Origin of the sequence: Ensifer sp. ENS03 (assembly GCF_014852035.1) — a bacterium.
Lineage (GTDB): Bacteria > Pseudomonadota > Alphaproteobacteria > Rhizobiales > Rhizobiaceae > Ensifer > Ensifer adhaerens.
Genome location: NZ_JACVAV010000001.1, coordinates 677,193 through 733,449, shown reverse-complemented (window position 1 = coordinate 733,449; position 56,257 = coordinate 677,193). Strand labels below are relative to the sequence as shown.

The 56,257-nt window shown below is 62.5% G+C and carries 56 protein-coding genes and 1 tRNA gene (1 of these 57 running past the window's edge); 25 read left to right on the top strand and 32 right to left on the bottom strand.

Features of this window, described 5'->3' with window-relative positions; translation table 11 throughout:
• Nucleotides 1-281 precede the first annotated feature (281 nt).
• From IB263_RS03590 to IB263_RS03570, 5 genes are all read left to right on the top strand, one after another.
• Nucleotides 282-788, top strand: coding sequence for an NUDIX hydrolase (locus IB263_RS03590; protein ID WP_060516578.1), 507 nt, complete (start codon nt 282-284; stop codon nt 786-788).
• 137 nt (nt 789-925) lie between these two features.
• Complete coding sequence (locus tag IB263_RS03585) at nt 926-2,431, top strand: inorganic phosphate transporter (RefSeq protein ID WP_060584345.1); 1,506 nt, start codon at nt 926-928, stop codon at nt 2,429-2,431.
• An 11-nt stretch (nt 2,432-2,442) separates the two neighbouring features.
• Nucleotides 2,443-3,180, top strand: a complete 738-nt coding sequence (locus tag IB263_RS03580; protein ID WP_112975958.1) for a 16S rRNA (uracil(1498)-N(3))-methyltransferase — start codon at nt 2,443-2,445, stop codon at nt 3,178-3,180.
• A gap of 243 nt (nt 3,181-3,423) precedes the next feature.
• A complete protein-coding gene (locus tag IB263_RS03575) occupies nt 3,424-4,797 on the top strand; it encodes a glutamate--cysteine ligase (protein WP_034800925.1) in 1,374 nt (457 codons plus the stop codon).
• A 126-nt stretch (nt 4,798-4,923) separates the two neighbouring features.
• Entirely contained in the window at nt 4,924-5,754 is an 831-nt protein-coding gene (locus IB263_RS03570; protein ID WP_090294898.1) for a DUF937 domain-containing protein, read from the top strand.
• Nucleotides 5,755-6,055: 301 nt separating this feature from the next.
• On the opposite strand, the gene IB263_RS03565 is transcribed toward IB263_RS03570, so the two are convergent.
• Complete coding sequence (locus IB263_RS03565; protein ID WP_192437612.1) at nt 6,056-6,352, bottom strand: DUF1127 domain-containing protein; 297 nt, start codon at nt 6,350-6,352, stop codon at nt 6,056-6,058.
• A 207-nt stretch (nt 6,353-6,559) separates the two neighbouring features.
• Here IB263_RS03565 and IB263_RS03560 point away from each other — a divergent pair, with 207 nt between their 5' ends.
• Nucleotides 6,560-7,510 (top strand): LysR substrate-binding domain-containing protein, encoded by a 951-nt coding sequence (locus tag IB263_RS03560; RefSeq protein WP_034800917.1) that lies wholly within the window; start codon nt 6,560-6,562, stop codon nt 7,508-7,510.
• A 91-nt stretch (nt 7,511-7,601) separates the two neighbouring features.
• On the opposite strand, the gene katA is transcribed toward IB263_RS03560, so the two are convergent.
• Entirely contained in the window at nt 7,602-9,086 is a 1,485-nt protein-coding gene (gene katA, locus IB263_RS03555; protein ID WP_192437610.1) for a catalase KatA, read from the bottom strand.
• 183 nt (nt 9,087-9,269) lie between these two features.
• Between katA and IB263_RS03550 the strand changes: the two genes are divergently transcribed.
• Complete coding sequence (locus IB263_RS03550; RefSeq protein ID WP_192437607.1) at nt 9,270-10,181, top strand: hydrogen peroxide-inducible genes activator; 912 nt, start codon at nt 9,270-9,272, stop codon at nt 10,179-10,181.
• Nucleotides 10,182-10,193: 12 nt separating this feature from the next.
• On the opposite strand, the gene IB263_RS03545 is transcribed toward IB263_RS03550, so the two are convergent.
• The 5 genes from IB263_RS03545 to IB263_RS03525 all read right to left on the bottom strand — a co-directional run bounded on the left by IB263_RS03545 (nt 10,194) and on the right by IB263_RS03525 (nt 15,583).
• Nucleotides 10,194-11,069, bottom strand: coding sequence for a dienelactone hydrolase family protein (locus IB263_RS03545; RefSeq protein ID WP_034800909.1), 876 nt, complete (start codon nt 11,067-11,069; stop codon nt 10,194-10,196).
• A gap of 149 nt (nt 11,070-11,218) precedes the next feature.
• Nucleotides 11,219-12,247: an alcohol dehydrogenase AdhP gene (gene adhP / locus IB263_RS03540; protein ID WP_192437605.1), complete on the bottom strand. Its 1,029-nt coding sequence runs from the start codon at nt 12,245-12,247 to the stop codon at nt 11,219-11,221.
• 142 nt (nt 12,248-12,389) lie between these two features.
• Complete coding sequence (locus IB263_RS03535; RefSeq protein ID WP_112975961.1) at nt 12,390-12,806, bottom strand: MAPEG family protein; 417 nt, start codon at nt 12,804-12,806, stop codon at nt 12,390-12,392.
• 83 nt (nt 12,807-12,889) lie between these two features.
• Nucleotides 12,890-14,392 carry an IMP dehydrogenase gene (guaB, locus tag IB263_RS03530; RefSeq protein ID WP_034800902.1) on the bottom strand — a complete coding sequence of 501 codons (1,503 nt, stop codon included), beginning with the start codon at nt 14,390-14,392 and terminating at the stop codon, nt 12,890-12,892.
• Between the two features lie 204 nt (nt 14,393-14,596).
• Entirely contained in the window at nt 14,597-15,583 is a 987-nt protein-coding gene (locus IB263_RS03525; RefSeq protein WP_246810950.1) for an MBL fold metallo-hydrolase, read from the bottom strand.
• A gap of 186 nt (nt 15,584-15,769) precedes the next feature.
• Between IB263_RS03525 and IB263_RS03520 the strand changes: the two genes are divergently transcribed.
• Entirely contained in the window at nt 15,770-17,179 is a 1,410-nt protein-coding gene (locus IB263_RS03520; protein WP_034800899.1) for a DHA2 family efflux MFS transporter permease subunit, read from the top strand.
• A gap of 51 nt (nt 17,180-17,230) precedes the next feature.
• Here the strand turns inward: IB263_RS03520 and IB263_RS03515 are convergent, their stop codons facing one another.
• The 4 genes from IB263_RS03515 to IB263_RS03500 all read right to left on the bottom strand — a co-directional run bounded on the left by IB263_RS03515 (nt 17,231) and on the right by IB263_RS03500 (nt 22,003).
• The gene (locus IB263_RS03515) at nt 17,231-18,997 is read right to left on the bottom strand and encodes a penicillin-binding protein 2 (protein WP_060516465.1); all 1,767 of its coding nucleotides are present in this window, start codon (nt 18,995-18,997) and stop codon (nt 17,231-17,233) included.
• A gap of 300 nt (nt 18,998-19,297) precedes the next feature.
• Nucleotides 19,298-19,678 carry a VOC family protein gene (locus IB263_RS03510; protein WP_060516467.1) on the bottom strand — a complete coding sequence of 127 codons (381 nt, stop codon included), beginning with the start codon at nt 19,676-19,678 and terminating at the stop codon, nt 19,298-19,300.
• A gap of 1 nt (nt 19,679) precedes the next feature.
• Nucleotides 19,680-20,417 (bottom strand): RlmE family RNA methyltransferase, encoded by a 738-nt coding sequence (locus IB263_RS03505; RefSeq protein ID WP_192437603.1) that lies wholly within the window; start codon nt 20,415-20,417, stop codon nt 19,680-19,682.
• Nucleotides 20,414-22,003, bottom strand: coding sequence for a Ppx/GppA phosphatase family protein (locus IB263_RS03500; protein ID WP_192438003.1), 1,590 nt, complete (start codon nt 22,001-22,003; stop codon nt 20,414-20,416). Before IB263_RS03500 ends, IB263_RS03505 begins: the two co-directional genes overlap by 4 nt.
• 317 nt (nt 22,004-22,320) lie before the next feature.
• Between IB263_RS03500 and IB263_RS03495 the strand changes: the two genes are divergently transcribed.
• From IB263_RS03495 to IB263_RS03460, 8 genes are all read left to right on the top strand, one after another.
• A tRNA-Gln gene (locus IB263_RS03495) sits at nt 22,321-22,394 on the top strand.
• A gap of 213 nt (nt 22,395-22,607) precedes the next feature.
• The gene (locus IB263_RS03490; RefSeq protein WP_192437601.1) at nt 22,608-25,586 is read left to right on the top strand and encodes an AAA family ATPase; all 2,979 of its coding nucleotides are present in this window, start codon (nt 22,608-22,610) and stop codon (nt 25,584-25,586) included.
• A gap of 6 nt (nt 25,587-25,592) precedes the next feature.
• Nucleotides 25,593-26,759 (top strand): YcaO-like family protein, encoded by a 1,167-nt coding sequence (locus IB263_RS03485; RefSeq protein ID WP_112770517.1) that lies wholly within the window; start codon nt 25,593-25,595, stop codon nt 26,757-26,759.
• Nucleotides 26,749-27,507, top strand: a complete 759-nt coding sequence (locus IB263_RS03480; protein ID WP_112770518.1) for a TfuA-like protein — start codon at nt 26,749-26,751, stop codon at nt 27,505-27,507. The genes IB263_RS03485 and IB263_RS03480 overlap by 11 nt, the downstream gene beginning before the upstream one ends.
• A gap of 62 nt (nt 27,508-27,569) precedes the next feature.
• Nucleotides 27,570-28,781: a hypothetical protein gene (locus IB263_RS03475; protein WP_192437599.1), complete on the top strand. Its 1,212-nt coding sequence runs from the start codon at nt 27,570-27,572 to the stop codon at nt 28,779-28,781.
• Nucleotides 28,782-28,797: 16 nt separating this feature from the next.
• Complete coding sequence (locus IB263_RS03470; RefSeq protein ID WP_090294913.1) at nt 28,798-29,304, top strand: hypothetical protein; 507 nt, start codon at nt 28,798-28,800, stop codon at nt 29,302-29,304.
• 35 nt (nt 29,305-29,339) lie between these two features.
• Nucleotides 29,340-29,609 carry a hypothetical protein gene (locus tag IB263_RS03465; RefSeq protein ID WP_112770520.1) on the top strand — a complete coding sequence of 90 codons (270 nt, stop codon included), beginning with the start codon at nt 29,340-29,342 and terminating at the stop codon, nt 29,607-29,609.
• 84 nt (nt 29,610-29,693) lie between these two features.
• Nucleotides 29,694-29,942: a hypothetical protein gene (locus IB263_RS03460; protein ID WP_090294915.1), complete on the top strand. Its 249-nt coding sequence runs from the start codon at nt 29,694-29,696 to the stop codon at nt 29,940-29,942.
• Between the two features lie 31 nt (nt 29,943-29,973).
• Here the strand turns inward: IB263_RS03460 and IB263_RS03455 are convergent, their stop codons facing one another.
• Nucleotides 29,974-31,146 (bottom strand): fumarylacetoacetate hydrolase family protein, encoded by a 1,173-nt coding sequence (locus IB263_RS03455; protein WP_246810949.1) that lies wholly within the window; start codon nt 31,144-31,146, stop codon nt 29,974-29,976.
• Nucleotides 31,147-31,374: 228 nt separating this feature from the next.
• Here IB263_RS03455 and IB263_RS03450 point away from each other — a divergent pair, with 228 nt between their 5' ends.
• Entirely contained in the window at nt 31,375-31,791 is a 417-nt protein-coding gene (locus IB263_RS03450; protein ID WP_210338196.1) for a hypothetical protein, read from the top strand.
• Nucleotides 31,792-31,918: 127 nt separating this feature from the next.
• Here the strand turns inward: IB263_RS03450 and IB263_RS03445 are convergent, their stop codons facing one another.
• Nucleotides 31,919-32,536: a TetR/AcrR family transcriptional regulator gene (locus IB263_RS03445; RefSeq protein ID WP_034800870.1), complete on the bottom strand. Its 618-nt coding sequence runs from the start codon at nt 32,534-32,536 to the stop codon at nt 31,919-31,921.
• Nucleotides 32,537-32,588: 52 nt separating this feature from the next.
• On the opposite strand from IB263_RS03445, the gene IB263_RS03440 reads away from it, so the two are divergent.
• Entirely contained in the window at nt 32,589-33,383 is a 795-nt protein-coding gene (locus IB263_RS03440) for a 3-oxoacyl-ACP reductase family protein (protein WP_113554029.1), read from the top strand.
• A gap of 74 nt (nt 33,384-33,457) precedes the next feature.
• Here IB263_RS03440 and IB263_RS03435 read toward each other — a convergent pair whose 3' ends face one another.
• The 3 genes from IB263_RS03435 to IB263_RS03425 form a co-directional block, all read right to left on the bottom strand.
• A complete protein-coding gene (locus tag IB263_RS03435) occupies nt 33,458-34,711 on the bottom strand; it encodes an FAD-binding oxidoreductase (RefSeq protein ID WP_034800866.1) in 1,254 nt (417 codons plus the stop codon).
• Nucleotides 34,712-34,775: 64 nt separating this feature from the next.
• A complete protein-coding gene (locus IB263_RS03430) occupies nt 34,776-35,279 on the bottom strand; it encodes a TIGR00645 family protein (RefSeq protein WP_082566270.1) in 504 nt (167 codons plus the stop codon).
• A gap of 155 nt (nt 35,280-35,434) precedes the next feature.
• The gene (locus IB263_RS03425) at nt 35,435-35,599 is read right to left on the bottom strand and encodes a DUF1328 domain-containing protein (protein WP_034800864.1); all 165 of its coding nucleotides are present in this window, start codon (nt 35,597-35,599) and stop codon (nt 35,435-35,437) included.
• Between the two features lie 224 nt (nt 35,600-35,823).
• Here IB263_RS03425 and IB263_RS03420 point away from each other — a divergent pair, with 224 nt between their 5' ends.
• Nucleotides 35,824-36,018, top strand: coding sequence for a hypothetical protein (locus IB263_RS03420; protein ID WP_060602200.1), 195 nt, complete (start codon nt 35,824-35,826; stop codon nt 36,016-36,018).
• Nucleotides 36,019-36,120: 102 nt separating this feature from the next.
• Here IB263_RS03420 and IB263_RS03415 read toward each other — a convergent pair whose 3' ends face one another.
• Nucleotides 36,121-36,318, bottom strand: a complete 198-nt coding sequence (locus tag IB263_RS03415; RefSeq protein WP_090294925.1) for a CsbD family protein — start codon at nt 36,316-36,318, stop codon at nt 36,121-36,123.
• Between the two features lie 61 nt (nt 36,319-36,379).
• Nucleotides 36,380-36,703 (bottom strand): hypothetical protein, encoded by a 324-nt coding sequence (locus IB263_RS03410; protein ID WP_034800858.1) that lies wholly within the window; start codon nt 36,701-36,703, stop codon nt 36,380-36,382.
• 491 nt (nt 36,704-37,194) lie between these two features.
• Between IB263_RS03410 and IB263_RS03405 the strand changes: the two genes are divergently transcribed.
• Nucleotides 37,195-37,443 (top strand): glycine zipper domain-containing protein, encoded by a 249-nt coding sequence (locus IB263_RS03405; RefSeq protein ID WP_034800856.1) that lies wholly within the window; start codon nt 37,195-37,197, stop codon nt 37,441-37,443.
• Nucleotides 37,444-37,489: 46 nt separating this feature from the next.
• On the opposite strand, the gene IB263_RS03400 is transcribed toward IB263_RS03405, so the two are convergent.
• Entirely contained in the window at nt 37,490-37,708 is a 219-nt protein-coding gene (locus IB263_RS03400) for a NepR family anti-sigma factor (RefSeq protein ID WP_060584014.1), read from the bottom strand.
• A gap of 188 nt (nt 37,709-37,896) precedes the next feature.
• Here IB263_RS03400 and IB263_RS03395 point away from each other — a divergent pair, with 188 nt between their 5' ends.
• Nucleotides 37,897-38,694 (top strand): response regulator, encoded by a 798-nt coding sequence (locus tag IB263_RS03395; protein ID WP_034800852.1) that lies wholly within the window; start codon nt 37,897-37,899, stop codon nt 38,692-38,694.
• Between the two features lie 18 nt (nt 38,695-38,712).
• Here IB263_RS03395 and IB263_RS03390 read toward each other — a convergent pair whose 3' ends face one another.
• The 8 genes from IB263_RS03390 to IB263_RS03355 form a co-directional block, all read right to left on the bottom strand.
• Nucleotides 38,713-39,843 carry an AI-2E family transporter gene (locus IB263_RS03390; RefSeq protein WP_370689547.1) on the bottom strand — a complete coding sequence of 377 codons (1,131 nt, stop codon included), beginning with the start codon at nt 39,841-39,843 and terminating at the stop codon, nt 38,713-38,715.
• Between the two features lie 137 nt (nt 39,844-39,980).
• Nucleotides 39,981-40,151, bottom strand: a complete 171-nt coding sequence (locus IB263_RS03385) for a hypothetical protein (RefSeq protein WP_089044705.1) — start codon at nt 40,149-40,151, stop codon at nt 39,981-39,983.
• Between the two features lie 177 nt (nt 40,152-40,328).
• On the bottom strand, nt 40,329-40,676 hold the full coding sequence (locus IB263_RS03380) for a RidA family protein (protein ID WP_192437597.1): 348 nt from the start codon (nt 40,674-40,676) through the stop codon (nt 40,329-40,331).
• 180 nt (nt 40,677-40,856) lie between these two features.
• On the bottom strand, nt 40,857-41,687 hold the full coding sequence (locus IB263_RS03375) for an ABC transporter ATP-binding protein (RefSeq protein WP_034800847.1): 831 nt from the start codon (nt 41,685-41,687) through the stop codon (nt 40,857-40,859).
• Nucleotides 41,684-42,526, bottom strand: coding sequence for an ABC transporter ATP-binding protein (locus IB263_RS03370; protein ID WP_082566271.1), 843 nt, complete (start codon nt 42,524-42,526; stop codon nt 41,684-41,686). The genes IB263_RS03375 and IB263_RS03370 overlap by 4 nt, the downstream gene beginning before the upstream one ends.
• 2 nt (nt 42,527-42,528) lie before the next feature.
• A complete protein-coding gene (locus IB263_RS03365) occupies nt 42,529-43,437 on the bottom strand; it encodes an ABC transporter permease subunit (protein ID WP_034800846.1) in 909 nt (302 codons plus the stop codon).
• Between the two features lie 10 nt (nt 43,438-43,447).
• The gene (locus IB263_RS03360) at nt 43,448-44,452 is read right to left on the bottom strand and encodes an ABC transporter permease subunit (RefSeq protein ID WP_034800844.1); all 1,005 of its coding nucleotides are present in this window, start codon (nt 44,450-44,452) and stop codon (nt 43,448-43,450) included.
• A gap of 204 nt (nt 44,453-44,656) precedes the next feature.
• Nucleotides 44,657-46,252 carry an ABC transporter substrate-binding protein gene (locus IB263_RS03355; protein ID WP_034800843.1) on the bottom strand — a complete coding sequence of 532 codons (1,596 nt, stop codon included), beginning with the start codon at nt 46,250-46,252 and terminating at the stop codon, nt 44,657-44,659.
• Between the two features lie 647 nt (nt 46,253-46,899).
• On the opposite strand from IB263_RS03355, the gene IB263_RS03350 reads away from it, so the two are divergent.
• Nucleotides 46,900-47,613, top strand: coding sequence for a helix-turn-helix transcriptional regulator (locus IB263_RS03350; protein ID WP_060516477.1), 714 nt, complete (start codon nt 46,900-46,902; stop codon nt 47,611-47,613).
• A gap of 10 nt (nt 47,614-47,623) precedes the next feature.
• Nucleotides 47,624-48,079, top strand: a complete 456-nt coding sequence (locus IB263_RS03345; protein WP_089044704.1) for a response regulator — start codon at nt 47,624-47,626, stop codon at nt 48,077-48,079.
• Between the two features lie 64 nt (nt 48,080-48,143).
• Here IB263_RS03345 and rirA read toward each other — a convergent pair whose 3' ends face one another.
• Complete coding sequence (gene rirA / locus IB263_RS03340; RefSeq protein ID WP_034801384.1) at nt 48,144-48,608, bottom strand: iron-responsive transcriptional regulator RirA; 465 nt, start codon at nt 48,606-48,608, stop codon at nt 48,144-48,146.
• Between the two features lie 213 nt (nt 48,609-48,821).
• Here rirA and IB263_RS03335 point away from each other — a divergent pair, with 213 nt between their 5' ends.
• On the top strand, nt 48,822-49,841 hold the full coding sequence (locus IB263_RS03335) for a Fe(3+) ABC transporter substrate-binding protein (RefSeq protein ID WP_370689548.1): 1,020 nt from the start codon (nt 48,822-48,824) through the stop codon (nt 49,839-49,841).
• Between the two features lie 80 nt (nt 49,842-49,921).
• On the opposite strand, the gene IB263_RS03330 is transcribed toward IB263_RS03335, so the two are convergent.
• From IB263_RS03330 to IB263_RS03320, 3 genes are all read right to left on the bottom strand, one after another.
• On the bottom strand, nt 49,922-50,977 hold the full coding sequence (locus tag IB263_RS03330) for a M48 family metallopeptidase (protein ID WP_034800842.1): 1,056 nt from the start codon (nt 50,975-50,977) through the stop codon (nt 49,922-49,924).
• On the bottom strand, nt 50,967-52,058 hold the full coding sequence (locus tag IB263_RS03325; RefSeq protein WP_051659565.1) for a YjgN family protein: 1,092 nt from the start codon (nt 52,056-52,058) through the stop codon (nt 50,967-50,969). The genes IB263_RS03330 and IB263_RS03325 overlap by 11 nt, the downstream gene beginning before the upstream one ends.
• A gap of 232 nt (nt 52,059-52,290) precedes the next feature.
• Entirely contained in the window at nt 52,291-53,787 is a 1,497-nt protein-coding gene (locus IB263_RS03320) for a CoA-acylating methylmalonate-semialdehyde dehydrogenase (RefSeq protein WP_034800841.1), read from the bottom strand.
• A gap of 128 nt (nt 53,788-53,915) precedes the next feature.
• Between IB263_RS03320 and IB263_RS03315 the strand changes: the two genes are divergently transcribed.
• Nucleotides 53,916-54,797, top strand: coding sequence for a LysR family transcriptional regulator (locus IB263_RS03315; RefSeq protein WP_113189578.1), 882 nt, complete (start codon nt 53,916-53,918; stop codon nt 54,795-54,797).
• 62 nt (nt 54,798-54,859) lie between these two features.
• On the opposite strand, the gene IB263_RS03310 is transcribed toward IB263_RS03315, so the two are convergent.
• Nucleotides 54,860-56,257: the 3' portion of an adenylate/guanylate cyclase domain-containing protein gene (locus tag IB263_RS03310; protein ID WP_060584011.1), read on the bottom strand. 366 nt of this gene lie beyond the right edge of the window; 1,398 of the gene's 1,764 nt are visible here — the last part of the coding sequence; the start codon falls outside the window, past its right edge; the stop codon is at nt 54,860-54,862.

Below are 56,257 nucleotides of genomic sequence, written 5' to 3'. Positions count from 1 at the left end.
CCCTGCAGCCGCCTCTCCGGTCGGAATCAATCGCCCTTGCGATCTCGAACCGTTCCATCCCGAAACCAATCGTGATCCGACGACAACGTATGGCTGTCGGTCGGTTTGCAAATATGCCGCGAAAACACCATATCCTGTCGTATCCGGACCACAGTTCTGCGGAAAGCAAACCGCATATCCGGCTGCCGAATGCCCGCGACATTTACACGCTGCAGGACGCTGCCATACTGGCCGGCAAAGCAATTAAAGCCACTGATTCGCCGAGAGGAGCACAGACGACCTTGAACTTCTTGAACAGGCTCGCATCCGATGTCCAATTGATGCTGCGTCGACCGGCGCGCATGCAGTATGCCGCGCTCTGCTATCGGATCCGCAAGAAGACCAAGGCCCTCGAAATCCTCCTGATCACCAGCCGCGATACCGGCCGCTGGGTCATTCCCAAGGGATGGCCGATGCAGGGCAAGCGCGCCCATGAAGTGGCCGAGCGCGAAGCCTACGAGGAAGCCGGCGTCAAGGGGCATGTGCAGAAGGCGACCGCCGGCTACTATCTCTACCAGAAGCGCATGGATCACGGGCTGAAGATTTCGGTCAAGGTGCAGGTGCACGCGTTGGAAGTCGACGATCTCTGCAAGCACTTCCCCGAGGAAGGGCGCCGACAGCTCGAATGGGTCGACTACAAGGAAGCGGCCTCGCGGGTTGCCGAACCGTCTCTGAAAGATCTCATCCTTGCCTTCGGTGAACGCATGGGGAGCGCGTCGAGCCCGATGCCGAAGGCTGTGAACGGCTAGCCTTTTCAAGCATTCCAAGAGCATTCGACGCCGCCAGACGCGGGTTCCCGGCCTGCGCCATACGGATGTCCATCAAATCCACTTGAATGCGTGTCGCTGTGGCCTTAGTGGCCGTCGTGACAATGGAGTTCCAGGTAGTGGCACAGCCGCGCATACGCCTCGCAAAACAAACGATCGACAAAGACCTCGACAAGCTCAGCCTTGCCGAAGAGGCGTCGCAACATGTCAAGCGCAGCCTTGCGGCACCTGCGCTCGCCGGGCTGTTCCTGCTCTTGAGCATGGCCTTCGCCGCGAGCTTCGTGACGAGCTCCGCCAGCGCGCCGATCATCATCGCGGCTGCTGCCATTGCCGGCTACATGGCCATGAACATCGGCGCGAACGACGTGACCAACAACGTTGGCGCCGCAGTCGGCGCCAAGGCGATGTCGATGGCGACGGCGCTCACCATCGCCGCGATATTCGAGATCGCCGGGGCGCTGCTTGCCGGCCGGCAGGTCGCGCTGACGATCGAGGCGGGCATCGTCTATGGCGAAGACGTGCTTGGACCACAGGCAATCGTCTGGATCATGATGTCGGCACTCGCTTCCGCGGCGGCCTGGATCAACATCGCCACCTATTCCGGGGCACCGGTCTCGACCACGCACTCGATCATCGGCGGCATCGTCGGCGCCGGCATCGCGGCGGCCGGCTTCTCGAGCGTGCAATGGTGGTCGCTCGCCGGCATCACGCTCAGTTGGTCGGTCTCGCCGCTACTCGGCGGCGCCATCGCCGCAGCCCTCCTCGCTTTCCTCAAGGAATTCATCATCTACCGCGAGGACAAGATCGCCGCGGCCAGGCGATGGATGCCGGTCATCCTTGGCGTCACCGCCGGCTGCTTCATGGCCTATCTCGCGGTGATCGCACTGGTTCAGGTGGCCGCGATCACCATGCCCGTGGGTCTTGCTGCCGGCGGCGTCGCTGGTTTTGCGGTCTATCTGCAGGCAAAGCCCTGGATCGCCAGCCAATCGGAAGGGCTCGAAAACCGCAACCAGTCGCTGCGCCGACTCTTCCGCCTCCCTTTGATCGTAGCGGCGGCACTGCTTTCCTTCGCTCACGGCGCCAACGACGTCTCCAACGCCATCGGTCCTTTGGCCGCGATCGTCTCGGCGCTCGACGGCGTCATCACGACGGACAAATCACCGGCGCCCCTGTGGGAACTTGCGATCGGCGCGCTCGGCATTTCGATCGGTCTGTTGCTTTACGGCCCGAAGCTCATCCGAGTCGTCGGCCAGGAGATCACCAAGCTCAATCCGATGCGCGCTTTCTGTGTGGCACTGGCCACCGCGGTCACCGTGCTGCTGGCATCGGCGCTCGGCCTGCCCATCAGCTCGACGCACACGGCCGTCGGCGCCGTCTTCGGCGTCGGCTTCTTCCGCGAATGGTACATCCGCAATTCCAAGCGGCGGCTCGAATATGTCCGGCAAAAAACGGGACAGGCGGATTTCATGGAATCGGCGGAAACCAACTTTGCCGAGGTGCGGCGCCGGCATCTGGTCCGTCGCTCGCATTTCCTCACCATTATCGGCGCCTGGGTTATCACCGTCCCGGCCTCTGCCGCCCTGTCGGCCGTACTTTATTTCATCCTCTCCGGCATTTTCACCTGAAGGCCTCCTCAATGCGCGCCAATTTTCGCATGCAGCGACTGTTCGTCGAACACCCCTTGAGTGCCGGCTCGGCGCACGAGGCGTCCAAGGAACAGTTCAACTACCTGGTGAACGTGCTGCGTTACGAAGAAGGCGCCTCGATCCTCGTCTTCAACGGCCGCGACGGCGAGTGGCGGGCCGAGCTTTCCTTCGCCAGCAAGAAGCGCTTGGTGCTGACGCCCGTCGAGCAGACGCGCCCCCAGCCGGCGCCTTGCGATCTCGTGTATCTCTTTGCCCCGCTCAAGGTCGGACGGCTCGACTATCTCGTGCAGAAGGCCGTCGAAATGGGCGCCGGCACTTTGCAGCCGGTCATGACGCAACATGTGCAGGGCAAGCTTGGCAACATCGAGCGGGTTCGCGCCAACGTCATCGAGGCGGCCGAACAATGCGGCGTACTCGGCATTCCCGATGTCGAGGAACCACGCCGGCTCGAAGACCTGCTTGCCACCTGGCAGAGCGACCGGCGCATCATTTTCTGCGACGAAGGCAGCGACAGCCAGAATCCGTTGCCGATCCTCGCCGGCATCGAGGAAAAGAAGCTCGCGCTGTTGATCGGCCCGGAAGGCGGCTTCTCGGAAGCCGAGCGCACGCTGCTGCACAGCCTCGATTTCGTCACCGCCATTCCGCTCGGGCCCCGCATCCTCAGGGCAGACACGGCAGCCGTCGCCGCCATGGCGGTCATCCAGGCAACTGTCGGCGACTGGCGATAGCCGGTCGTTCCCGGGCAAATCGGACACCGCTCGCTCCCCTAGAAGGGGACGATCTCTCCGGCAAGGCAGGATTGGGTCACCAGTACCCATTTCCGCGGTGCTTGCTCCAGAGCAAGCAAATGTCCTACTTTTTTTGATGAGATCTTGAAAGAAATTGACTTGCACCGCACCTGATTACGGTTCAAGCAGCCTCCATCAACTCCCGCTAACCTGCGGGAGCCGCCCAAACAAAAGAAGACGCTCATGGCCCGAGATACCACCGACCAGACGCCGGTAACCTCTGTCGCTGACCTGACCGCCTACCTGGCAGAAGGTTCGAAACCGGAGGAGCGGTTCCGGATCGGCACGGAGCACGAAAAGTTCGCCTTCTTTAAGGCGGACAACAGCCCCGTCCCCTATTTCGGCGAGGCCAGCATCCAGGCGCTTCTGAACGGCATGGCGGCGAAAAGCGGCTGGGAACCGATCATCGACGAAGGCAACATCATCGGCCTTGCCGAACAGTCGGGCAATGGCGCGATCTCGCTGGAACCGGGTGGACAGTTCGAACTTTCCGGCGCGCCGCTCGAAAACCTGCACCAGACCTGCAAGGAATCGAACCAGCATCTGGCGGTGCTGCGCGAAGTCGCCGAGCCGCTGGGCATCCGCTTCCTCGGCATCGGCGGCAGCCCCAAGTGGACCTTTGATGAGACCCCGCGCATGCCGAAATCGCGCTACGGCATCATGAGCCGCTACATGCCGAAGGTCGGCACCCAGGGCCTCGACATGATGTATCGCACCTGCACGATCCAGGTGAACCTGGACTTCTCCTCGGAAGAGGACATGCGCCGCAAGATGCAGGTGTCCTTGAAGCTGCAGCCACTCTCGACCGCGCTGTTTGCAAGCTCGCCCTTTACCGACGGCAAGCCGAACGGGCTTCTCTCCTGGCGCGGCGACATCTGGCGCGACACCGACAACCAGCGCGCCGGCCTGCTGCCGTCCGCCTTCCGTCCCGATTTCGGTTTTGCCGACTACGTGGAGTGGGCGCTCGACGTGCCGATGTACTTCGTCGTGCGCGACGGCCACTACCACGATTGCACCCACATCACCTTCCGCCAGTTCATGGGCGGCGCACTCAAGGGCGAGGTCGCCGACTGGCAGCCGAACATGGGCGACTGGACCAACCATCTCTCGACGCTGTTCCCCGACGTGCGCCTGAAGCGCTTCCTCGAAATGCGCGGCGCCGATGGCGGCCCGTGGCGGCGGATCTGCGCGCTGCCGGCCTTCTGGGTCGGCCTGCTCTACGACCGCGAGGCGCTCGACGCCGCCGAAGCACTGACGCGCGACTGGACCTTCGAAGAGGTGAGCGCCATGCGCAACGCCGTGCCGGCTCAGGCGCTTGCCGCCAAGTTCCGCACCGGCACGCTTTACGACGTTGCCCGCGAGGTCATCTCCATTTCGCGCGGCGGTCTGAAGCGCCGCAACAGGCTGAACGGCGATGGTATCGACGAAAGCCAGTTCCTGGCGCCGCTCGACGAGGTGCTGGCCAAGAAGGCAACGCTCGCGGAAGACCTTTTGGCGCTCTACAATGGCCGCTGGAACGGCTCCGTAGACCCGGTCTTTGCCGAGTACCAGTATTAAGGCCCGGACAGGGGCGCAGCGCTCGTCGCGGCCCTCTCAAAAAGCGGTTCCCAGTCCCTGATTTCCCGTTATAGTGCAAGGATATGCGTCGCTTAGAGCGCCGCGCGTCCATAAAGGGGAACTGGGATGGCACCGCTTTTCGACATGTTCGCGCAGGCGCAGAACGGCAAGGCCATCGAGCTGATGGCGCAACAGTTCGGCATCGCCCAGGAGCAGATGACGAAGGCGACGGCGGCGCTGCTGCCGGCCTTCTCGGCGGCCTTCAAGCGCAACACTGCCAACCCCTACGACTTCGGCGCCTTGCTGACGGCGCTCGGCAGCGGCAACTACGCCAAATACTTCGAAGACATGAGCCAGGCCTTCACGCCGCAGGGCATGGCCGACGGCAACGGCGTTCTCGGGCAACTGTTCGGCTCGAAGGAAATGTCGCGCGCGATCGCCGCGCAGGCGGCCCAGGTCACCGGCGTCAGCCAGGAGATCTACAAGCAGATGCTGCCCGTGATGGCCGATACGCTGATGGGCGGGCTGTTCAAGCAGACAACCGGGCAATTTGCCGCCGCAAGCGATGCCTTTGCCAACAACCCGATGGCGACCGCGATGCGGCAATGGATGGAAGCGGCCGGTTTCGCCAAGAAGCCGGAACCGCAGCCGAACCCGTTCGACAACCCCTTCACCCAGGCGATGCAGGGCTTCTTCGGCATGGCCCCGAAGAAGGAAGAGAAGCCGAAGACAGCCGACGTCTTTGCCGACAACCCCTTCGTCAAGGCGTTTCAGGACATGATGCAGGCGGGTGCCGCCGGCGCGCAGAAGCCGGCACCCGACAATCCGGCGCTGGCTCAATTCTCCCAGGTCATGAACAGCATGTTCGACACCGGGCTGGAGATGCAGAAAGAATACCAGAAGAACGTCGAGGCGCTGTTCGACCTTTACAAGACCGGCCCCGGCACGAAGAGCTGAGGCCAAGCCTCCCTGTCAGCACACCCCGCGCCTCCATCGGACGCTGCGATCGCCTGCAAGTGCGGGCGTCAGCGCGTTGTTTCGAACAGCTTCGGAAAGAAAAAGGCCCGGTGCATGTCTTGGTCATGCACCGGGCCAAGCGGCAGGGTCTATTGGCTCTACCCTGCGGGGAACGTTTGGGCGCGCGACCGTTGAGGTCAGCGGCACCGAATTTCGCAGCATGACCCGCGGCGGCGGCAGGCTTTCGCGGATCATGCTCGACTGGCACATCTCAAGCGGCGGGATGCGCCATTGGGGACGATCAGTCGTGGCGGGTCCCTTTGTAGAAGAGGCTCGCCCGGTTTCGCGACGCGCGTGTCAGGTAACTCGCCGGATTGTCGAAGAAGGGCGAGGTAATCGCCTCGCGCACATCTTCGCGTTTCAGCCCCATGTCGAGGAGCTGGCGGTCATCCAGGTCGTTCAGACGGCCGATCGCATAGCGATTTCGGAGGAGCTGCCATACGGACGTTAGCATGCCTGTCACGCCGACGGCGCGGGAGGCATAGGACTGCGTTCCGGCAACGAGGTCGAGATCGAGGGCGTGCTGTGTCGTGCGCATGACAATTTCTCCTTTCAGGCACGAAGAGGCCCATCCTCTGCGGGGAGATCAAACGCAGGGGCGGGCCAAAGAGTTTGGGATTCGCCGGCGAAATTGCCGGCCGGGGATCGATGAATTTGCTTCCGATAGATCGCAAATCCTTATTGATCAGTCCAACGAATGTTTTTAATGATATTCATCAAACAATCTTATGGATGCATCACGGCCATGTCCGCACCCCTTGATATCGATCAGCTCCAGACCTTTGTCGCGATCGCCGATACGGGCAGCTTCACCAAGGCGGCCGACCGGGTCTTCAAGACCCAATCCGCCGTTTCCATGCAGATGCGCCGCCTGGAAGAGCGCATCGGCAAGGCGCTGTTCATGAAGGACGGCCGCGGCAACCGGCTCACGGTCGAAGGCGACCGGCTGCTCAATTTCGCGCGCCGGATGATCCGCCTCAACAACGAGGCGATCGCTTCCTTCGACGACAATCGCCTCGAAGGCACGCTCCGGATCGGCACGCCAGACGATTACGCCGACCGCTACATGCCCGAGATCATCATGCGTTTTGCCAAGACGCATCCGAATGTCGAGCTTTACATCATCTGCGAGCCCTCCGTGGACCTCGCCGAGAAGATGGCCAAGGGCGACCTCGACATCGCGCTCGTCACGCACAATCCGCGTGCCCGCGCGTCGGACGTGGTGCGGACCGAACCGCTCTGCTGGGTGAGCTCGATCAACCACCCGCTGCCCGAGAACGCACCGATCCCGCTTGCTGTCGGCCGGCGCGACTGTCTGTGGCGCCAGGCGGCCTGCGCCGCACTCGATGCGACGGGTCGGGAGTACCAGATCCTGTTCACCAGCTGGTCGTCGACGGTCGTCGCCGCCGCGGTGCTGGCCGGCATGGCCGTCTCTGTCCTGCCGGAATCGGCGCTTCGTCCCGGCATGAAGGTGCTGACGCTTGCGGACGGCTTCCCGGCCTTGGCGCCGGTGCAGATCGGCATCATGAAGCGTCCGGGCCTTTCGCCCTCGCTTTCGAACGCGATCAGCAACCACATCACCGCCTGCCTCGACAACATCACGCCGATCAGCGCCAACGACGACCTCGAGGCCGACATCAAGGGCTTCCCGCGTTATCCGCGCCTCCGGCAGAGCCATATGCTGCCGGGCTGGTAAGAGCTGCAGAAAGCGGAAAAGGCCACGCACCAAGCCGGTGCGTGGCCTTTTTTTGTCCAGAGATCAGCACGCGGCCGAACTCGATACCAGTCTATTCGGCTGCCGCGCCGACGGCGTCGGCTTCGTAGCCGTGGGCCGCGTGAAGGGCGGCGCGCACACCGGCCTCATAGTCCGGGTGGACGCGCTTGAAGTGCGCAAGCTGGCGCTCGACGATCGGCCCCGGCACGCCGCCCATCGCCGCGGCGATGTTGGAGAACAGGCGCGCCTTCTGGCCGGCATCGAAGAGGTTGAAGAGTGCACGCGGCTGGACGTAGTCGTCGTTGCCTTCGCGGTGGTCGTAGCGGGCCATGTCGCCGCTGATGCGTAGCGGCGGTTCCATCGCGGAGGGCTGCTCGACCGGGCCGTTGAACGAATTCGGCTCGTAATAGGCACTCGGATTGCCGGTCTGAATGCCGCCGAACGTGTTCATCTGGCCATCGCGGTGATAGTGATGCACCGGGCATTTCGGCCGGTTGACCGGAATGTGCTCGTAATGCGTTCCGAGCCGGTAGCGGTGAGCGTCGGCATAGGAGAACAACCGGGCCTGCAGCATCTTGTCCGGCGAAAAGCCGATGCCGGGCACGATGTTGGACGGCGAGAAGGCGGCGTTCTCGACCTCGGCGAAATAGTTCTCCGGGTTGCGATTGAGCTCCAGCACGCCGACCTCGATCGGCGGATAGTCTGCATGCGGCCAGACCTTGGTGACGTCGAAGGGATCATAGGCCGTCTTCTCGGCTTCGAGCTCGGGCATGATCTGCACCTGCAGCGTCCAACGCGGATAGTTGCCCTCTTCGATCGCGCCATAGAGCGCTTCCTGGTAGCTTTCGCGCGTCCGGCCGATCACGTCTGCCGCCTCGGCGTTGGTGTAGTGCTTGTGGCCGTGCTGGGTCTTGAAGTGGAACTTGACCCAATAGCGCTCGCCGGCGTCGTTCCAGAACGAGAAGGTGTGCGAGCCGTAGCCGTTCATGTGCAGCGGCGACACCGGACATCCGCGATCGGACATCAGGATCGTGACCTGATGCAGGCTTTCCGGCGACAGCGACCAGAAATCCCACATCGCGGTCGCCGAACGCAGGTTGGTCTTCGGGTGGCGCTTCTGGGTGTGGATGAAGTCCGGGAACTTGTAAGCGTCGCGAACGAAGAAGATCGGCGTGTTGTTGCCGACGAGGTCCCAATTGCCCTCGGGCGTATAGAATTTCAGCGCGAAGCCGCGCACGTCGCGTTCGGCGTCGGCAGCACCCAGTTCACCGGCAACAGTCGAGAACCGCGCCAGCATCGGCGTCTCGGCGCCGGGCTGCAAAACCTTGGCCTTGGTGTATTTCGAGATGTCGCCGGTGATCTTCAGCGTGCCATAGGCGCCCCAACCCTTGGCGTGTACGGCGCGCTCGGGAATGCGCTCGCGGTTTTGATGCGACAGCTTCTCGATAAGCTGATAGTCCTGCATCATGACGCCGCCGCGCAGGCCGGCCGTCAGCGAATTCTGGTTGTCCGGCACCGGGGCTCCGGCACTCGTCGTCAATATGGGTCGATCAGACATCGCGTCCTCCTGTCAAAGGTTTCGCGTCCGGGTGGTCGCACAGGACCGACGGCAGCCGTGGCGACTGCCGGCCGCAAACTGCGCGGCGATCAAAGCCCGAACGCTCTGGCAAGAGGGTTTTCCCACGGCGCTTCGATAATCTCCAATTGCATAAAAATAAAAAATCGATAAGATTTTCCTATCATGCTTACACTCAGACAGATGCGCTATTTCGATGCGCTCGCCTCCGCTCGCCACTTCGGCAAGGCGGCCGAACTCGTCCATGTCAGCCAGCCGGCGCTCTCCGCCCAGATCATGGAAATGGAGAACCACTTGGGCGTGAAGCTGGTGGAGCGCAGCCGCAGCGGCGTTCTCTTGACCCGCAAGGGCGAAGAGGTTTTGGTCCGTACCCGCGCCATCCTCTCTGAGGTGGATCAGCTGGAGTTGAGCGCGCGCGCCAGTTCCGGCACGCTCGAAGGGCGGATCCGCATCGGCGTCATCCCGACGCTTGCCCCCTATCTCGTGCCGCGGCTGGTGCCGCACCTGCGCCAGGTCTACCCGGCAATCGAGATCGAACTGAAGGAATCGGTGACATCAAGACTGGTCGCCGATCTCGGCGAGGGCCTGCTCGACGCCGTCGTCGCCGCCTTGCCGATCGAGGCCGACGGACTTTCGACGAAGCCGCTCTTTTCCGACCGCTTCTACATGGCAATGGCGGACGACGAGCGAAACATCCTGATGTCGCCGCTGACTGAAGACCAGGTGGATGTCGAACAGTTGCTCCTGCTCGAAGAAGGTCATTGCCTGCGCGATCAGGCGCTCGCCGTCTGCAGCACGGCCGGCAAGCGCCGTCTCGTCTCGTTCGGCGCGACCTCGATGACGACGCTCCTGCAGATGGTCGCCAACGGCATGGGCATGACGCTCATCCCCGAGATCGCGATCGCGACCGAGGCGGCGCGCAACTCCATCCGCATCGTACCCTTCGCCGCGCCTGAACCGGCGCGCGAGATCGGGCTTATCTGGCGGCGCAGCAGCCCGCGCGAGCGCGACATGGAAGCGCTCGCATCGGCGATCAGCGGCTGCGCCGACGATATTCTCCAGGCGGCAGCGGCCTGAGCGTAGCAGCGCTCAGGCGAGCTTGGCCTTCAGGAACTCGACCGTCCGGCTCCAGGCGAGATCGGCCGCGGCCTTGTCATACCGCGCGGCCGAGGTGTCGTTGTTGAAGGCGTGGTTGACGCCATCATAGACATAGATCGTCGCGTCCTTGCCGTTGTCTTTCAGCGCCTTCTGGTAGGCGTCGATGCCGGCATTGATGCGTTCGTCGAGGCCTGCATAGTGCAGCAGCAGCGCCGCCTTGATCTTCGGCACGTCCTCGGCCTTGGGCTGCGCGCCATAATAGGCGACGCCAGCCTTCAGATCCGGGGATCCGACCGCGAGCCGGTTGACGAGACCGCCGCCCCAGCAGAAGCCGATGGCGCCGACCTTGCCGGTCGATTGCGCGTGTCCTTCCAGAAACGCCACGGTCGCCGCCGCATTCGCGGTCGTTGCCGCCGCATCGAGCGCACCGATCATCTCGCGCGCCTTGTCCTCGTCCGTCGGCGTGCCGCCCGCAGGCGACAGGAAATCCGGCGCCAGCGCCAGGAAGCCTTCGAGCGCCATGCGCCGCGCGACGTCGCGGATATGCGGGTTCAGCCCGCGGTTCTCATGGATGACGATGACCGCCGGCAGCTTGCCGCTCACCTCTGCCGGACGAACGAGATAGCCTTTCATATCGCCGGCAGCGCCGGGATAGGTGATGTCCTCGCCGGTCACGCGGGTGTCGTTTGCAGCCACGATCTCCGCCTTGGCACCATTGGCCGCCAGCAGCGGCGCGATCGCCGCGGCCGCAGCCGCGGAACCGGCGAGACCGGTGAGCTTTTCCATGAAGCGACGGCGATCGAGGGTCAGATGCGTGTACTCGTCGTAGGCGTCGATCATCGCCTGCGTGATTTTCGGTTCCTGCATGCCAGCCTCCTTCGGTTCTTATCTCCCGCGGCGGCAGACAGAACCGCCCGCGACAGAATAGGTCGGCGGGCGGTCTGGAACATACAAACTTGCGTTACTGCCGCGTGTTTCCTTTCGCCCTCACAGGTCGAGGGTCCCACGCACACCGATCAGCCGTTGAGGTCGAGCACGATGCGACCGTCGATCTTGCCTTCCTCCATGCGCTTGAAGATGGCGTTGATGTTCTCGATCTTGTCCCAGGTGAAGTGCGAGGCGACCTTGCCTTCACCGGCGAACTCGAGCGATTCCTCCAGATCCTGCCGCGTCCCGACGATCGAGCCGCGGATGGTGATGCGCTTCAGAACCGTATCGAAGATTGGCAGGCACATCTGGCCGGGCGGCAGGCCGACCAGCGCCATGGTTCCCTTGCAGCGGAGCATGTTGAAGGCCTGCTCCATCGCCTTGGGCGCGACGGCCGTCACCAGGGCACCATGCACGCCCCCGGTCGCATCTCGCACCTGCTCGACCGCATCCTTGTCGCGCGCATCGACGACGAGGTCGGCACCGAGTTTTCGGGCAAGCTCCAGCTTGTCCGGGAAGATATCGACGGCGGCGACATGCATGCCCATGGCCTTGGCATATTGCACCGCCATGTGCCCGAGTCCGCCGATGCCCGAGATCAGCGCCCATTCGCCCGGACGCACTTCGGTTTCCTTCAAGCCCTTGTAGACGGTGACGCCGGCGCAAAGGATGGGGGCCGCGGGCCCGAATTCGAGCTTTGCCGGCAGGCGGCCGACGAAGTCAGGATCGGCGAGGCCGTATTGCGCAAACGTGCCGTTGACGGAATAACCGGTGTTCTGCTGGCTGCCGCAGAGCGTTTCCCATCCGGTGCGGCAAGGCGTGCAGCCGCCGCAGGCGGTGTGCAGCCACGGAACGCCGACGCGGTCGCCTTCCTTCAGCCGCGCAACGCCGCTGCCGAGCTTGGCGACATAGCCGACGCCTTCATGTCCGGGGATGAAGGGCGGCTTCGGCTTGACTGGCCAGTCGCCGTTGGCGGCGTGCAGGTCCGTGTGGCAGACGCCCGTCGCCTCGTATTTGATCAGCACCTGGCCGGGACCCGGCTCCGGTATCGGCACATCCTCGATTACCAGCGGCTTGCCGAATTCGCGCACCACGGCGGCTTTCATCGTTGCGGTCATCTCGTCCTCCGATGCGTTGTTGCCCAACGCCGGAGAGACTACGCGCAAAAGCGGCATCGGGTAATTGATACGCATCAAGACGGGAAGATGAAGGCGCAGACTGTCTCAGATCTGCGTCAGAATGGCGGTGCGCCTATCCGGATCAGCTCATCGCCATCCAGACGGCAAGCCACACCCACATCGCAAACAGCGTTGCGCAGCCGCCCATGAACAGCGGGCGCCGGTAGCGGAGGCGATTGCTGGTGACATGCACGAAGGCGTGCACATAGCGCAGGGCAACGAAGAGCCAGGCAAGAGCGAGGGAGACGATGTTGTCGGCCTCGGTGATGTAGAGCAGCACGCAGCAGAGGTAGAAGAGAACCGGCAGCTCGAACTGGTTGGCGATGCTGTTCTTCACCACCAGGCTTTCGCTCGGCTCGTCACGGTTTTCGCGAAACTGGCCGGCATTCGCCTTACCGGCGCGCACCAGGCCCATCCGGCGGAAGGAGAGAAGAGCATAGAGGCAGAAGACGAGGAAGACATGCGCCACGATCGGCCAGAAAATCTCGAAACCCGTCATTACGCTACTCCCTCAAACACGCTTACTCTGAAATAGCGAAGGGCGCCGCGCGATGGCGCGGCGCCCTTCGAATGCAATCGCAATCAGTGCGCGCCCGGGTAGTTCGGGCTTTCGCGAGTGATCGTCACGTCATGGGCGTGGCTTTCGCGCAGGCCTGCGCCGGAGATGCGCACGAACTGGGCGCGCTCCTGGTATTCCTTGATCGTCGGGCCGCCGACATAACCCATGGAGGCCTTGAGGCCGCCCGCGAGCTGGTGCAGGACGCCTGCGACCGGACCCTTGTAGGGGACCTGGCCTTCGATGCCTTCCGGGACTAGCTTCAGCGTGTCGCGCACTTCCGCCTGGAAGTAGCGGTCTGCCGAGCCGCGCGCCATGGCGCCAACGGAGCCCATGCCGCGATAGGCCTTGAAGGAGCGGCCCTGGTAGAGGAACACTTCGCCCGGGCTTTCATCGGTGCCGGCAAGCAGCGAGCCGATCATGACGGCCGAAGCACCGGCAGCGATCGCTTTGGCAAGGTCGCCAGAGAACTTGATGCCGCCATCGGCGATGACAGGAATGCCGGCCGCCTGGGCGGCTTCGACGGCGCCCATGATCGCAGCGAGCTGCGGCACGCCGACACCGGCGACGATGCGCGTGGTGCAGATCGAGCCCGGGCCGATACCGACCTTGACCGCATCCGCACCGGCATCGATCAACGCCTTGGTGCCGGAGGCAGTCGCGACGTTGCCGGCCATGATGCGAACCGAGTTCGAGAGTTTCTTGACGCGGGCGACCGCGTCGAGAACGCGCTGCGAGTGACCATGGGCGGTGTCGACGACGATCAGGTCGACGCCGGCATCGATCAGTCGCTCGGCGCGCTCAAAGCCGTCATCGCCGACCGAGATGGCGGCGGCGGCACGAAGGCGGCCCTGCGCATCCTTGGAGGCGTTCGGGTTCAGCTGTGCCTTCTCGATATCCTTGACGGTGATGAGACCGACGCAACGGCCGTCGCCGTCGACCACGAGCAGCTTTTCGATGCGATGGGCGTGCAGCAGGCGCTTGGCTTCCTGCTGGTCGACGCTTTCCTTGACCGTGACCAGGTTCTCATGGGTCATGAGTTCGTGGATCTTCTGGTTCGGATCAGAGGCGAAACGAACGTCGCGGTTGGTGAGGATACCGACGAGGCGGCCCTGCTTCTGGCCACCGGCACCGCCGTTTTCAACGACCGGGATGCCGGAAATGCCATGCTGCTTCATCAGGCCGAGCGCATCGGCGAGCTTGGCGTCGGGACCGATGGTCACCGGATTGACGACCATGCCGCTTTCGAACTTTTTGACCTGGCGAACCTCTTCGGCCTGCTCGGCCGGCGTCAGGTTGCGGTGGATGACGCCGATGCCGCCGGCCTGCGCCATGGCGATTGCGAGACGCCCTTCGGTCACCGTGTCCATGGCCGACGACAGGATCGGCAGGTTCAGGTCGATGTCCTGGGCAATGGTGGTCGCGATGTTGGTCTGACCCGGCATGACTTCGGAATGCCCGGGCAGGAGCAGGACGTCGTCGAAGGTCAAAGCCTCCAGACCAGTTGCCGTTTCGATGATGCGCGCCATGGCCAATTCCCTTCAAATAGCGAAAATCCCCGGGGACGGGCTGCGATTTGTCCACCGGGCGACTTCAAAGCGTGTCTTGGAAGTTGGCGAGGGCTCGTAACACGGATATGTCAGGATGAAAATAGCCAAAGCCGGGAAATGTCCCGCCGTCGGCCGATATTTGTTGCAGAGCAGCAATTTCGCGCGAAGAGGCGCGGCAACCGATCAGATATCGAGCTGATAGCTTGCAGGCACGAAACGGTAACCCTCGCCCTGCTTCTCGACGAAACCGACCGCAGGAAACGGCATGTGGTAGCCGATAAAGGGCAGCCGTTCGCTGGCGATCATGTCGAACACCCGGCGGCGCGTCTCTGCTGCCTTCGCCTTGTCCATGTCGAAGCGCACTTCCCAGGCCGGCCGCTGCAGCGACAACACATAGTGGTTGGCGGTATCGGCCGTCAGCATCAGCGCCTTGCCGTCGGAATCGAGACGGAACACCATGTGCCCCGGCGAATGGCCGAAGGCGGCAATGGCCGAAATGCCCGGAACGACCGCGGCACCGTCGCCGATGAAGGTGGTCTTTTCCGCAAGCGGCACGACCTTTTCCAGCACAGCCTTGTGACCGTTTTCTGCTGGCGTGCCGGCGCGCGCCGGATCTTTCCAGAAGGCGTATTCGACTTCGCCCATCACATAGCGGGCATTGGCGAAGGCCGGTTTTTCGGCCTCCATGAGGCCGCCGATGTGATCGCCATGCATATGGGTTACCACGACAACCGAGACCTGCTCTGGCGAATAGCCGGCAGCGCGGATCCCGTCGAGCAGGCGGCCAGCGCCGGTCTCCCGACCGCCCTCGCCCATGCCGGTATCGAAGAGCACGAGGTCCGATCCGGTATCGACAAGAACCGGCGAATAGCTGTTGAGCAGCGCATCGGTCGGCAGGAAGTTCTGCTGCAGCAGTTCGGCCACCGCCTGTTGCGGCTGGTTGGTGCCGTAGGTCTCGTGCGGCTTGTCGCTGACGCGAGTGCCGTCATTGACGACAACGATCTTGAACGCGCCAAGCTTGAGCATTCTTGTCGGAGGGCTGGCTTTCATGCCGGTGTTTTCCGATTTTTCCTGAGCGACTGCAATGCCCGTCATCAGCGAGGGCGCTGCGAGCACGCCGAGCGTTCCCGCTCCCATCAAGGTCCTGCGCTTCATCGACATTTCACTCATGGTTCGTTTCCGCTTTCTGTTGGATCCGTTGCCATCGGCGGCAACTCGGCCAGAACTAGCGTCTTGACAGCAAAGGCCAGTCGGGATCACAGGCTTTTGATCCGCAATCACCGGTTTTGCCCCGACAAAAGCCATGGCCGGTATTATTAGCTTCTGCTTATCGCTGACCGTCCGAAGCATCGTTTCATGAACCGTATCGTCCCGATGATCCTTGCCGTCGCTCTTTTCATGGAGCAGATGGACTCGACCGTGATTTCCACGTCGCTGCCGGCAATCGCCCGCGACATCGGCGTCGGGCCGATCACGCTGAAGTTGGCGCTGACCGCTTACATGGTGGCGCTGGCGATCTTCATCCCCTTGAGCGGCTGGATGGCCGACCGCTTCGGCGCCAAGAGGATCTTTCGCGCGGCGATCCTGGTCTTCATTGCCGGATCGATCTTCTGCGCCATTTCGAACAGCCTGCCCGCCTTCGTCTTCTCCCGGTTCCTGCAGGGAATGGGCGGCGCGATGATGACGCCGGTCGCTCGCCTCGTGCTGGTTCGCGGGACACCGCGCAGCGAACTGGTGTCGGCCATGGCACTGTTGACGATCCCCGCGCTCGTGGGTCCGCTTGCCGGACCGCCGCTCGGTGGCTTCATCACCACCTACTTCTCCTGGCACTGGATCTTCCTGATCAACGTGCCCGTGGGCATCGCCGGCTACATCCTGTCGGGCATCTACCTGCCGAAGATGGAGCCGCTCGATCCGCCGCCGGTCGACGTGCTGGGCTTCCTGCTCGGCGGGATTGCTGCCTCCGGCATCGTCTTCGGCCTGTCGGTGATCAGCCTGCCTGCCCTGCCCCCCGTTGTCGGCATCGCCTCGGTAGCGATCGGCCTTGTTTCGGCCCTGCTCTACATCCGCCATGCGCGGCGTCATCCGGCCCCGGTCCTCGACCTGAAGCTCTTCCGCGACAACGCCTTTCGCGCCGCTTCGATCGGCGGCACGATCTTCCGCATCTCGGTCGGCGCCGTTCCCTTCCTGATGCCGCTGATGCTGCAGGTGGGGTTCGGCCTCAATCCGTTCCAGTCCGGCCTCATCACGTTCATCGGCGCGGTCGGCGCGATTACCACGAAGTTCTACGCGCGGCGCGTTCTGGCCTTTGCCGGCTTCCGTACCACGCTCATCATCGCTGCGATCATTGCGGCGATCACCACCTTCGCCAACGGCTTCTTCACGCCGGAGACGCCCTATCTGGTGCTGATCACTATCCTCCTGATCGCCGGCTTTGCGCGCTCGTTCTTCTTCACCAGCGTCAACGCGCTGTCTTTTGCCGATATCGACGATGCGGATGCCAGCAAGGCGACCTCGATGAGCGCGGTGCTGCAACAGATCAGCCTGGCGCTCGGCGTTGCGGTCGCCGGCGCGATCCTCGAAATCGAGACGAAGCTCAGCGGCGGCCCGTTGCAGCTCGACGATTTCCACACCGCTTTCATGATCATCGCCGCCGCCAACCTGATCGCGGCGATCCCGTTCCTCACCATGGCGAAGAACGCCGGCTCCTCCGTGTCGGGACACCGGCTGCCGGCGCGCGAAGTCGAGACGGCTGCGGGGAAATGATCCCTTGGGCACCGACTGATCGACGGTGCCTTCCCAGCAACGGTGCCGGCCTTAGTAGTTGGCCAGCCACTGTTCGGCGCCCAGGTCTCCAAACCGGGGCTTCACCCCAAGGAGCGGCGCAGACCGACCGATGATCGACTTGACCATCGGAGCGGCGTTGGCCGCGGCCGTCCGCCCGCCGTTTTCTCCGGTTTTCGGCGCGTCGATGATCGACAGCACGATGTATTTGGGCTTATCCATCGGGAAGGCCGCAAGGAAGGCGTTGAAGTTGATGTCCTTGGCATAGCGGCCGTTGATGACCTTGTCGGCCGTGCCGGTCTTGCCGCCCACATGGAAGCCTTCCACCTGCGCCCGCCTGCCGGAGCCCTTCACGCCGTTCCAGTTGTAGAGGAAGCGCATGTCGGCGCTGGTCGTTTCCTTGATCACCCTTTGCGAGACGAACTTCGTTTCCTCCGGCGAGCGCGGCAGGAAGGTCGGCGGGATCAGGTGTCCGCCATTCATCAGCGCCGCGGCAGCAACGGCCGTCTGCAACGGCGTGGTCGCCACGCCGTGACCGAAGGAGATTGTCACCGAATTGATCTTCTTCCACGTGCGCGGCTGGGTCGGGATGGCGACCCCCGGCATTTCGGTTTGCATGCGGGACAGGAGGCCCATCTTCGTCAGGAACTGCTGGTGACCTTCGATTCCAACCATGTCGGCAACCGCCGCGGTGCCGATGTTGGAGGAGTACTGGAAGACCTCCGGGATCGATAGCGGGCGGTTCTTGCCCTTGAAGTCCTTGATGGTGAAGCCGCCCATGCGGATCGGCCGCGACGCGTCGACGACCGAGTTCAGGTTGACCTTGCCCGCGTCGAGGCCCATCGCCAGCGTGAAGCTCTTGAAGGTCGAGCCCATCTCGAACGTGGCGTTGCTCATCCGGTTGAACCAGCCCTTTTCGTACTCCTTGTCGATGCCGCCGCCAGGCAAGGTTCGCGAGGGTTCGTTCGGATCGTAGTCGGGTACCGAGGCCATGGCGAGCACCTCACCGGTCTCTGCATCGAGAACCACTGCGCCGGCCGCCTCGGCCTCATAGTCGGTCATCGCGTTGGCGACCACTTCGCGCACGATGTTCTGGACGCGCAGATCGATCGACAGCCGCACAGGCTCGAGCGAGGCGTTGCTGGTAAGGCCAGCGGCCCGCAGATCGGCAAAGCCCTGCTGGTCGAGATAGCGCTCGATGCCGGCCAGCCCCTGGTTATCGACATTGACGTGACCGAGGATGTGCGAAGCGGTGACGCCGCCAGGATAGAAACGGCGCTTTTCCGGGCGGAAGCCGATGCCGGGAATGCCGAGCGCCAGAATGTCCGACTGCTGCTTCGGCGTGAGCTGGCGTCGCAGCCACTGGAATGCCGATCCGGACTGGAGCTTGCGATGCGTATCGCGCCAATCGAGATTGGGAATCACGGTCGCGAGCTTCTCGACGACCTCGTCGGCGTCGACGATCTTGCGCGGCTCCGCATAGAGCGACATCGTGTTGAGATCGGTCGCCAAGAGATGGCCGTTGCGGTCGACGATATCCGGGCGAGAGGCGATGACATGGCCGCTGCCGCCGATCGACGCGGTTTCGGCCGGCGCCGACAGGCCATATTGAACCAGCCGCCCGCCGACCACGAGAAAGACGACGGCAAAGCCGGCGATCAGGATCCCCACGCGCTGCCGCGCCTGGTTCCTGCGGCCGGCGCTGGTACCGATGATCACCCCCGGCTTGCCGGCACCATTCCTCTTGACGGAAAAATGCGCGCGGCTTCTGAGCCGAACGGCAAGCGAAATCATCGACATCCAGGTACTTCCACATGCAGCCAACCGGGCACGTGCTCGACCCGTCGCCAATCGTCGATCGGCAGCCAGCGCTCGGTGAAATTTAAAACCTTAGGAGGTCCTAATGGACCAGATAGTAACACCAGAGTTGCACTCAACTGGTTAATGGCCGATTAACCACGATGCGCCGTCTTTGGGGGGGACCGGGTTTTGGAGGGCGATCAGGAGTGCGGCCGATCGGCACAAGCCGGCCTGGCGCCGTGGCGCCTGCGTGCTTTCGCCATCAGGACATCGTTGGAAACTCGGCGCCCGAGCGGCAGGTTACTCCGGCCGCTCGCAGACGGCGGCGATCTTGTTGCCGTCGTGATCGCGAACCCAGGCACCATAAAAATTTGCGTGAAACGGGCGTAGGCCCGGCGCACCCTCGTCCGTGCCGCCATTGGCAAGGGCTGCGGCATGAAAAGCGTCGACGGCGGCGCGGGTCTCAGCTGCAAGCGCGATGCTCACGCCATTGCCATAGGTGGCGGGCGCGCGGTTGAAGGGCGTCACCACCCAAAAGCGGATGCGATCGCCCTCAGCGCCATAGCCGATCTCGGTCTCGTCCTGGCGCTGCCGGCGGTAGCCAAGGGTCGGCATTACCGCATCGTAGAACGCGCCGGCGCGTGTCAGATCGTTGCTGCCGACGGTGACGTAAAGGAGCATGTTATTTGGCCGCTTCGTCTTCGGTTTCCGTTTCGCTGCCGGCCTGCTGGCGCCCCTTGAAATCCTTGGCAAGCAGGAACATCTCGACCGATTCGGCGCGCGAGGAGGCCGGCTTCACATGGATGACCTGACGGAAATTCTGCTTGAGCATGTTGAGCAGCTCGCGCTCGGTGCCGCCCTGGAAGGTCTTCGCCAGGAAGTGCCCGCCCTTGGCCAGCACGTCGACGGCGAAATAGGCCGCGACCTCGCACAGATGCATGGTGCGCAGGTGGTCGGTCTGGCGGTGGCCGGTCGTCGGCGCCGCCATGTCGGAGATCACCAGATCAGGTGTTCCGCCGATCGCTTCCATCAGCTTGCCCGGCGCTTCCGGATCGAGAAAGTCCATCTGAAGGATGCGCACACCCGGAAGGGGATCGACCTCCAGGAAGTCGATCGCCGCAACGCGCGGATCGGTATCGGTGGAGTTGGTGACCTTGGCGGCAATCTGCGACCAGCTGCCGGGGGCAGCGCCCAAGTCGATGATGCGGCGCGCGCCCCTCAGGATCTTGTGCTTCTCATCGATCTCCAGGAGCTTGAACGCCGCGCGGGCGCGGTAGCCCTCGAGCTGCGCCCGCTGCACATAGGGGTCGTTGATGTGGCGCTCGATCCAGCGGCGGGAGGATGCCTTGAGCTTGCCCTTCTTGACCTTCTGGCCAAGCTTGCGGCCGCTGCGGTTGGCGCCGACGGGGGGTTTCGTCATGGTTTGTTTCCTTCGTGGCTGCCGGAGGCATTGGAACCGCGCTGGTGGCGGCGCGGCCGCGAGCGGCGCCAGGCGCCGTCGTCCGCCATCATATCGGTGAGCAGGCCTTCGCGCAGGCCACGATCGGCGACCCGCATGCGGGTCGACGGCCAGCGCCGGCGGATCGCTTCGAGGATAGCGCAGCCGGCAAGCACCAGATCGGCACGATCAGGGCCGATGCAGGGATTGGCGGCGCGCGCGTCGAAATCCCAGGAGAGAAGCCGCGCCTGCATGGCCGAGACTTCGTCGTCCGTCAGCCACAGGCCATCGACGCGGCGGCGATCATAGCGCGGCAAGTCGAGATGCACGCCGGCAAGCGTCGTCACCGTGCCTGACGTGCCGATCAGGTGGAAACCGCTGCCCGACGTGCCGTTCGCCAGAGCTTCGACAGGCGGGCTGTCGAAGCGGGAAAGCATGCCTTCCACTTCCTGCACCATCGCCTCGAAACTTGCCGGCGTCACATGCTGGCCGCCATGACGCTCCGAAAGCGTCACGACGCCGACCGGCAGCGAGGTCCAGTGGGTGATGTGGTTGGCGAGCCGGTTCGAGCGCGAATCACCGATGCGGATGACGGCGATCTCGGACGAGCCGCCGCCGATATCGAAGAGCACGACCGAGCGCGTCTCGCGATCCACCAGCGACGAGCAGCCGGAAACGGCAAGCCGTGCCTCGGTTTCGCGGTTGATGATTTCGAGATCGAGACCGGTTTCGCTCGCAACCCGCTCAAGGAAGCTTTCACCGTTTTCAGCCGCGCGGGCAGCCTCCGTCGCAATCAGGCGGCTGCGGCGAATGGTACGGGCGCCGAGCTTCAACGCGCAGATCTTCAGCGCCTCGACGGCACGCTCCATCGCCTCGTCCGACAGCCGGCCGCTGGCACCGAGCCCTTCGCCGAGACGGACGATGCGCGAGAAGGCGTCGACCACCCGGAACTGGCCGGGACGGGTCGGCTGAGCGATCAACAGACGGCAATTGTTGGTGCCGAGATCAAGTGCGGCATAGAGCGGCGCAGGCGGTTCGCTAGCAGCGATATAGGGTGCACGCGGTTGTTCGCCGCGATTGCCCGAACGCGGCTGTGCGCCCGCCTGACCGCCGCCGGCGGCAGAAGTCTGCCGCGCATTGCCGCCGCCATCGGCGCCACGCTGCTGCGCCGGCTGGCGCTCGCCGCTCGTCAGCGGGCGCCCCTGGAGCCCGCGGCGGTGCTTGGCCTTCTTGCTGCGCTTGTGGCCCTTGCGTTCGCCAAGCGACGCATCGACGACCTGAACGCCGCTGCTTTGCGACGCGGATCCGGCCTGAGCCTGCTGTTTTGCTGATTTCGAACGACGCCGCCGCTTGCGCTTGCGCGCCGGCTCCGTTTCGTTCTCTCCTGCGGGACGCCCTGCCAAACCGGCTGCGCCGGACTGGCTGGCAATTGCAGACGGCGAAGCAGACGACTTGCGTCGTTTACGCTTGCCCTTGCCGTTGCGCGGACCGAGCTTCGATCCATCACTGCGGCCTGCTGCCGACGCCCCGGATTCGGACGGCTTATCGCCGTGATCGGGGTCTTTCACTTGTTTCAACCATGGCGCCGCGCAAGGCCTTAGGGCCGCTCAAGGCGCTCTCTCGATTTTTCGTTGGCGCGACTGTACCAGCGCAACCCCCATTCGCCAAACTTTTTTTGAGAACCGGCTTGTGCACAACAAAGGCGTCGGGCGCCCGAACCCAGCAAACACACCGGGTTGAGCACCTGGGTCCCTGTTCCGGCCACCCTCGATGGCTGCGATCTCACTTCAGCCGCGATTTTTTTTGCAAAAGGTATTTGCATCAGCCGCCGATTTGTTTATAAGCCCGCCAACCACACCGACGGGCTTCGCTCCGACGGCGGCTTTGGGGAATAGGTTAACGGTAGACCCACGGACTCTGACTCCGTTAGTCCTGGTTCGAATCCAGGTTCCCCAGCCAATCTTCTCTCTTTAAATCCTTGATTTTCAGATCGCGCTGGATGTCGCTTTGACATCATTGGCGGCCCGATACGGCGCCGAAATCCCTGCCCACCGTAAGCTCCGTCACCTCTGAGGTAGGAATATTAGGATATTCTGCCCCATGGTCGCTTGCCTATGCGTGGCAAATGGAGTGGGATGTGGTCAACTCGGCTGACGTTGGGCGATGGCGAGAATGAAGGGGTCCGATTCGCAAATTCAGCTCGGCGGCGAAAGGCGCCAGGTGACGGCGGTTTTCTACGATATCGTCGGTTCGACCGAGCTGTTGCTCAGCAACGACCCGGAGAAATACCTCCGCTCCATCGCCAGTCTCCACAACAGTTCGGAAGACATCATTCGTCGCCATGGGGGCAATCTTAGCCGGCGGCTTGGCGACGGCGGATGCGGCTACTTCGGCTATCCGGCGCAGGTCGAGGACGCAGCCGAAATGGCCGTCCAGGCGGCTCTGGAGCTCATTGAGATGGCGACCCGGCAAAGCCACCGCCCGCGCACGGTACCCTTCAAGTTGCGCGTCGGTGTCGCAACCAGCGTCGTCGTCCTCTCCTCCGACGGCAAGGATATTGTCGGCACCGCACCGATACTGGCGGCGCGGCTTCAGGCGGAAGCGCAGCCTGATACGGTCCTTGTTGCCGAGGCAACCTACCAGCTCACCCGAAACAGGTTCGACTATACTTTCTTGCGCGACGCCGCTCTCAAGGGCTTCTCTGAACCGTCGGCGTTGTGGCAGCCTCTTGCCAGAAGCCCTGGATCTCTCCGCGACCGGTCGAACCCGGCGCGCGGCGCGCCGATGGGCGGGCGCGAGAAAGAGCTGGCGCGGCTCACGATCGAGTGGAACGCCGCATGCAGCGGCACTGGCAGATCGGTCGCCGTGACCGGGGAAGCCGGTATCGGCAAGTCCCGGCTCGTCGCCGAACTGCGCCGCTCGCTCGGGCGCGAAAACGATGCCGATATTCTTCTGCAATGCGATGCACGGATGACCGGCGAGCCCATGCAGCCGCTGATCGGCTTTCTGGAAGCAAGCGTGGGAAAGGATGTCCTGCAGCGCGGCAACGCACCGCAGCTGCGGGAGGCCCTGCACGGCATCGGGCTTCCCGTCGATGAGCGCGCGGCGCGCGCGATCGCCACGTTTACCGGCGGCGATTCGCGACGCAAGGCCGGCAATATCCAGGTTGCCGATCTCTCCGGCGAGGCGTTCCGAAAGGATGTCATCCGGGCGGCCGTGCAGATCCTGTGTGCTGGCGACGCGGCCAAGCTCATCGTGATCGAGGACGTGCACTGGGCCGACAGCATGACCCTGACGATGCTCGAGCACCTGGTGAGCCACGCTCGCCATCGTCCGGTTCTCGTGGTCCAGACCTCGCGTGGACCGACGGCGGTTGCAGCCGCCGAAAGCCTGCCCCTCCAAGGCCTCGGAACCGCGGCGATGAAGAGCCTAGTCGCCTCCGTATGGGGCGGCGCGCCACCCGCAGGCCTAGTGTCCTTCATTCTGCAGCAATGCGACGGACTGCCGCTTTATGCCAAGGAGCTCGCGCTTCTGCTTCGGAGCCGGCATTCCGTCGCGCCTGCCGCCGCCAGCTGGACGAAGCTGCTCGTCGAAGAAGGCGTTTCGTCGCTGAACGATCTCCTAGCCGTCAAGCTTGCGAAGGTTGGAAGCGCCCGCCGCGTTGCCCAACTGGCAAGCGTCATCGGCAGGGAGTTCAGCGTCAGCCTGCTCAATCGGCTGCTCGATGGCGCGGCTGCAGCGTCGCTCGAAGCGGACCTTGCCGCACTCGTCGCGCATGGCGTGATCGAACAAGGCGCCACATCCAACGACGCCTTCCAGTTCCGCCACGTGCTGCAGCATGAGGCGACCTATGGCAGCCTGCTTCGCACCGACCGGCGCAGGTTCCACAAACGCATCGCCCAATTGCTAAGCGAGGAGGACGTGCCGAGCGTGCCGCCAGCCGTGGCCGCCTGGCAATGCGCCGAAGCTGGCCTCCATCTCCAGGCGGCGCAATTTGCAATGAAGGCGGCGGAGGCGTGCGTCCTGCGATCGGCGATGCGCGAGGCCCGCCAGTCGCTCGATCTTTGCGCCCGCGAGATCGCGGCGATGCGGCGGCACGCGGATCGCCGTCAGTTCCTGCTGGACCTGCTGCAGCTTCAGGGCGTCGTGGCGACGGCGCTCGAGGGCGAAGGGTCGCAACTGGCCCGCCGGACCTACGCGCGCGCCATTTCACTGCTCAAGCGCGACGGCTCCGCCAACCGCGAAGAGCGCCTGCCGCTCTATTGGGGCTGGTGGTTCACCGCTCCGAACATTTCTCTGCAACAATCGCGGGCGCGCGTGCTGGTGAGCGACATGGAGGGCGCCCGGGATCCCGAAACGCGGCTTCAGGCTTATCATTGCGGCTGGGCGACGAGCTTCCATGCAGGCCATCACGACTACTGCCTGGACTGCGTCGGCAAGGGCATCGCCCTATATGACGCGGAACGGGCGCTTCGCAATCGCGCCTTCTACGGCGGCCACGACGCCAAGGTCTGCGGCCTTGGTGAAAGTGCCTTGTCCTACCTTCTGACGGACGCGCACGAACCGAGCGAGGCGGCCATCCGGCAATGCCTAGAGTGGGCCGACAGGACGGAGCATGTCGGCAGCATGGTGCATGCGCTCTACTACGGAATCGTGTTGCGTCGCTGCCAGCAGCGATATGAAGACGTGCACAGCCTCGGCGAACGCATGCTGGCGCTCGCCGACGAAAATGGCCTGGTGGCGAGCCAGGCGCGCGCCAATATGTATTGCGGCTGGGCGGAAGCCATGGCCTCGTCACCGGAGCGGGGCGCTGCGCGCTTCGAGGAAGGGCTGCGCCTCCAGAAGCTCACGGGGACCGACGACAATCTGTCGATCCACAGCGACATGCACTCCGAGATCCTGGAACGCATGGGAGATCCCGGAGCGGCGGTCGTCCCGATCGAGAACGCCATCGCGCTTGGCCGCAAGAGCGGCCAATGGTTCTGGCTTGCGGAGCTCTACCGGCGAAGGGCGCATCTGCGGCTGGCGCTCGGCGACGCTCCTGCGCGGGCACGGCGCGACCTGCGATATGCCTTGCAATCGGCCGAGACGCAGGGCGCCGAATGGCTGGCCAAGCGCGCCGGGCACGATTTGCGACATCACTTCGGCTAGTCGGCGATGGCGAGCGTTCCGATCCAGGACCGATCGCTCGAGGGCGTGCTGAACGCCCCCTCCCCAGCCCCTCCCGACACCTGGCAAACCGTGGAGAAAATTCTCGCCCTGCGACGGGATTTCGGGATCACCCGGCTCGGATCGGTAACCGGGCTCGATCGGATCGGCATACCGGTCGTGCAGGTGGTCCGCCCGGCCTCGCGCTCGGTTTCTGTCAATCAGGGCAAGGGCCTCAACTATGCCCAAGCCGCCATTTCCGGCCTGATGGAATCGCTTGAAGGATGGGCATCGGAGCGCATACCGGCGGAGCGCGCGTGGCGGGCCAGCCTTGCGGACATGAATGCTGACGGGATGTGGTCGCATCTCCATCCGGCTGCAACGCCGCCGGCCGACAGCAACGATCTCGCCTGGATTTCAGGCTGGGATCTGATCTCCGGCTCTTTCCGACCCGTGCCGCTGGCGGCGGTCGACACAAATTACGTCATCCCCTCTCCGCATCCGCACTGGCTTCAACGCAACACCACCGGGCTTGCCGCAGGCACGAGCCTGCAGCAGGCACTGATTCACGGCTGCCTTGAGATCCTCGAACGCCACGCGCATCATCTGGCCACCCGGCGGCCGCACTTCTTCGACCGCTACCAGATCGGTGTCGACACCATTGGCGGAGGCAAATCCGGCGAAATCCTTGGCCGGCTGCGCCAGGCGGGGCTGGCTGCGGGCGTATGGGCGTTACCAAGCCCGAGTGGCCTGCCGGCCTATTGGTGTCATGTCATGGAAGACCCGGCGCGGGTTCCGCTGGCCCCCTTGCCGGCGTCTGGCTTCGGCTGCGACATCGATCATGACCGCGCCCTTGCCAAGGCTCTTCTCGAGGCGTGCCAGTCGCGCCTCGGCGCCATCGCCGCGACCCGGGAAGACGTGATTGGCCGCTTCTACGCCCCACCGGAACGAAGCGAACTGATCGCCTGGTTCGAAACCCTGTCGCGCGGCGGTCTGCCCTTTCCCGAAAATGAGCCTGCGCACGGGGGCGAAAACCCGTTACCGGCCATTCTCCAGGCGATGCTCGCCTCTGGTGTCAAAGCGGTTGTCGTCGTGGTCCTGTTCTCGGACGAAGCGCTCCCTCTGCATGTGGTCAGGGTGGTTGCCCCGCCCCTGGAGGTGAGCATTGAGGAGTGAGACGATCGTCTTCCTCGGACCAACGCTGAGTGCCGCCGAGGCGCGAGCACAGCTCGATGCGACCTATCTTCCGCCCGCCGGGCAAGGGGACGTCGTGCGCGCCGTGCTGAAACATCGCCCGGCGGTGATCGCGATCATCGATGGCGAGTTTGCGCAGCGGCCAGCGGTCCGGCACAAGGAGATCCTCTGGGCCTTGGCAAAGGGCGTGTATGTCTGCGGCGCATCCAGCATGGGCGCCGTCCGCGCGGCGGAACTCAGCGACGAAGGAATGATCGGCTATGGCTTCGTCTACCGTTGGTATCGGCGCACGAGGCTTGCCGACGACGCCGACGTCGCTGTGGCGATGGCGCCGCCCGAACTGGGTTCAAGAGCTCTCACCGAAGCCCTCATTGACATCAGACTGACACTGAAACAGTCTGAACGAAGGGGCATCATCACACACGAACTGCGCGTTGCACTTGAACAGGCGGCACGATCGCTTCATTATTCCGAGCGCAGCTACAGCACCATCCTCGACAGTGTCAGGAATAATAACAACGACCTTGATATTGAGCGATTAAGACGTCATCTCGCAATCGGATTACCGAGACAGAAGAAACTTGACGCGATCGAACTACTAAAAGCGATCTCCACCTTTAAACTTCGGCGCAAAGGCCCGGACAAAAGCAACGCGTTCGAGATGACCGAGGCTTTTGCATACGATCTTCAATACGCTGAGCTGCTCGATGAAATATTCCGAGCGGATTAGTACGAACAAGTTAATCGAATTTTGCAATCACAGGTGATATTGAAACCGCGAGGGAGGCCAACATGGATGCCGCCGCTCACACGTCCGACGCCGACCCGGGCAGAGCCGCTTCACCGCGTCTCGGAACGCGCTTTCTTGTCTTTCCGCAACCCCCATACATTCCAGGTTACGAGAAACCCGAGGTGGTCTGGCTCGCCCCTTCGGCAGGCGGAATTGCGGCCGGCCCGTCCGACCGGCGCATGTATGTCGCCGATCCGCTCGAAGCCAAGAGGCCCTATGCCTACCCTATCCTGCCGCCCTATGCCGGCGCACTCTGCCCGCCGGTGGAACCGGACGCTGACGGACATTTCGATTACATCACGCCGGACTCGCCTGCCTTTCTGGCGACACACAGCTTTGCCTGCGCACGGCGCGTGCTGGATATTTTCGAGGGCTATGTCGGGCGCGAAATCAGATGGTTCTTCGAACCGACCCTGAGCCGGCTGGAGATCATTCCGCACATTGCCGACTGGGACAACGCACAATCGGGCTTCGGCTTTGTGGAATTCGGGGAAAGCGAACCCGAGAGGGTAACATCGCGATTCGCGCTCAATTTCGATTCCGTCGCCCATGAGATGGGCCACCTGATCCTTCTCAGCGAACTGGGCCTGCTTGAGGGCGACGGCGCCGGCAGCGAGTTTTTTGCCTATCACGAGGCGGTCGCCGACTTCGCATCGCTGCTCGGCTTGCTGCATTTCGATACAGCCGCGGATCGCATCCTGCGCCGCACCGGAGGCAACCTTTTGATCAACAACGAACTCGATCGCTTCGCCGAGCTCAGCGACGAAAGGCAGATCCGCACCTTCAATAATTCGCTGCGCGCGGGCGACGTCAGCCATGAAGTGCACGATCATTCCAAGCCATTTGCCGGAGGGCTCTTCGACTGCTTGGTCGAGGTCTATCAGACACTGCTCTTCGAGCGCGGACTTTCCGACCTCGATCCTCGCCAGTTCGGCAACCTGCGCCAGCAACTGGCACCAGAGATCATCGAAGCGACACTGCGTCCGTCAAGGGCGGACTACGAGCTGAAGCACTTTGCCAGCAAGGCTGCCCTAGAAGAGGCACGGGACATCGTCGGCGAGAGCGTCGTTCGCTCCTGGCGGTTTCTGGAACCCGACGACGTCACCTTCGAAGCGGCAGCGGAAGCCTTTTTGACGGCAGCCGATCGGGGGCGTGGTCGAGCCTATGTCGAACAATTCGAAGACTGCATGCGGTGGCGTGAAATTCTTTGGTGAAACGGAGGGAATTGTGATGACCGATGTGAGCGTACCTGCACCTGCCAAATCAGGCCCATACCACGCAGAAGCGATCATACTATACGGCGTGAAACTGAATGCCACAGAAGACTATGGCAGCTTCGATATGAGTCAGGGCTCCAATGCCGAATTGCGAGTTCAGCTATTCAGGGCGGGCGACGCGCAAACCAAACAGAAATACTCGGTTGTGTTGGCCTATGGTTATGCCTTCGAAGGTCATTGCTACAGGTTCGACGCAAATCGTATTTTCATCGTCACAGGCCCCGCAGGCGAGCCAGCTGTTGGCTGCGGCTTTGATGCTTTGCCGGGTGCGAAAGAATCGGATCCCTCCTATCAGATGTGGCGGATACGAGCTTCGACCGATCTACTCGAAGTCGCTGTCAACTTTGACGACGCAAAGACCCTCATTCTAGACGCGAACCTACCCGGCAAAAGATCACCGACCTCGTATGCCATCACGCAATCCATGGCACACCGCAACGGTCGCCTTTCTCGCGACTAGTCGCATTCGCCTTTGCCTGTGAAAGGAGAAGCCCTATGTTTGAAGCGACCGTGGAGTTCACGAAAAACCTAACAAACGTATCAATAAGAGATTACGTCGATGGCGGAAAACCGCTCTGCAAGAAGAAGGATGGTACTGTCATTGAGAACATTTCCGCGTCCGCCAAGACAACAATAATATTTCTTGCGGAGCAATTCGACGGTACGATGTCAGGATATGTTCACATTACAGGTACTGACGGTAGTATACACGTAGAAAAGCATGCAGATGGGATAAGAGAAGGTAATCCCGTCAAATTTCCCTAGGTCAAGGCACGCACTGCTGACGCATTAAATGAATCGGCGCATAATCATTGCGATCACGACGAAGGATCAGGCGGAGAAAAGCCGATGCTCGATATCAACAGGAAAGCGGACGCCTCCTATGCGATCGAGTACTTCCAGGAACATCCGGAAGCCGGACTGTGCCAGGAGGGTCGAAGCTGGTGGATTACCCCAAACGCCAACGAGACGGACGGGCAGGTTTTTTCCATGGATATGACGGAGGCCGTGCGGCTCAAGGACGATGCGCGCCTTCGAGCCGTCCCCGACATCGCGCATGCGGGTCGGTCGCTCTGGGTCATGCGGGACATGACGTAGTCGCCGTCGCGAAGACGGGAAGACGTTTGCCCTACAGCAGCCCCCTGCCCGCGAGATTGCGCATCAGAGCCGCGGATCCGAAGGTCCATGGCGCGCACTGCGTCGACAACCTCACCGTATTGGTGAGATGGCCGAGCTCGGCATTGGCGATCGTCACCACGTCGCCGAGCTTGTGGGTGAAGCCCTGGCCGGGCTCGTCGCGGTCTTCGACGGGCGCAAAGAGCGTGCCCATGAACAGCATCAATCCATCGGGGTATTGGTGATGCGGGCCGATCGTCTGAGCAACGAGGTCGAGCGGATCGCGGCTGATTTCGGCCATCGAGCTGCGGCCGGTCAGGCGATAGCCGTCCTCGCCCTCGACGATCAGGGTGAGTTCGGCCTTGCGGACATCGTCGATCCCGTAGGTTTCATCGAAGAGGCGGATAAAGGGACCGACGGCGCATGAGGCGTTGTTGTCCTTGGCCTTGCCGAGAAGCAGCGCCGAGCGCCCCTCGATGTCGCGCAGGTTGACGTCGTTGCCGAGGGTGGCACCCCTCACCTGACCGCTCGAGGAAACCGCGAGCACGATCTCCGGCTCCGGATTGTTCCAGCGTGAGGCCGGATGCAGGCCGACATCGGCGCCCGGGCCGACCGCCGAGAGAACCTGCGCCTTGGTGAAGACCTCCGCGTCCGGGCCGATGCCGACCTCCAGATACTGCGACCAGACGCCCTCTTCGATGAGGGCTGCCTTGACGCGGGCCGCCTCCGGCGAACCGGGCTTCAGGTTTCGCAGACTGTCGCCGATGACGGCTGTGACGCGGGCGCGGATCGTTTCGGCGCGCGAGGCATCGCCCGCCGCCCGCTCCTCGATGACGCGCTCGATCATCGAGCGCGCGAAGGTGACACCACAGGCCTTCACCGCCTGCAGATCGAAGGGCGCAAGGAGATGCAGGGCGGATGGATCCGCCTTCTGTCCGAGGCAATCCTCGAGCGCGACAAGCCGCTCGCCCTGGGTGGAGCGGACGTGCGCAACGGGATCCGGGTGTTCGAGGAGGTCGCGCATGGTGGGCGCTGCCTTCGAGGTGATGTCGAAGAGCGCGCCGTCACGGATCACAACTACCGACGGGCCGCCGACATCGGCTCGCCAGGCGCGACCGACAAAGGTGCCATTTTGAAATACCGGATCCGCCATGCCGTTCCACCCTCCCGTGAGCGCTACCATCATGCAGCGGAAACCTCCGCTGTAAAGCGGGCGACGACGATCGAACGTCCCTTGGGTTGTAGCGGTCGGAACATTGCAAATTTTCACGCGTTTACGGTTACGGCGCGCCGATCCGAGCGCGCCCCGCCGCTCTGTCTCGCGAGCGCACGAAATCCGGCGCCCACCGCTGCCCCGGGAAGGTTCAGGAGCAGCCGGCCGAGGCCACGAGGAGATCAAGAAAGGATCAACGCAATGAACCAGCACGAAGAGTTCAAGGAAAAGCCGGTCATCGACCCCGTGACCGGGCAGCCGCTGCCCCAACCCACTGCGCAAACGCACCTCAGCGACGTACCTGTCGAGCCCCCCAGACGCAGCAGCTGGCCAATCATCATCATCCTGCTCGCCGGCCTGGTGCTGGCGTTGATCGCCTGGCTGCCGGCCGAACTGAGCCGCGACACCGCCAACACGGCAGCGCCGCCGGCGACCACCGACCAGCCGGCAACCGGGACGACGGGCCAGGCCACACCGCCGGCCGATACGGGCACGGCTCCCGCCGGTGGAACGACGACCCAGCCGGCCCCGGAAGCGACGCCGCAGCAGGGAACACAGGGCGCTAGCCCGAACTCGACCCCTGGCACGACACCCGAAATGACGCAGCCGGCGCCGTAAGCAGGACGGAGCACGCGCAAACCGGTGGGCCGGAGGCTTTTGATCTCCGGCCCTCGCGTCGTCGTTCACCAGAACAAAAATCATGGGGCCGAATGACGGATCGGGTGTGTCCGTTAAACGTCGTTCGTCAGTCCGGCCGGATGTTCGCGGAAATCATCGCGTCCCAGCCAGCTGCGGCGCAGTCGGCGATCGCGACCAGGGTTTCCCGCGTGGCGCCGTCGCGCGCCTGGATCGACATGCCGTGCTGCAGCGAGGCGACGTAGGCGGCAATCGCGGCGCAGTCGACACCCACAGGCAGTTCGCCTTCCTCGACTGCGCGCTCGAAACGCTGCTCCAGAGCCATCTGCTTCTCCAGCCGACGCAGCTTCAGTGCGTCACAGACCTCCGCATCACCACCCGCCATCTGCGGTGCCGACAGAACCACCATGCAGCCTCTCGGCTCGCCACGCTGTGTAAAATTCTCGGCCGTGCGTCTCAACAGGTCGTGCACCGCCGCCTTTGCGGTCGGAACCGTCTCCAGTTCATCCCAGATGCCGGCACCGTCGGTGCGGCCGTAAAGGTCCACGGCCTCGATGAAGAGCTGCGCCTTGCTGCCGAAGGCAGCGTAGAGGCTCGGCGGGTTCAATCCCATGGCCCGAGTCAGATCCGACAGCGAGGTATTGTCATAGCCCTTGTCCCAGAAGAGCTGCATGGCGCTTGCAAGCGCCTCGTCCCTCGAAAAATTGCGTGGCCGCCCGCGGCTCATCTCGGCTGATCCTGTTTTTGTATCGATCAATACATAAATCGCTTGACAGCGGATGGCAAGTCGTTTCCCCTTATATGTATCGATCACTACAAATTTGGAGAAACCAGTGACGAGTTTGAAAGACAAGGTGGCCCTGGTGACGGGCGGCAGCCGCGGCATCGGTGCAGCGATCGCAAGGCGCCTGGCAAGCGACGGCGCAACCGTGGCGGTGACCTACAGCCAGTCGAAAGAAAAGGCCGAGGCGCTCGTGGCGGAGATCACGGGGGATGGCGGCAGCGCACTGGCGATCCAGGCGGACAACCGCGATCCGGGCGCGGTTGAAGCCGCCGTCAAGACGGTCGCGGAAAAACACGGTCGCATCGATATCCTCGTCAACAATGCCGGCATCTTCGACGCCGGGACGGTGGACGAGGTGACTGAGGAGGATTTCGACCGGACGATCGACGTCAATGTGAAGGCGGTGTTTCTCGCCACGCGCGCCGCTTCGGCGCACATGCCGGATGGCGGGCGCGTCATCACGATCGGCAGCAACCTCGCCGCCCGCGTCCCATGGCCGGGCATGAGCCTTTATGTGCTGAGCAAGAGCGCGCTGATTGGCTTCACCAAAGCGGTGGCGCGCGATCTCGGGCCGAAGGACATCACCGTCAACATCGTCCATCCTGGCTCGACCGACACGGACATGAACCCGGCCAACGGCGAACATGCCGGCCCGCAGCGCGGACTGATGGCGATCCCGCGTTTCAACGAGGCGAGCGACGTAGCAGGCGTCGTCGCCTGGCTGGCGGGGCCTGACGGCCGCAGCGTAACGGGCGCCGAATTCACCATCGACGGCGGCACCAACGCCTGATCAGGCAAGGAACAAGGCCGGAAACGCAGCGTCCGGCCTTTTCCTACTTCGTGATGCTATGGCTTCGGACCGTGTCAGGCCAGGAAACGCTCCGGCCGGTAGGGCGCGATGTCGATGACCGTCTTTTCGCCGGTCATGGCTTCCGCCAGCGCCCGACCGGTGACCGGCCCAAGCGTCATGCCGTGATGGGCATGGCCGAAGGCAAACCACAGGCCCTCGTGACGCGGCGCCTTGCCGATAAGCGGCATCATATCCGGCGTGCAGGGACGCGCGCCCATCCAAGGTTCTTCGTCGCGACGTTCGGCAAGCGGGAAGAATTCGCGCGCCACCCGCTCGGCCCGCGTCAGCTGCACCGGCGTCTTCGGCGCATCGCGCCAGGCAAATTCCGCACCCGTCGTCAAACGGATGCCGCGCAGCATCGGCGCCAGGAAGTAGCCCTTTTCGGCATCGAGCACCCAGTTGTTGAGCTGCGCGCCGTCCTGCATGCCGTAGTGCATGTGGTAACCGCGTTTGACCGCAAGCGGGAAATGATAGCCGAGTTTGCGGGTAACCGTATCGGCCCAGGGGCCGAGCGCCACGACGACTTCGCGGGCTTCCAGCGGCCCTTCCGGGGTGGCGACGCGCCAACCGGGACCTTCGAGTACGTGTTCGGTCGTCGCCGCATCGCCGGAAATCAGCCGTCCGCCCAGGGACTGGAAGTAGGCGAGATAGGCCTTGTTGAGGCTGTGCGGATCGCGGATCGACCAGGGATCGCTCCAGCGCAGACCGCCGACGAGATCGGCCTTGATCGACGGCTCCAGCGTCTTCAACTCGCTCGTCGAAAGCTTCTGGTGGTTGACGCCGAAGCCCGCCGAGAGCTTTTCCGCTTCCTTGTACGCGGCGTCGCGTTCCTTCTCGGTGCGGAACACTTTCATCCAGCCGTCCTTACGGATGAGGTCGCCGGCGCCGGACGCCTCGATCAGATCCTGATGTTCGGTGATCGAATGCTCGATCAGCGGCGCATAGAGCTGGGCGATGCGCCGGTGCTGGGTAAAGCCGGAATGCCACCAGTAGCGGGCGAGGAACGGCACCAGGCCCGGAAGGGCGCGGAAATGGTAATGGGCGTCGATGGTGTTGTTGAGCGCGTAGCGGAAGAGCGCGCCGAAATCATGCGGGAAGCCGTATGGAAAGACGCCTTCGCGCTGGATCAGGCCGGCGTTGCCGTAGGAGGTTTCCTCGCCGGGGCCACGACGATCGAGCAGCACCACCGACTTGCCGCGGCGGGCGAGATGGATGGCGGTGGAAATGCCGACGATGCCGGCGCCCAGAACCACTACGTCAGTCTTCATCTCAGGCTGCCCCGTTGCTCGATCAAGACAAACCGCGGCTTTGCGTGAAGCCGCGGCACCAATATCACTTCTTCTTCAGCGCATTCATGATTTGCTCGAGATAGCCGAGCAGTACGGCCGAGACGACAAAGGCCAGATGTATGATCGTCGCCCACATCAACTGCTCGCTCGAATATTGCTGCGCGTTTAAGAAGATCTGCAGCAGGTGGATCGAGGAAATGGCCACGATCGACGACGCAACCTTGATCTTCAGACTGCCGGAATCGAGCTTGCCGAGGAAGGAGACCTCCGCATCGCCTTCGTCGAAGCGGCTGACGAAGTTTTCGTAACCGGAAATCATCACCATCACAATCAGGCTGGCCACGAGCGCTGCATCGATCAGGCCGAGCATCGCCAGAATCATCTGCGCATCGTCATAGACGAAGACCATGCTGGCGATCTTCAGCAGCTTGAAGGCGAACGAGATGCCGTAGAGGGCAAGTGCCGCGACCAGGCCAAGGTAGAAGATGACGAGAAGCCAGCGGCTGGACAGGATGATCCGCTCGACGAGCAGTTCCAGCGATTTCATGATGTTCGATACCCCGGGGCGAAAACGACAATTGGGGCATCAATAGCCAAGCGGGCCAGCAAGGGCAAGCAAGACGATTCGGCCACCAAACACATCGAGGGCGGCTGTGACGCCGCCCGTTTCCTGTTTATGCCTAACAACTCAAATAGGGCCGCTCAGCCGCGGCGCACCAGGCCGGCAACGAGCGAAATCACCAGAAAGACCAGGAAAAGGAAGAAGAGGATCTGCGCGATGCCCGCGGACGTGCCGGCAATACCCCCAAACCCAAGTACACCCGCTATGATTGCCACAACGAGGAAGACAAGCGCGTAGTATAACATAGCAATTCTCCTTGCCTAAATCACTGCAATGCAAACGCGATAGCTTTCAATTTGTTCCAATTCTCGATCAAAATCGGCGCGCGGAATTCCGTGGCGTCACTCGACATTAATATTCTGTTTACGATGAAAGACGAAAGAGTCCCAAATCGGCACGGTTTGCACCGGAAATGCCCGGAACCTTCGCAATACTCTGACGTTCTTCATCCATGGAACGCAGGGTCGAAATGAAGATGCCGACAGCACATATCTGGAAAACGGCGATCGAAGCCGGACGGGAGCGGACGCATCTCTCCGATAGAAATCTTCACATCGGAAAGACGATGCGCGACCTGTACACGGACGGCGAAGAACAAAGCGCAAAGCTTCAGTCTCTGCTTGAAGAACTTCGCAGGCGAGAGGCCAAGGCAAAGAAGAAATAAGCGCGATGCGCATGACAAACAAAGCCGCGCGACAGGTGTCGCGCGGCTTTTGTCTTGGCGTCGTTCTTCCGGGGAAGCAACTGACTGCTTGCCACGAACCGCCTAGCGGCGCGACATCCAGTCGTCGATCTGGCGCTCAGCCTCGTCACGTGCAACGCCGTATCGCGCCTGGATCCGCCCGGCGAGTTCTTCCCTGCGGCCATCGATGATATCGAGGTCGTCGTTGGTGAGCTTACCCCACTGCGACTGAGCCTTACCCTTCAACTCGTGCCATTTGCCTTCAACAATGTCCCAGTTCATTTCCGATCCTTTCGGTTGATGCAGTCGCCCTAGCGCAATTGCCCAAGAGCTACCGGTGAAATCAGTTACGAGCCTTGGCGCCGCTTTCGCTTCGCGCGGCAACGGCATAGCTGCCATCATCGACCTTGACCTCGACCTGCAGACGGCCAGGCGCCTTCACCTGCCACTCGATGGTCGCGTCTTCTACGAACAGCGCCGGATCGACTTCCGCGCAGGCGCCGTAGGCGTGCTTGAAGCTCGTCGATGTCGCCTCGATCGCAGGCGAAAGCAGTTCGCGGCATTCGTCTACGGTCTCGAAAGCCACGGTGGGCGCCGGCACTTCGCGGCAGGCCTCTGTCGTCTGCATGCAGCCGACCAGGACCATGATGGCGGCAATGTGTTCCATTCGCATGCTCCCTTGCGTCAAACTCCAACAGCAAACGGAAATGTGCGATCTGCGGTTCCGCGAATGGGCGCGAAATATTTCCTGGAACCTTGGCGTCAGCTGCGCGTTTGAGCGGTCCAGAGACGGTCGGGAAACGTCATTCGCCCGCAGCGTTCAGCGGGCGACCACTGCCCACAACCGGGACGGCCATCGACCGTCGGCCACCCCAACAATGGAACAAAAACGCCCCGCTCTCGTTTTCGCAACGATAACAAGCGCTGCGACGGCGGCCGAGCGACGGAGGAGATACTGGCGAGGCAAGGACACACCACAAGCGGCTCGCTCATTGCGAGCGCCGAAAGGTAACATCAAAAGTCGATCAGGACGGCGCGGCATCGGGTACGGGCTATGCCTCATTGTCGTCATTCTGTTCGTCACCAGTCGCGGGCAAATCGATTTCACCGAAAATTGATTCTCAGTTCAACAAAGCAACCCTCGGATAGGAACGCGTCATGAAGAAGATACTTATCGTAGCAAGCCTGATCCTCCCCCTCGCGGCATGCACGCAGACAGAAAAGGGCGCGGCGATCGGCGCAACCGGCGGTGCCATCGTCGGCGGTGCGGCGACGGGCAATGTCAGGGGTGCGGCCGTGGGCGCGGCCATCGGCGGCGTCGCCGGCGCGCTCATCGGCAACGCCAACGAACCGGGCCGCTGCATCTATCGCGACCGCTACGGCCGCCGCTACGAAGCCGCCTGCTGATCGGCGCATCTCATAAAGAAACGGGCAGCCGCCCGTTTCTTCCCCCTCAAAGCGGAACCCCACCCTTCGACGGGACTTTGGCCGCAGCCTCCGCTTCATCGAGTTTTTCAAGAAGATTGAGAAAGAGTTCCGGAACGGGCTCCTGCTCCAGCGACCGATAGAGCGCCTTCAAGCTGGTGCCGATCGAGCCGCCGATTTCGAGCGTTTCGGCAGTGCCTCCGCGCTGTTGGCCTACGCCGCCGTGCTTTCCGGTTTCTTCATCCATGCTGCGTCCCACCACCGCTTAGTCCTTCACGGCTTTTGCTGCCCTTGCGAAATCGCCGGCACACCGTTTCGAACACGTCCCCCATTTGCTCTAAGCCGAAAAACGTGTTCAAAACATCCATCTATTCCGCCCCATACCCCCTATCCTCAGAAATCAAACGAATCGCATTGCACGTAAGGAAGTCGTTGATGTCACTTTCGACCCGGATTGCGCCCCACCTGCCCTTTCTGCGCCGTTACGCGCGGGCCGTCACAGGCTCGCAGGCCGCAGGCGACGGCTATGTGGCCGCCGTTCTCGAAGCCCTGATCGAGGATATCAGCCTCTTTCCGGAAGCCTCGAACGACCGGATCAGCCTCTACAAGCTGTTCTGCTCGCAGTTCGAAAAGATCTCGATCGACCGCAGCGAAAATGCCTCACCGTTCGCATGGGAAAAACAGGCGGCCGCCAATCTCTCGCTGATCGCGCCGGCGCCGCGCCAGGCGTTTCTGCTCGTATCGGTCGAGGGTTTCTCCATCGCCGATGCGGCCGAGGTCATGAACCTCAGCCAGGCCGAGTTTTCGAAGCTGCTGACAGTCGCCTCGGAGGACATCTCGCACCAGGTCGCAACGGACGTCCTGATCATCGAGGACGAGCCGCTGATCGCGCTTGATATCGAGGATATGGTGACCAGCCTCGGCCACCGCGTCACCGGGATCGCCCGCACCCACGGCGAGGCGCTCGATCTCTACCGCAAGACCTCTCCGAAGATGGTTCTGGCCGACATCCAGCTTGCCGATGGCAGCTCGGGCATCGACGCCGTCAACGAGATCCTCACGCAGGCCGCTGTGCCGGTGATCTTCATCACCGCCTTCCCCGAGCGGCTGCTGACCGGCAAGCGGCCGGAGCCAGCCTTTCTCGTGACCAAGCCGTTCAATCCGGACATGGTGAAGGCACTGATCAGCCAGGCGCTGTTCTTCGACGAGCACGCACGCTCTGCCCGGCGTTAGGCCGGGCAACACATCCCCTTATCCGGGCAGCTGACGTTCAGGCGGCTGGTCGCTGATTTCCTCGACGATGGCGAGGACGATGAGAGAGAGCGGCAGCGCCAGCATGGCGCCGACCGCCCCCCACATCCAGGTCCAGAACACGATCGCCAGGAAGATCAAGAACGGGTTCACCTCGAGCTCGTTGCCGAGGATGGCCGGAATGGCAAGGTTTTCCATCGCAAGGTGAACGACGAAGAAGGCCACCGCCGGCGCCAATGCCAGCCACAGCACCTCGTGCGTCATCAGCCCCGCCACCAGAAGGCTCAGCGTCATCGCCGTCACGCCGAGATAGGGAATGAAGCTGGAGACGAAAGCGAACAGGCCCCACAGCGGCGCCATGCCCAGACCCCCGACAAAAGCGATCACCGTCGTCACGAGACCGAGCGAGAAATAAATGACGCTGGCGATCGAGAAGTATCGCGCCAACGCATCCTCGATGCCGTTCATGATGCGAATGGCGCTAAGCCGCCGCTCACGGCTGGCAAAGGCAAGGATGACCGCCTTGCGCAGTTGCAACCGCCCGAGCAGAAACAGGCCGAGTGCTGCGAGAAAGATCAGTGTCTGCACCAAAGCGGGTGTCAGCCCGGCGGCGGTGGCGGCAAGCATTGGGCCGGCATTCTTCATGACGGTATCGGCAATCGCATCGTTGCCGACGCTGCGCGCGACGGCCAGACGCAGCCACTCGAACCGGTCAATGAACGGCATCACCCGCGCCACCACGCTTTCGGCAAGCTTCGGCGCCTCCGAGGCGAGCGCCGTCAACGGACCCAGGAGGGCATTGACGAGCCACGAGAGGCCGGTGACGAAAATGATCGCCAGCAGCAACCCTCCGAAAATCGGCGGCAGGCCATAACGCGCCAGTCCGTCGGCCGTCCGGCCGAGCACGACGCCGACGACGATCGCAAGCGTGATCGGCAGGAGGATCGTTTCCATGGCGTAAATGCCCGCACATGCGGCAATGGCGAAAAGGCCAATGATGCTCCAGGCGACCATCAGATCGATGCCGTCGCGCCGCGGGGCTGTCGATGGCGCCGCCGTCGCCACAGCAGCCTCTTCCTCGACGATCCACCGCGCACGCTTGCGCTGCTGGGCGGCACCCGCCCGACGCAGCGTATTCGCGATCATGCCTCGCCGTCCTTCAGCCAGGGCCGCGCGCGGTTCGTTCGCGTTTCCGGTCAACAGATCAGGCCGCCCTGCCTTTTGCTCCGGCCCGGCTTGCGGCACATCGCGTGAATGATCTTGCACGGTCAATGGTGTTCCGGCGGGAAGACATGCAGGGTCAGCGACAATAGGCCAAGCCCAAGGATGATGACGAGCAAGGTATGGGCGACACCTGCGGCGGTGTAGGGAAGAAGACCGAAACCGATCATGACGCCCGCCAGGAGAAGGACACAGACACGGGGCAGCCAGTAAAGCATAGACAGTCCTCCCAATCGTGGCGGCCGGTTTTGGCCTGCTTCTTCGGATTGGACACTTAACGTGCCGGTGCGCCGTTTGGTTCCGCGCAAGGGAACTGAAATGGGAACGAAAAACGCCGCCGGACGGCAGTCCGGCGGCGCAGGAATAAGAAGACGGGAAATCCCGTAGCGCAGGCCTTAGGCGGCAGCGGCGACGACGATGACTTCGACGAGGTATTCCGAGGTCGCGAGCTTGGCTTCGCCGGTGGCGCGAGCCGGGGTGTGGCCCTGCGGTGCCCAGGCGTCCCAGACCGAGTTCATCTTCGGGAAGTCTGCCATGTCGGCGAGCCAGATGGTGGCCGAGAGGATGCGGGTCTTGTCGGTGCCGGCGAGCGCCAGAAGACGGTCGACTTCGGCAAGCGCCTGCTTGGTCTGCGTCACGACATCGTCACCGGCGTTGCCGACCTGGCCGGCGAGGTAGACGGTGTTGTTGTAGACCACGGCCTGGCTCATACGGGGGCCGGTTTCGAAACGCTTGATTTCCATGAACGTGTTCCTGAGGTTGGGCCGAACGATCGGTCCGGCCAAAAAGCGGCTGCCCGCCGCCAAGAGGCGAGAAGTGAAGGCGGCGCGACACCTCTACACCATCAAGCCCCCAAGTCAAAGAAGCCGGGCATTGGCTGCCCGGCTTCTCTTGTTTCTTCAGCAAAAATCAGCAGCGGCGGATCAGGCCGCCTGCTTCTTCTTGGCAAGGCGCGCCTTGATGCTCTCGACATCCGCACGCGGCGTCGCTGCAAACAGCGTCTTGGTGTAGCTGTGCTTCGGGTCGGCAAAGACCTCGTCGCGGCTGCCGTATTCGACCGCTTCGCCGAAATACATCACCATGACATCGTCAGCGATATAGCGCACGACAGAGAGGTCGTGGCTGATGAAGACGTAGGTGAGCTTCAGTTCGTCCTGAAGGTCGGCGAGCAGGTTCAGCACCTGTGCCTGGACCGACAGGTCGAGCGCCGACACCGGCTCGTCGAGTACCAGCAGCTTCGGGTTCAGCATCAACGCGCGCGCAATGGCGATACGCTGGCGCTGGCCGCCCGAAAACATGTGCGGATAGCGGTTGAAGTGCAACTCGGTGAGGCCGACCTTCTTCAGCATCGTCATCGCCCGGTCGCGCCGTTCGTCGGCCGGCGTGTCGGTGTTGATGACCAGCGGTTCCATCAGGATGTCGCCGATCTTCTGGCGCGGGTTGAGCGAGCCATAGGGGTTCTGGAAGACGATCTGCACCTTGCGGCGCATCTCCGGCGTCATGTCGCCTTTGGAAATATCGATCTTCTTGCCCTCGATCAGCAGTTCGCCGGAGGTCGCCGGATCGATCAGGGTGAGGATGCGGCCCAGCGTGGACTTGCCGCAGCCGCTTTCGCCAACGATCGCCAGCGTCTTGCCCTGTTCGACGGAAAAGCTCACGCCCTTCAGCGCATGAACCGTCTTTGCCTTTTTGATGAGGCCGCCGGGGATATGGTAGTCGCGCACCAGATTGCGCGCTTCGAGGATCACGCTCATTGGGCCGCTCCTTCGTCGACGAAGAGTTCGGAAATCGTCGGCAGACGATCGCCGGTCGCGTTGTCAGGCAGCGCCGCCAGAAGTGCGCGCGTGTAGTTGCTCTTCGGGTTTTCGAAGAGCGTCAGCACGTCGGCCTCTTCCATCTTGCGGCCCTTGTACTGCACGACCACCCGGTCGGCAGTCTCGGCGACCACGCCCATGTTGTGCGTGATCATGATCAGGCCCATCTTGTGCTCGGCCTGCAGCCTCATCAGGAGGTCCAGGATCTGCTTCTGGATCGTCACGTCGAGCGCGGTGGTCGGCTCGTCGGCGATCAGGAGCTTCGGGTTGCAGGCGATCGCGATCGCGATCATCACGCGCTGGCACTGGCCGCCCGACATCTGGTGCGGATAGTGGCCGAGCCGTTCGGCCGGATCGGGAATGCCGACCGCCTCGAACAGTTCGATCGCGCGCTTGCGGCGACCGGCCTTGTCGAGGCCCATGTGGATGCGCAGCACCTCCTCGATCTGGAAGCCGACGGTGAAGCACGGGTTGAGGCTGGCGATCGGCTCCTGGAAGATCATGGCAATATCCTTGCCGACGATCTTGCGCCGTTCGTTTGCCGACATGCCGAGCAGGTCGCGGCCGTTGAAGGTGAGCTTGTCGGCGGTCACTTTCGCCGTCCAGGGCAGAAGCCCCATCGCGGCCAGCATCGACACGGATTTGCCCGAGCCGGACTCGCCAACGATCGCAAGCACTTCGCCTTCATGGACCTTCATCGACACGCCGTTGACGGCGCGGAAGGGACCGGAGGCCGTCTGGAATTCGACGACCAGGTTTTCGATTTCGAGAAGCGCCATGATCAGGACCTCTTCAGCTTGGGATCGAGCGCATCGCGCAGGCCGTCACCCATAAGGTTGATCGCCAGCACCGTGATCAGGATCGCGATACCCGGAAGGGTCACCACCCACCAGTGGCTGCTGATGAACTCGCGGGCTTCGGCGAGCATCGTGCCCCATTCCGGTGTCGGAGGCTGTGCGCCCATGCCGAGGAAGCCGAGGGCGGCAGCGTCAAGGATCGCGCTCGAGAAGGAGAGCGTCGCCTGGACGATCAGCGGCGCCATGCAGTTCGGCAGGATCGTCTTGAACATCAGACGGCCATGACCGGCGCCGGCCACCTTGGCGGCAACGACATAGTCACGGGTCTTTTCGCTCATGACGGCAGCACGCGTCAGGCGCACGAAGTGCGGCTGGAAGACGAGCGCGATGGCGATCATGGCGTTGACGAGGCCCGGGCCGAGGACGGCGACCAGCACGAGGGCGAGCAGCAGCGACGGGAAGGCCAGGATGATGTCCATCACGCGCATGATGACGGTATCGACCCAACCACGGAAGTAGCCGGCGATGACGCCAAGCGCGATACCGCCGACGAGCGACAGGGTCGTGACGATGACACCGACGAACAGCGAGAAGCGCGTGCCGTAGATCAGCCGGGACAGCATGTCGCGGCCGACGGCGTCGGTGCCGAGCAGGAAGCCGGCGCGGCCGCCCTCCTGCCATACCGGCGGTACCAACACCGCATCGCGGTACTGTGCCACCGGATCGTGCGGTGCGACCCACGGTGCGAAGACCGCGAGCAGAACGAGGAACACGAAGAACACGAGACCGATCACGGCGCCGCGGTTCTCGGAGAAGTAATACCAGAACTCGGCCAATCGCGCCCGGCGGGACGGATCGGTCGAAACGGTGCTTGTTGCAGCAGCTTGAGACATGACGCCCTCCTTAGTGCCGGATGCGCGGATTGATGAGACCGTAGAGCAGGTCGACGATGAGGTTGACCAGCATGATCACCGCGGCGATGACGAGCAGGCCGCCCTGGATGACGGCGTAGTCGCGACGCGACACCGAATCCACCATCCACTTGCCGATGCCCGGCCAGGAGAAGATCGTTTCCGTCAGGATCGCACCGGCGAGCATGACGCCCACCTGCAGGCCGATGGTGGTGACCACCGGGATCATCGCATTGCGCAGCGCATGGACGCCGACGACCCGGAAGGTCGAAAGGCCCTTGGCACGTGCCGTGCGCACGTAGTCTTCGGAGAGAACTTCAAGCATCGCCGAGCGCGTCTGGCGCGCGATGACCGCAAGCGGAATGGTTCCAAGCACGATCGTCGGCAGGATCAGGTGGCTGACGGCCGACTTGAACGCGCCGGCCTGACCGGACAGGAGCGAGTCGATCAGCATGAATCCGGTTACCGGCGGGAAGAAGTACATCAGCGAGATGCGGCCGGAGACCGGCGTCCACTGCAGCATGCCGGAAACGAGCATGATGAGCAGCAGGCCCCACCAGAAGATCGGCATGGAGAAGCCGACGAGTGCGGTGCCCATCATCGCCTGGTCGACGGCCGAGCCGCGCTTGATCGCAGCAATCACGCCAGCCGGAATGCCGAGAATGACCGCAAACAGGATCGCACAGAGCGAAAGCTCGACGGTTGCCGGAAACAGTTCGAAGAACTGATCGATGACCGGCTTCTTGGTAACGATCGAGGTGCCGAAATCACCCTGGAGCACGCCCCAGAGATAATCGAGGTATTGCACCACGATCGGCCGGTCGAAGCCGAGTGCGTGTGAAATTTCCGCATGTCGCTCCGGCGACATGACGCGCTCGCCCGAAAGCAGCGCAACCGGATCGCCCGGAAGCAGGCGGATGAAGGAGAAGGCGATGATGGAGACGCCGACGAAGGTCGGTATCAGGACAGCCAATCGCCCCAAGAGAAATCGGAACATGTTAAACCCCGCGCCATGTTGCCGCGGCATTGTATCCCGCCGCTGGCACCACCGCATGCTTTCCCACTTAACGGCCAAGCATACAGCAAGTCGAAATGCCACAGCGACCTTTTGCGCTCCGGCCGGAACTCAGGGTCGCTATAGTGGATGCAAAGAGGGGCGCTTGCCCTTGGCAAACGCCCCCTTAAGGATCAGTTAACTAAATTACTCGGTGATGTCCACGCCGTCGAAGGCAAAATCACCAAGTGGGCTCTGAACGAAGCCCTCGACGTTCTTGCGCATCGGCACGACCGAGAGCGAGTGGTCGATCGTCGCCCACGGCGCTTCGCGCTTGAAGACGACCTGCGCCTCTTCGTAGAGCTTGGTGCGCTCTGCGGGGTCAGAGGTTTCCTTCGCCTTCTTCACGAGAGCATCGAATTCCTGGTTGCACCACTGTGCACGGTTGTTGCCGCCGACAGCGTTGCAGCCGAGAAGCGTGTCGAGGAAGTTGTCCGGGTCGCCGTTGTCGCCGGTCCAGCCGAGGATGACGGCACCGTCACGATCCTTGGCCTTGGACTTGTCGAGGTATTCGGCCCATTCGTAGGAGACGATCTCGACCTTGACGCCGATCTTGGCGAAGTCCGACTGCATCAGTTCAGCTGCGCGACGGGCGTTCAGCATGTACGGACGCGAAACCGGCATTGCCCAGAGCTTCATCGACAGGTCCTTGACGCCTGCGTCTTCAAGCATCTTCTTGGCGACTTCGGGCTCGTAGGTGTCGTCTTCGATCTTGTCGTTGTACGACCACATCGTCGGCGGGATCGGGTTGACGGCCGGCTGGGCAGCACCCTGGAAGACGGCATCGACGATCGCCTGCTTGTTGATCGCCTTGTTCAGCGCCTTGCGGACTTCCGGCTTGTCAAACGGAGCCTGGGTCGTGTTGTAGGCGAGGTAGGAGACGTTGAGGCCGGCCTGTTCCATGACCTTCAGGTTCGGGTCTGCCTTCATCTTCGAAACGTCGGCAGCATTCGGGAACGGCATCAGGTGGCATTCGCCAGCCTGGAGCTTCTGGAAGCGAACCGAAGCGTCAGACGTGATCGCGAAGACGAGGTCGTCGATCTTCTGCTTGCCACCCCAATAGTCCGGGTTTGCCTTGTAGCGGATGACGGCATCCTGCTGGTAGGCGACAAAAGCGAACGGACCGGTGCCGAGCGGCATCTGGTTCATCTGCTCCATCTTACCGTCAGCCTGCAGCTTGTCGGCATATTCCTTCGACAGGATCGAAGCAAACGGCATCGCGATGTTGGCGAGGAACGGCGCTTCCTTGCGCGTCAGGGTGAACTTGACGGTCAGGTCGTCGACCTTCTCAACCGACTTGATGACTTCCGGGAAGCCCATGCCGGCTGCGTATTCCCACGAAGCGCCAGCAATGTACTTGTTCCACGGATTGTCAGCCTTCAGCTGGCGCTCGTAGGAGAACACCACGTCGTCGGCAGTGAAATCACGCGACGGCGTAAAGAATTCGGTGGTCTGGAACTTGACGCCCGGACGCAGCTTGAAGGTGTAGACCAGGCCGTCGTCGGAGATCGTCCAGCTTTCGGCGAGGCCCGGCTCAACTTCGGTCGTGCCCTTCTTGAACTCGAGCAGGCGGTTGTAAACCGTGTGCGCAGCCGCGTCGAAGGTCGTGCCGGCGGTGTACAGGCCCGGGTCAAAACCCTCTGGCGAACCTTCCGAGCAATAAACGAACGTCTTCGACCAGGCGGAGCCGGCCATCAGCGTGGCAAGCGCCGTCGCTGCAAACAGAGTAGTGAGCTTTTTCATGAGCTTTGCTTCCCAGATTTGTTTTTGTTCTCGTGTTTTCCTGACGCGGAATGCCGTTGCCCCCGGTCAAGGCCGGATGGAACGACATTTGGCGTCGCATTGCAATAAGTCGCCGCAGAAATTTGTCTATGCGAAAAATTCGTCCGCAGGTAGAGCCGGGACATTCGTCCACTGTTTTAGAATCGCCTGACAAAACAGTACACCGCGGCACCTAAAATCCACGACGTTCCGGCCGCTTCCACAGGGTCTGCAGCCTCCCCCGCCAGCCCCTTGGGCGGCGCGATGCCACACCGGGGAAGCCACCTTGGTTCCGGAGTGAATACCCCTACGGAGAATGTCGTGATCACGGCCGCACGAACACGCGATTCGGCCTCGACAGGTTTTCGTCAATCCCCAGATACTATGGTAGAAATCCCGAAAGGGATTGTGCAATAAAATGTATACAAAACTCGGGGGAGATATTCGACGTGCCCAGACGTCCTTGGGAGGGACCGGCAGCCACCTTTTACAGCTTTCAGTCGCTCGGTGGGCTTGCCGAGGGACGGGCATGACCCTGCCTGTCGGCAATACCGGCAACGCACTTTGCCGATTGATCGCTGCGGCTCGCGGGATAAACTGCCGCACGACGATAAGGGGATAGCCAGTCCGTGGCGGCTTTGCTGGAAAATCACAGGCGATACGACCTTCGCGACGAGCTGGAGAAGGCGCTCAACCGCGTCGATTTCTTCCGCATTTTTCATACCATGGCATTGCGCTACGGCTTCAGCCATTTCGGCATTCTGCAGCTCGGCAACGAGAACGACGCCTGCATGCTGTCCACCCGCCTAGTATTGCACGACCTGCCCTCCGGGCTCGCGGAGGAATACGACAAGCGCCATCGCTTTGGCGACTCCGTGTTTTACAAGACGCTGCACCGCTCGGCGATCTCGTCGGTATGGCGGGCGGACGACCCCGGCTGCGACGCCAGCCAGAACCTGCTGGTGCAGCTCGGTTTCGAACTGCTCGTCAGCGCGCCGGTGCACGCAGCCTCCACCGGCGCGCGCTACGCCGTGCTCTTTCTCGGAGACGGGGAGGATATCGGCCGGGCCGAGCATGTGGCGCTCGCCTATGACGCGATCGCCGCCTTCGACTATTTCTATCGCATCGCGCTTGCCAACAAGGCCGGGATGGGACTGACGCCGCGCGAAACCGAAATCCTCAAGTGGATCTCGCATGGCAAGACGGCAAGCGAGATTGCGCTCATCGTTTCGGTGTCGGAGCACACGGTGAACTCACACACCGCAACGATCCTGAAGAAACTCGACGTCGTCAATCGCACCCAGATGGTGGCGAAGGCAATCCGAGAGCAGATCATCCAGTAGCAGCCGATGCGTGGCCGCGTTTCGCACCGCCACGCCCAACGAACGGGACGCCCGCCATCAGCAAGGGTATTCGGTCATGACGCGAAAAGCACACATCCTGCTCGTTGACGACGACCCGGCAGAAAACCTGATCCTGCGCGCGCTCATCCGCAAGGTGAGCAGCATCGACATCGAGCTGCACTACTGCCAGACGATCGATGATGCGCTTGCATTCCTGCGCTCGGGCAAACCCGTATCGATGATCCTGCTCGACAACCGTCTGCGGCCGCAGCTCGATTTCCGCGAGACGGTCCCGGCCCTCCGGCATCAGGGCTATATCGGCCCGATCGGGGTAATCTCAGCATCGCTCGCCGATGCCTATTTTCAGAATCTGGAGGATTACGGCGCCGATTTCCGCATCGACAAGGCTGAAATCGACCCCACTGCGATCGACTTCATATTGCGGGAATATCTACCGCAAGAGTAACACCCGGCGGCACTTCAGCCGCCAGGTCATGCCGCACCATTTGCGCGGGCGTTGCTCGGAGATATCAGGCCGCCGAGGTCTGCGGACGCTTGGTTTCTTCCAGGCCGAGCAGGAAGTTGATCTGCGGGCGCGCCTTGACCAGGTCGTCAATCGTGTAGCCCTGCAGCACTTCGAAGAAGGCGTTCAGCGCCTTGCGGAGCGCCGAGTTCAGGCCGCAACTGTCGACGAGCGGGCATTCGATCTCGCCCGCCTCGAAGCATTCGGCCATCGCGAAACTGTCTTCCGTCACCTTGACGACGTCGAACAGCGTGATCGCCGAAGCGGGCTTCGGCAGGCGCACGCCGCCGTTACGGCCACGCACCGTTTCAACGAGGCCAGCCTTGGTCAACGGCTGCAAGATCTTGAAGAGAAACAACTCGGAAACACCATAAGCCCTGGCGATTTCGGGAATGCGGCTGAGCTTTTCCCCGTTGGCGGCGCAGTACATCAACATGCGAACCGCGTAGTTCGTTTGCTTCGTCAGACGCATCATTCACTCCGGCATCGAGAGGTTCACGAACTCATCATATAGGACGGATCGTAGTTTGGAACAATTCCAAAAAGCCAGAAAAGTCACTTCTTGTTGAGCGTTTACGGTTTCCTGATTGACTGTTTTCAGCGCTCCGGTCAGAAAGATGAGGAATTTTGTTAACTTAGCTCAAACAAGAAAATGGAGGAAGCGATGTCCGTTTCAAGAGCAGCGATGGGCGTTCTGTCCCTGACGGCAACCCTGCTGGCAACGAGCGCCGCCTGGGCCGATGGTGAAGTCAATATCTACTCGTACCGGCAGCCCGACCTGATCAAGCCGCTGCTCGACGCCTTCACCAAGGAAACCGGCATCACCACCAATGTGCTCTTCCTCGACAAGGGCCTCGTCGAGCGCATCCAGGCCGAAGGCGCCAACTCGCCGGCCGACGTGATCCTGACCGTCGACATCAGCCGCCTGACCGAAGCCAAGGATGCAGGCGTAACCCAGCCTGTCGTCAACGAGACGATCAACAAGGATATCCCGGCGCATTTCCGCGATCCTGAGGGCAACTGGTTCGGCCTCACCACCCGCGGCCGCGTCGTCTACGCATCCAAGGAGCGCGTCGCCCAGGACGACATCACCTATGAAGAGCTTGCCGACCCCAAGTGGAAAGGCAAGATCTGCACCCGCGACGGCCAGCACTCCTATAACATCGGCCTCTTCGCTTCGATGATCGCCCACCATGGCGAAGCCGAGACCGAGAAGTGGCTGACCGGCCTCAAGAACAACCTCGCCAAGAAGCCTGACGGCGGCGACCGCGACCAGGCCAAGGCGATCCTGGCCGGCGAATGCGACCTGGCACTCGGCAACACCTACTATGTCGGTCTGATGATGACCAACGAGAAGGAGCCGGAACAGAAGGATTGGGCAGCGGCGATCAAGGTACTCTTCCCGAACGCCAAGGACCGCGGCACGCACGTCAACATTTCGGGCATGGCACTCGCCAAGAATTCCCCGAACAAGGACAACGCGCTGAAGCTGATGGAATTCCTGTCGGAAGGCGAAGCCCAGAAGATCTACGCCGAGCAGGTATTCGAATATCCGGTTCTGCCGGGCGCCGAGCCGTCTGACGTCGTGAAGTCCTTCGGCACGATCAAGCCGGACGAACTGCCGCTCGCCGACATCGCCGCAAACCGCAAGAAGGCTTCGGAACTGGTCGACAAGGTCGGCTACAACGACGGTCCGCAGGACTGATCAACAAGGCAATTGCTTGAATGCGAACAGCGGGCCACCGGCCCGCTGTTTTCGTTTCAACAAGCGAAATTCAAGGAGGCTCATTGCGCCTTGGCGCGCAACTCCGCGGCGTAGTCGAGGATCGCCTTGCGCCGCTCCGGCGTCCCTGGATGCGTTGAGAGAATGCTGGTGTCGCCGTGATCGTCTAGCTTCTTTTCAAGCAGGTCGAAGAAGCGCGCGGCCGCCGTCGGATCTCGCCCTGCCTTCTGCATCAGCTCGACCGAGTGTCGGTCGGCAGCAGTTTCCGCGCCGCGCGAATAGGAAAGCGACAAGAGACCAGCGCCCTGCACCAGGACGTCGTCCACGCCCGAACCGATATCGCCGCCGATCATCATGATGAGGCCGGCAACGCCGGCAGCACGGTAGATCTGCCGCAGACTATGTTCGAGCTCGACATGGCCGATCTCGTGCGCCAGCACGCCAACGATCATTTCGGTATCGTCCCCGGCAAGTTCGATGAGCTCGTCGGTGACGACCAGCGTGCCATCCGGAAGCGCAAACGCATTTGGTCCGACCACACCGCCCTTGCGGAAATTGAGCGTGTAACCGGCCTCGCCGCGGCCTGATCGGGCGGCGATTGCCTTGAAGCCGTCGCGGATCCTTTCCTGCCGCTCAATCGCCAGCTGCGTCTTGTCGAACAGTGTCTGATCCATCGTCTCCATCGTGCCCTTCGACATCATCTCCGGCACGATCGGCGGGGTCACGAGGACGGCGACCTCGACGAGCGCAGGAACCGCATAGCGATAGATGGCAACGCCGCACAGCACGGTGGCTGCGACGACGGCGATGAGACGTGGACGAAAACGCTCCCATTCGTGGATGTGGTTGACCCTGCCATTCAGCTTCAGAAAACGATCGACTGCCTCGTTGTCCGGCGTTTCGAACAACGAACCGTCTGCAAATTCGACGCGGCGCGGTATCGCCCCGACGCGGTCGGAAATATCGACACTTGCCAAGGTGCCACGGGCAAGTTCGGTGCTCGCATCGTCTACGGCCCTAAGGCTGCCCCCCTCTTCCAACAACCGCGAGGGCACCGACCGGCTGGAACCCGCCGGATGCCACTCGCCACGTGCGATCTCGATGCTGCTAGAAGCCAAAATCGAACCCTTCGAAATCCATGAATTCCGCTCCAACCGCCGACGCTTCCGCTTCGATTTCGCTCATTAGCGTTCCGACGGCGCCAAAGACGGTTACGCCCGTCAGGGTCCATTTGTAACGGGCCATGCGGACGGCCGCCCAAGGTCGCAGCAGGCCCAGCGTCAGGATGGTGACGACGAAGTTCGATATGGCGATCCACGTGTAGCGGCCCCGAGAAAGACCGCTGAGGAACCGATGTTTTCCGTCAAAAACCGTCGCCCCCCAAACGGCGTTGCGCACGGCTGCACTGTAGAACAACGCGATGACTGCGTAGAAAGACATGGACGCCACATATCCTGCGCCCAAGCCTACCCATCCCCACCTCGGATCGTTCAGCGATTGGAGCAAACTTGGCGATGCGCGAAGCGTTCCCATCAAGATCGCGAAGACAACAACGCCAAGAACCAGCGCAAGCCCCACACCCAGGAACATGCCGCGATAGAGCGGGCCGAACGGCGGGTTGGTCTCAAAGGCCCTGCCGCCAAAGCGCAGGTTCGATCCGACGTAGCGCCCAACCCATCGGCTTGCGAGCGGCGTCAGTAGGCCCAAGGTGATAATGGAAAGGAACCCGCCCAGAATGAACGCCTTGAAGGCACCGCCCATCGTGCCGACGAAGTCGAAGCGGACGTTGCGGTAGCTCGTCACCCGTGCGCTGAAGCGCAACCCGCGTGCGGCCAGCCAGGGAACGAAGAAGAGCGAAAGCAACAATAACGCGATGCCGACGATCGGAACGAATGTCAGCAGAAGATTGTAGAGGATCAGATAGCCGAAAACGATCACTCGCCCGATCAGGATCTGCTTGCCCTTGGCATGGTACTCGAAGGTACGGCCGAGCAGAACCGTGTTTCCGTAGAAGTATCGGTTGCGCCGGACTTTTGCCCAGGCGGAATAAATGCCAAGCGTGACGATCGTCAAAAACACGTTGACGATCCAGATGCCGAAATATTCCTTGCCGCTCCCCATGAAAGAGAAACGGTGAAAATCGATCGACACGTCGCGTGTCGGCGCTGCTTGAAACGACGTCGCTTCAGCCACGACCATGATGGGCCCCTCCGTCCATCCTTTGTGCATCGGACGCGCCGCAAAGCGCTCCGGAGCACATGATCAAACACAAATCGTCTGGTGCGCCCCCGCCCGCCAGACTGCCGTTGGGGCAGCGGTGAATTCACGACCCATGCCCACGGTTCGCAAGTTAGTTGTGCCGTATCGCCGAATGCAACAAAAAAGGGCCTCCCGAAGGAGGCCCCGAGGCGGGAGGATCTTTATCCCGTTGTTACTTCATCGTCGGCATGACGAACTCGGCACCGTCCTTGATGCCCGAAGGCCAGCGCTCGGTGATGGTCTTGGTGCGGGTCCAGAACTTGATCGAGTCCGGGCCGTGCTGGTTGAGATCGCCGAAGGACGAGGACTTCCAGCCGCCGAAGGAGTGGTAGGCGAGCGGAACCGGGATCGGAACGTTGACGCCGACCATGCCGATGTTGATGCGCGAGGCGAAGTCGCGGGCCGCATCACCGTCGCGGGTGTAGATTGCGACGCCGTTGCCATACTCGTGCTTCATCGGCAGGTCGAGGGCTTCCTCGTAGGTCTTGGCGCGGACGACCGAGAGAACCGGTCCGAAGATTTCCGTCTTGTAGATGTCCATGTCCGGCGTGACGTTGTCGAACAGGCAGCCGCCGATGAAGTGGCCCTGCTCATAGCCCTGCAGCTTGAAATCGCGGCCGTCGACGACGAGCTTGGCGCCTTGCTCGACACCGCTGTCGATCAGGCTGCGGATGCGCTGTTCGGCTTCCTTGGTGACGACAGGGCCCATATCGGCCTTCTCGTCGGTGTAGGGGCCGATGCGCAAGCTTTCGACCATCGGGGTCAGCTTGCTGATCAGGCGGTTGGCGGTCTCTTCACCGACCGGGACGGCAACCGAGATCGCCATGCAGCGCTCGCCGGCCGAGCCGTAGCCGGCGCCCATCAGGGCGTTCGCGGCCTGGTCGAGATCGGCGTCGGGCATGATGATCATGTGGTTCTTGGCGCCACCGAAGCACTGGGCGCGCTTGCCGTTCATTGCCGCGGTGCCATAGACGTAGCGGGCGATCGGGGTCGAGCCGACGAAGGAAACGGCAGCGATATCCGGATGCGTCAGGATCGCGTCGACAGCACCCTTGTCGCCGTTGACGACGTTGAGGATGCCTGCCGGCAGGCCGGCTTCGATCATCAGTTCGGCAAGGCGGATCGGAACGGACGGATCACGCTCGGACGGCTTCAGGATGAAAGCGTTGCCGCAGGCGATGGCCGGGGCGAACATCCACATCGGGATCATGGCCGGGAAGTTGAACGGGGTGATGCCGGCGCCGATGCCGACGGCCTGGCGGATCGAGTACATGTCGATGCCGGGACCGGCACCTTCGGTGAACTCGCTCTTCTGCAGATGCGGAATGCCGATGACGAATTCGCAGACTTCGAGGCCACGGATGAGGTCACCCTTGGCGTCTTCGATCGTCTTTCCATGCTCGCGCGACAGGATCTCGGCGAGCTCGTTCATGTTGGCGTTCAGAAGTTCGACGAACTTCATGAAGACGCGGGCGCGGCGCTGCGGGTTGGTGGCCGCCCACTTCGGCTGTGCTGCCTTGGCGCTTTCGACGGCTGCCGAAAGTTCCGCGTCGCTTGCCAGCGCCACGGTGCCCTGCACTTCGCCGGTTGCCGGGTTGAAGATGTTGCTGACGCGGCCGCTCTTGCCGGCGACGCGCTTGCCATCGATGAAATGACCGAGTTCGTACATGAATGGTTCCTCCAGATCTTGATTGTGGCGGCATGATCGCACTACGATTTCAACAAATCAATTTCCGATATTCAGCAACCGTTGTGCAAAAATTGAAGTCCAACGGTTTTGTATAGGGTTGTCGCACTATGAACTGGGACGATGTCAGAATGTTTCTAGCCGTCGCGCGAACCGGACAGATCCTGGCCGCATCCAAGCGGCTCGGCGTCAATCATGCCACGCTCAGCCGTCGGGTGACTGCGCTGGAAGAGGCGATGAAGACACGGTTGCTCGTTCGTCGGCCGAACGGTTGCGAACTGACCGCCGAGGGCGAAATCTTCCTTGCGGCAGCCGAGCGCATGGAAACGGAAATGCTGGCGGCGCAATCGCAGATCGGCCGGATCGACACGGCGATCGCCGGCACGGTGCGCATCGGTGCACCCGACGGTTTCGGTGTTTCTTTCCTCGCGCCCCGGCTCGGCAGGCTGACGGCGCGCTATCCGGAATTGAAACTGCAGCTCGTGCCGGTCCCTCGGTCGTTCTCGCTGTCGCAGCGCGAGGCCGATATCGCGATCACCATCGAACGTCCGGAACAGGGGCGCCTCGTTTCCTCGAAACTCACCGACTATACGCTCGGCCTCTACGCCTCGGCGGACTATCTCGAAAAGCACGGCACGCCGCAGACGATCGACGATCTCCGGGAGCACCGCCGCATCGGTTACGTCGAGGATCTGATCTTCACGCCGTCGCTGAATTTTTCCGCCGAGATCATGCGCAGCTGGGATGCCTCGTTCGAGATATCGAGCGCGACGGGCCAGACGGAGGCAGTGCGTTCCAGCGCCGGCATCGGCATTCTGCACAATTACATTGCCCGCCATGCGCCGGAGTTGAAACGCATCCTGCCGGAAACGACCATCCGCCGCGCCTACTGGACCACCTATCACGAAAGCGCGCGCGATCTCGTGCGCGTTCGCACCGTCGTCGCCTTTCTGCAGGAACTGGTGACCGCGGAGCACCAGATTTTCGTCTGAGACCTCCGGCGCACAGGCACGTTTCTCGCGAGCGAACGCGGTCGAGGCGGATGCCTGGGGCGCTAAAGCGAAATCCCGGCCTCCCGCAGGCCGTCGATCAGCCGCGGAATGACGGCCGGATCCTGGTAAGGCATCGCCCGCTTGAAGTGGTCGATGGAAAAGTCCGGATTGACCTCGAAGACCTCGTGCCAGTAGCGCCGCGCCTCCTCATGGCGTCCGGTGCGGCCATAAAGACAGGCGAGATAGAAGCGCGTCATGTCCGAACGCGGTGCCAAGGCCAGGCGCCGCTTGAAGGCAATCTCGGCTTCGTCGAAACGGCCGAGGTTGAGCAGGGTCCGGCCAAGGAAATGCAGCGCCAAGTCGAACTGCGGATCGAGCCGGTGGGCGCGGGTATAGAAGGGCAAGGCCTCCTCGAACTGGCCCAGGAAATCTCTGATCGTGCCGAGCTGCGTGTGGCCGCCGGCGGAGTTCGGGTCGAGCTCGATCGTGCGTTGGGCGGCCCGCTCGGCCTCGTCGAAGCGGCGCTTCCAGCAGAGCGCAATCGCGAGCGCGTGGTGGCCGTGGGGTTCATGCTCGTCGGTCTCGACGGCCTTCTGTGCAAGCTTGAGAGCGCGCTCGATATTGTCGACGGTGCCACCGTTCCACCGGTTGATGTAGTCGGTCATGGCAATGATCGCGAGCGACGCATAGGCCGCGGCAAGCGCCGGGTCGATGGCGATCGCACGTTCGAGCATGCTGCGCGCCTCCGCAGACGATACCGCGTCGAACCGCAGGATCGCCTGACGCGACCGCACGAGCAGATCGTAGGCCTCCGGATCGACCTTGCCGCGCCCCTCGCGCCGCTCCGTTTCGCCGGCCGTCAGCTTCACCTTGAGCGCCGTCACGATGGTGCGCGTCACCTCGTCCTGAACCTCGAAAATATCCTCGATGCCGCGATCGTAGCGCTCGGCCCAGAGATGGCCCCCGGTGGTGCCGTCGATCATCTGAGCGTTGATGCGAATGCGGTTGGCGGCGCGGCGCACGCTGCCTTCCAGCACATAGCGAACGCCGAGGTCGCGGCTCACCTGGCGGATATCCGCCGACTTGCCCTTATAGGCGAAGGAGGAATTGCGGGCGATGACGAAGAGGCCGGAGACCTTCGAGAGATCGGTGATGATGTCCTCGGTAATGCCGTCCGCGAAATAGCCCTGCTCCGGATCGCCGGACATATTGTCGAACGGCAGCACGGCGATCGACGGCCGGCTCGGAAGCTGCGGTGGCACCTCGGCGGCGACTTTGATGGGCGCGTCGGCATACTCGTCCGGCGACCAGCTCCAGATATGCACCGGCCGCTCGATGTTCTTGACCTCGTGATGGCCGCTGTCGACGAAAATGAGATCGATGCGGCCGTGCACATATTCGTGCACCCCGTCCGAAATCGCCACGCCGCCGGGCCTCGCAAGCGCCTCGATCCGGGCTGC

Bases quoted from the DNA above. Each gene is read 5' to 3' on its own strand.
- IB263_RS03560 (WP_034800917.1), top strand. From the start codon at position 6,560: ATGTCCGCACCCCTTGATATCGATCAGCTCCAGACCTTTGTCGCGATC.
- IB263_RS03430 (WP_082566270.1), bottom strand. From the start codon at position 35,279: ATGAAATCGCTGGAACTGCTCGTCGAGCGGATCATCCTGTCCAGCCGC.
- IB263_RS03410 (WP_034800858.1), bottom strand. From the start codon at position 36,703: ATGGAACACATTGCCGCCATCATGGTCCTGGTCGGCTGCATGCAGACG.
- IB263_RS03475 (WP_192437599.1), top strand. From the start codon at position 27,570: ATGGATGCCGCCGCTCACACGTCCGACGCCGACCCGGGCAGAGCCGCT.
- IB263_RS03315 (WP_113189578.1), top strand. From the start codon at position 53,916: ATGAACTGGGACGATGTCAGAATGTTTCTAGCCGTCGCGCGAACCGGA.
- IB263_RS03425 (WP_034800864.1), bottom strand. From the start codon at position 35,599: ATGTTATACTACGCGCTTGTCTTCCTCGTTGTGGCAATCATAGCGGGT.
- IB263_RS03440 (WP_113554029.1), top strand. From the start codon at position 32,589: ATGGCAAGTCGTTTCCCCTTATATGTATCGATCACTACAAATTTGGAG.
- IB263_RS03460 (WP_090294915.1), top strand. From the start codon at position 29,694: ATGCTCGATATCAACAGGAAAGCGGACGCCTCCTATGCGATCGAGTAC.
- IB263_RS03515 (WP_060516465.1), bottom strand. From the start codon at position 18,997: ATGTCGATGATTTCGCTTGCCGTTCGGCTCAGAAGCCGCGCGCATTTT.
- IB263_RS03455 (WP_246810949.1), bottom strand. From the start codon at position 31,146: ATGATGGTAGCGCTCACGGGAGGGTGGAACGGCATGGCGGATCCGGTA.
- IB263_RS03470 (WP_090294913.1), top strand. From the start codon at position 28,798: ATGACCGATGTGAGCGTACCTGCACCTGCCAAATCAGGCCCATACCAC.
- IB263_RS03550 (WP_192437607.1), top strand. From the start codon at position 9,270: ATGCTTACACTCAGACAGATGCGCTATTTCGATGCGCTCGCCTCCGCT.
- IB263_RS03490 (WP_192437601.1), top strand. From the start codon at position 22,608: ATGAAGGGGTCCGATTCGCAAATTCAGCTCGGCGGCGAAAGGCGCCAG.
- IB263_RS03335 (WP_370689548.1), top strand. From the start codon at position 48,822: ATGGGCGTTCTGTCCCTGACGGCAACCCTGCTGGCAACGAGCGCCGCC.
- IB263_RS03325 (WP_051659565.1), bottom strand. From the start codon at position 52,058: ATGGTCGTGGCTGAAGCGACGTCGTTTCAAGCAGCGCCGACACGCGAC.
- IB263_RS03450 (WP_210338196.1), top strand. From the start codon at position 31,375: ATGAACCAGCACGAAGAGTTCAAGGAAAAGCCGGTCATCGACCCCGTG.
- IB263_RS03370 (WP_082566271.1), bottom strand. From the start codon at position 42,526: ATGGCGCTTCTCGAAATCGAAAACCTGGTCGTCGAATTCCAGACGGCC.
- IB263_RS03365 (WP_034800846.1), bottom strand. From the start codon at position 43,437: ATGTCTCAAGCTGCTGCAACAAGCACCGTTTCGACCGATCCGTCCCGC.
- IB263_RS03575 (WP_034800925.1), top strand. From the start codon at position 3,424: ATGGCCCGAGATACCACCGACCAGACGCCGGTAACCTCTGTCGCTGAC.
- IB263_RS03320 (WP_034800841.1), bottom strand. From the start codon at position 53,787: ATGTACGAACTCGGTCATTTCATCGATGGCAAGCGCGTCGCCGGCAAG.
- IB263_RS03580 (WP_112975958.1), top strand. From the start codon at position 2,443: ATGCGCGCCAATTTTCGCATGCAGCGACTGTTCGTCGAACACCCCTTG.
- IB263_RS03415 (WP_090294925.1), bottom strand. From the start codon at position 36,318: ATGAACTGGGACATTGTTGAAGGCAAATGGCACGAGTTGAAGGGTAAG.
- adhP (WP_192437605.1), bottom strand. From the start codon at position 12,247: ATGACCGCAACGATGAAAGCCGCCGTGGTGCGCGAATTCGGCAAGCCG.
- IB263_RS03355 (WP_034800843.1), bottom strand. From the start codon at position 46,252: ATGAAAAAGCTCACTACTCTGTTTGCAGCGACGGCGCTTGCCACGCTG.
- IB263_RS03545 (WP_034800909.1), bottom strand. From the start codon at position 11,069: ATGCAGGAACCGAAAATCACGCAGGCGATGATCGACGCCTACGACGAG.
- rirA (WP_034801384.1), bottom strand. From the start codon at position 48,608: ATGCGTCTGACGAAGCAAACGAACTACGCGGTTCGCATGTTGATGTAC.
- IB263_RS03465 (WP_112770520.1), top strand. From the start codon at position 29,340: ATGTTTGAAGCGACCGTGGAGTTCACGAAAAACCTAACAAACGTATCA.
- IB263_RS03360 (WP_034800844.1), bottom strand. From the start codon at position 44,452: ATGTTCCGATTTCTCTTGGGGCGATTGGCTGTCCTGATACCGACCTTC.
- IB263_RS03565 (WP_192437612.1), bottom strand. From the start codon at position 6,352: ATGCGCACGACACAGCACGCCCTCGATCTCGACCTCGTTGCCGGAACG.
- IB263_RS03445 (WP_034800870.1), bottom strand. From the start codon at position 32,536: ATGAGCCGCGGGCGGCCACGCAATTTTTCGAGGGACGAGGCGCTTGCA.
- IB263_RS03400 (WP_060584014.1), bottom strand. From the start codon at position 37,708: ATGGATGAAGAAACCGGAAAGCACGGCGGCGTAGGCCAACAGCGCGGA.
- IB263_RS03420 (WP_060602200.1), top strand. From the start codon at position 35,824: ATGAAGATGCCGACAGCACATATCTGGAAAACGGCGATCGAAGCCGGA.
- IB263_RS03385 (WP_089044705.1), bottom strand. From the start codon at position 40,151: ATGCTTTACTGGCTGCCCCGTGTCTGTGTCCTTCTCCTGGCGGGCGTC.
- guaB (WP_034800902.1), bottom strand. From the start codon at position 14,392: ATGGCGCGCATCATCGAAACGGCAACTGGTCTGGAGGCTTTGACCTTC.
- IB263_RS03520 (WP_034800899.1), top strand. From the start codon at position 15,770: ATGAACCGTATCGTCCCGATGATCCTTGCCGTCGCTCTTTTCATGGAG.
- IB263_RS03510 (WP_060516467.1), bottom strand. From the start codon at position 19,678: ATGCTCCTTTACGTCACCGTCGGCAGCAACGATCTGACACGCGCCGGC.
- IB263_RS03535 (WP_112975961.1), bottom strand. From the start codon at position 12,806: ATGACGGGTTTCGAGATTTTCTGGCCGATCGTGGCGCATGTCTTCCTC.
- IB263_RS03405 (WP_034800856.1), top strand. From the start codon at position 37,195: ATGAAGAAGATACTTATCGTAGCAAGCCTGATCCTCCCCCTCGCGGCA.
- IB263_RS03435 (WP_034800866.1), bottom strand. From the start codon at position 34,711: ATGAAGACTGACGTAGTGGTTCTGGGCGCCGGCATCGTCGGCATTTCC.
- IB263_RS03570 (WP_090294898.1), top strand. From the start codon at position 4,924: ATGGCACCGCTTTTCGACATGTTCGCGCAGGCGCAGAACGGCAAGGCC.
- IB263_RS03380 (WP_192437597.1), bottom strand. From the start codon at position 40,676: ATGGAAATCAAGCGTTTCGAAACCGGCCCCCGTATGAGCCAGGCCGTG.
- IB263_RS03485 (WP_112770517.1), top strand. From the start codon at position 25,593: ATGGCGAGCGTTCCGATCCAGGACCGATCGCTCGAGGGCGTGCTGAAC.
- IB263_RS03525 (WP_246810950.1), bottom strand. From the start codon at position 15,583: ATGAGTGAAATGTCGATGAAGCGCAGGACCTTGATGGGAGCGGGAACG.
- IB263_RS03505 (WP_192437603.1), bottom strand. From the start codon at position 20,417: ATGACGAAACCCCCCGTCGGCGCCAACCGCAGCGGCCGCAAGCTTGGC.
- IB263_RS03375 (WP_034800847.1), bottom strand. From the start codon at position 41,687: ATGAGCGTGATCCTCGAAGCGCGCAATCTGGTGCGCGACTACCATATC.
- katA (WP_192437610.1), bottom strand. From the start codon at position 9,086: ATGTCTGATCGACCCATATTGACGACGAGTGCCGGAGCCCCGGTGCCG.
- IB263_RS03395 (WP_034800852.1), top strand. From the start codon at position 37,897: ATGTCACTTTCGACCCGGATTGCGCCCCACCTGCCCTTTCTGCGCCGT.